Raw genomic sequence first — 55,812 nt, forward strand, 5'->3', positions numbered from 1 at the left:
GTCGGCTTCGTTCGCGCGGATCAGGCGGGCGGCGTCCCCGATCGCTTGGATGCCCGCCGCGCATGCCGTCACCGGTGCGCCGAGTGGACCTTTGAAACCATGACGGATCGAGATGTGGCCCGCCGCGAGGTTTACCAGGAAGGACGGCACCGTAAAGGGAGACAGGCGGCGTGCGCCACGCAGGTCCACCGTGCGCACCGCCTCGGTGATGGCGGGGAACCCGCCGACCCCTGAAGCGATGATCGTGGCCGTGCGCAGGCGATCCGTTTCCAGGGCAGGCTTCCATTTCGCCTGCGCAAGCGCCTCTTCCGCCGCCGCCAGCGCGAAGAGAATGAACCGGTCCACCTTGCGTTGATCCTTCGCCGACAGGACGGCATCGGCATCGAAACCAGCCTCCGGATCTTCGCCCAGGGAGGGAACCACGCCGCCAATCTTAACCGGCAGCTCTCCCACCACATCGTCCGGAAGCCTGCGAACGCCCGACCGGCCGGCAAGCAGGCGTGACCAGGACGCTTCGACATTGGCGGCAAGAGGCGTGACGGCTCCCATGCCCGTGACGACAATCCGTTGCATCTGCTCTCCTGTCCTTGGTGTGCCGGCGGCACTGCTCGCGCCGTTCAAGGGGCGACTGCTTCGCGAACCTGATCGGCCGCCGCATCCAGAAAAGCCCGCGCGAGGTCGGGGTCGTTGACGACCCGCGAGAGCACCACCGCGCCGACCATCGTCGAGAGAACGGCCATTGCCTTGTTGCCGGCCTTTTCGCTGTCGCCCTCGCCAACCCAACCGCCAAGCATCTCAAGGTACGCCTTGATGCCGGCTTCGAATGACGCCTTCACCTCGGCACCCTGCCTGGCTGCATCCGAACCGAGCGCAACGACCGGGCAGCCGTCCATCTTTTCCCCGCGATGATCCATGCTGAGGTAGAATGAGATCACCCCGTCGAGCGGGCTCCCAGGATGTGCGGCGGTCGCGGCCGACCATTTGTGGGTGGCGCTTTCCATCGCCCGCCTGGACGCCAGCGCCGCCAGATCGTCCTTCGACTCGAATTGCTTGTAAAAGGCGCCCTGGGTCAGCCCGGCACCCTTCATCAGGTCCTTGAGGCCGATGCCGTCAAAGCCGCGCTCCCGGAAAAGCCGGCTTGCCACATTGATCACGGTCTCGCGGTTTTCCGCGGCCTGAGTGCGACTCACACGCATCGTCATCTCCTTTTTTAGATTGCATTCGTAATCTATACCCTTTATAGAGGGTGAACGCAATCTAAAAAAGGACATCTAAAAAAGGACAAATGAGATGATCCGCAAAACCCTGAGCGCCTCGCTGCTGGCCGCGCTGTTTCTTGCAACCCCGGCTCTTGCCGAAGAAGGCACCATCGGACGCCCGATCGAAGGCGGCAGCCTGCACCAGGGACACCTGGACATGGTGGCCTACTACGTTCCGCGCGGCGACCTGCTTGAGGTCACCGCCACTTTCGCACCGAAGGCCGGGGGTGATCCGCTGCGGGTTGTCATGGGCCTCGCCAACAGTGACGCCGTGTCGTTTTCCATACCGGGCTACCCGGGCTCGCTCTACGCGTTCTCAAGGTCCGGTAAGGAAGTGACGGTCTCGACCGAGACTGACACATCCCTGCGAGCCGACGCGACAATGCCCTGACCTGACGCGCAGGCCCGCGGCCGCGCGATGCTGGCCGGGGCTCTCGCGTCGGAACGGCGCGCCACCAATAAGTTCGGAGAGAGGTCACATGCTTTACAGCTATTTTGTCGAGAAATCGATCCGGCAGAGCTTCGACGACGTCAACAACCATCGCTGGGACGCGGCGGTGAAGGCCATCGCGCCGCATGTCCATCACCGGGTTGGTGGCGCCCACGCGCTTGGTGGGGAGCGCCACGACAAGCAAGCCCTGCGCCGCTGGTTCGAGCGCCTCGGCCGTGTTCTGCCCACTCTCCATCTCACGGTCAACCACGTCTGGGTGAAGGGTTGGCCGTGGCATACCACCGTGTTTGCCCAGTGGGATGGCACCGCAACCCTGCTCAACGGCGATACATCCTACATCAACCGTGGTCTCCACGTGTTCACGCTTCGGTGGGGCACGGTTCATGCGCTCGAGGAGTTTTACGATTCACAGGCGGCGGCGCGCGGCCTCGCCGCCCAAGCCGCGGCCGGCCTCGAAGAAGCTGTCGCCGAACAGATAACAAGCTGAAGCGCGGTTCGAGGACGGCCAAGGTTTACGGGCCGGTCGCGCTGATCTTCTTCGTCACGTGCCTTCGCCCGCGCAATATGGGTGGAGGCTCGAGAAGCGAGCGCCGGCGCGCTGGACTGCAAGCCAGGAAACCCAGTTCGGTAGCGTAGCGCTGCATCGCTGCCGGTGTTGTCGCGGTCGAGCCGAGGCAGGCATATAGCTTTCCTGTTAGGAATAGGCCTTGACATCTTGCCGTTCGAATTGTCCATTTGATGCTTGACCGGGCCGAACGGGGCGGCGAGGGCGGACAGGGGCAAACCGGCGCGTGGATAGACAGTCAAGTCGAGTGCTGTTGAGGACGGTTGGGCTGACAAAAGCCTTTCGAGGGCTGGTTGCCCTGCGGGATCATTCCATCGAGCTCCACGAAGGTGAAATCGTTGGGGTAATCGGGCCGAATGGCTCGGGCAAGAGCACGCTTTTCAACCTGATCACCGGCTTCTCCCAGCCGAATTCCGGCAGCATCGAGATGGAGGGCCGTTCGCTCGTCGGCCTGCGCACATCGCAGATCGTCGCAATGGGCATCGCCCGTACCTTCCAGGGCTCTCGTCTGTTCGGCAGCCTCAGCGTCGCACAGAACGTGCTGACGGCGGCGCAGTTGCGCCATCCTGTAGGCGCCGCCGATACCGTGCTGCGCGGTCGGCGCTATCGCGAGCGGGTGGCCGCGACGCGGCAGAAGGCCGACGAACTCCTCGACCTCATGGGCCTGACGGATCAGGCCGGCAGGGTCGCCGCGGATCTTCCCTATGGCGATCAGCGGCGGCTGGAGATTGCGCGTGCGTTGGCGACCGGTCCGCAGCTGCTGCTGCTCGATGAGCCCGCAGCCGGGCTTGATTCCAAAGAGACCAAGGTGTTGGCAGCGCTGATTCGAACGATCCGTGACCGCTATGGCGTAACGGTGGTCGTTGTCGAGCACGACATGGACCTGATCATGGCGCTGTGCGAACGCATCCAGGTGCTGGCGACTGGCGAGGTGATCTGCGTCGGAACACCGGAGCAGGTACGCGAACACCCGAAAGTGCGGGAGGCGTATCTTGGCCACGCCTAAGCCCGTTCTGCTCAGCGTCGAGAACCTGGAGGTCAATTTCGGCGCGGTGCGTGCGCTGAAGGGCATTTCGCTCGACGTCCATGCCGGCGAGGTGGTGGCGCTGGTGGGGGCCAACGGCGCCGGCAAGAGCACGACCTTGCGCACCATTTCCGGCCTGTCGCGGCCGCGCGGCGGCAAGATCATCTTCGCTGGCAAGCCGATTGGAGGTGTCGCTCCGTCGCGGATCGTAAGTCTGGGCATAGCACAGAGCCCGGAGGGCAGGCGCCTGTTCGGCGGCCTGACGGTGGCCGACAATCTGCGGCTGGGCGCCTGCACCCGCACCGACAAGGAGGCCGTCGTCAGAGACAGCGAGCGCATGTTCATGCTGTTCCCGATTCTCAAGCAGCGGCTGAAGCAGCTGGCCGGCACGCTGTCGGGCGGCGAACAGCAGCAGCTTGCTCTGGCGCGTGCGCTGATGGCGGCGCCGCGCCTGCTGCTGCTCGACGAGCCTTCGCTGGGCGTTGCGCCGCTGCTGGTGCGCCACATCTTCAGCGCGCTTGCCGAACTGAAGCGCCAGGGCATGACGATGCTGCTGGTGGAACAGAACATCACGCTCGCGCTGGACCTCGCCGACCGCGCCTATGTGCTGCGCACGGGTCAGGTGGCGCTGTCGGGCCGGTCCGCGGAACTGCGCGACAGCGAACGCGTGGCGCAGGCATATCTCGGGGCGGCAACATGACCCAGCTGGACTATATCCTGCAGCAGATCGTCAATGCGGTGAGCCTCGGCAGCCTCTACGCACTGGTGGCGGTCGGTCTGTCGATCGTCTTCGGCGTCCTCAAGCTGACCAATTTCGCGCATGGCGACGTGATGATGGTAGGCGCCTTCGGGGTTGCCTTGCTGGCAGGAGTCGGCGTTCCGTTCCCGGTCGCCGTGATCTGCGGCATCGCCGCGGCCGCCGTCGCGGGCTTCCTCATCGAACGCATCGCGTATCGCCCGATCCGCGACGCGCCCGACGTTGCGCGACTGCTGACGAGCCTCGCCGTCACCTACATCATCGAAAACGTCGGCATCCTGGTGTTCACCTCCTCGCCGCGCAATTTTCCACTTCCCGATATTCTCAACACCTCCTGGGAAATGTCGAACGGCGCCATCACCTTCACGAGCATCAATCTGCTGACCATCGCGCTGACCTTCGTGTCGCTGCTGCTCCTCGGCTGGTTCATCACGCGCACCACGACCGGGCTCGGCATGCGCGCCGCGGCCGAGGACATGTCGGCGGCACACCTTGTCGGACTCAACGTCAACCGGCTGATCATCGTCGCCTTCATCGTCGCATCCGCCTATGCCGGCCTCGCCGGCATTTTGTGGGCGGCACAGGCCGGCGTGGTGCAGCCGCAGATGGGCTTCACACCGCTCCTGAAGGCTTTCGTGGCGGCTATCATCGGCGGCTTCGGGTCGATCGCTGGCGCCCTGGTCGGCGGCTACATATTGGGCGCGCTGGAGATCTTCATCGTCGCATTCCTGCCGAGCAGCGTCTCGTCTTATCGCGACGCAATCGTCTTCGCTGTGCTGATCGCCTTTCTCCTGGTGCGCCCGGGCGGGCTGCTCCAGCCAAACCGGGAGATAAAGCTGTGAGCCGGGAAGTGTGGATCACACTCGTCGTCCTGGTCGTCCTTGTGGCGGGGGCAGCTGTCGCATTCGGTGCACCGCACGTGCTGAGCGACTATTTCGTCCGGATTATCCTGCTGATCGCGCTGAATGCAATCCTGGTGCTGGCGCTGTCGCTGAGCAACGGTTTTACGGGCGTGTTTTCGCTCGGTCATGTCGGCTTCATCGGCGCCGGCGCGTATATTTCGGGAATCCTGTCGATTCCGGTGCAGCAGAAGATGGCATTGCTGCCGCATCTGCCGACGTTTCTGCATGCTTTCAGCCTCCCCTTCCTGCCGGCGACGCTGATGGCGGGTCTTCTGACGGCACTGCTTGCCGTGGTCGTCGGTTATCCCTTGATGCGCCTGTCGGGCTATTTCGTTTCGGTGGCGACGATGGGATTCTTGATCATCGTCAACGTAGTGCTGATCAATGCATCGGATTTCACCCGAGGCGCCCGCACTTTTACCGGCGTGCCGCTGGAGACGACGTTGCCCTGGGTGATGGGTTGGCTCGCCATCACGGTGTTCGTGCTGGCGCGCCTGGTCTATTCGCCTTTCGGGCGCGCCATGAAGGCGGTGCGTGACGACACAATCGCGGCCAGCGCTGTCGGGATCGGCGTGTTGCGGACCAGACTGATCGCCTTTGTCATCGGGGCGTTCTTTTCAGGCGTCGGCGGGTCGCTCTACGCACATTATCTCGGCTCGTTTTCGCCGAACACCTTCTACTTCGCGCTGACGATGAGCCTGATCACAATGCTGGTGCTGGGCGGCATGGGCTCCCTGACCGGCGCGGTCGTCGGCGTCATCTGCGTTTCGCTGTTGTCGGAGGTCCTGCGCTCGGTCGAACGCGGCTTCACGATCGGCGATTTCGCGGTGCCGGCCCTGTTTGGCGCCAGCCAGATCGTGCTCGGCTTCATCTTCATTCTAGTCATGATCTTCCGGCCGAAGGGGATCATGGGGGACCGGGAACTTACGTTCGGATTAACCCAAAGATCGGCAACGGTGAACCAGACAGAGGAACGAAAACCATGATCAAACTCACTCGACGCGGCACCATCGGCCTGGGACTGGGCGCATTCTTCGCGCTTGCCTCGGCCAGCACGGCACTTGCTGCCGACACGATCAAGATCGGCTATCCGGCAAACCTGACCGGCATTCAGGCCTCGCTCGACGGCCCGATGCTGAATGGCGCCAAGCTGGCAGCGAGCGAAATCAACGCCGCCGGCGGCGTGCTCGGCCAGCAGATAGAACTGGTGATCTACGACTCCAAGAGCGATTCGACGACGATCTCGACCGTCGCCAGCCAGTTGATCGACAGCGACAAGGTCGTCGGCATCATCGGCTTCGCCGATTCCGACTCGGTGCTGGCCATCGGACCGCAGGTCCAGAAGGCGCAGATCCCGTTCATCACGCCCGGCGCGACCTCGCCGAAATTGCCGAGCCAGCTCGGCAACGAGATCTTCCTCGCCGCCTTCGGCGACAACGTTCAGGCTGCGGTTGGCGCGGAATTTGCGCTGAACAAGCTGAACGGCAAGACCGCCTACCTGCTGACCGACATCGGCACCGAATACACAACGCTGCTGTCGGACTACTTCGTCACCGCCTACGAGCATGGCGGGGGCAAGATTTTGGAGCGCGACACCTACAAGATCGGCGACAAGACCTTTACCGCGCAGATCGCCAAACTGAAGGCGCTGTCGCCGCAGCCCGACTTCGTCTATGCCTCGTCGAATGCCGAGGAAATCGGCTTGATCTTGAAGCAGATGCGCCAGGCCGGCATCAACCTGCCGGTGGTCGGCGGCGACGGCTACGACACGCCATTGCTGATCCAGGTCGGCGGCGACGCGGCCAAGGACACCTACTTCACCACCCACGCCTATATCGGCGAGGGCGCCACCCCGAAGGTGCAGGCCTTCATTGATGCCTACACCAAATCGGCCGGTAATGCCCCGGAGAACGCGTTCGCTGCGCTCGGCTACGACTCGGTCAAGCTGATGGCCGACGCGATCAAGCGTGCCGGCGCGCCGGATCCGGCCAAGATCCGTGACGCGCTGGCGGCTACGTCCGGGCTCGACGGCGTGACCGGAACGATCACCTACCGCCCAGGCATTTCGGTGCCGGACAAATCGGTCTCGGTCATCGGTGTCAAGGACGGCAAGCTTGTCCTGGCAAGTGAAGCGGCACCGACCTTCGTCGCGGAGCCGTGATTTTGTCCACTCCGGGTTCCCTTTGGGACATCTACAGGTCGCGGCTCTCCGCCGCGACCTTCACCGACCTGACGCATGCGTTTCATCCGGGCCAGCCGCATTTCCCGGCTTTCCCGGACGAGGAACGCCGTGCCTTGCTCGATTTTTCGAAGGGCGACGCCTTCCAGGTCCACCACTACGCCTTCGTCGGACAGTGGGGCACCCATGTCGATCCGCCGGTGCACTTCATCGACGGCGGCCGCTCGATCGACCAACTCCCGGTGGCGGAGATGCTTCTGCCATTGGTCATCCTCGATATCAGCGACAGGGTCGCCGCCGATCCCGACGCGACGCCGACGCTCGACGACATTTCCGCCTGGGAGACACGGAACGGCCGTATCCCCGAAAAGTGTTTTGTCGCACTTCGCACCGGGTGGTGGAGGCGCTGGCCAGACCCCGAGAAATTTCAGAACAAGTCGGCCGACGGTATCTCGCATGCGCCGGGCTGGTCGAAGCCGGTGCTGGAGGAACTTTTGGAACGCCGCGGCGTCACTGCGATCGGGCACGAGGGCATGGACACCGATCCCGGCCGCGCCACTTCGGCAGGCGACGGAAGCCTGGAATATTATGTGCTGTCCCGCGACTGCTGGCAGATCGAGCTCTTGGCCAATCTCGACAAGGTGCCTGAAGCCGGCGCGTTGATAATGGCAAGCTGGCCAAAGCCAAAGGCCGGATCTGGCTTCCCGGCTCGCGCTGTCGCCATCCATGAAGCGGCCGGCTGAACGCCTGAAACCGCAGCTGGCGGCGGTCTAGGGACCGTCGCACAACGTTCATCAGACACGGAATTCAGACATGGATATAAACACAGTCCGCGATGCTTTTCCGGCGATGGCGAAAGATGCCGCGCCGACGAAGCGGATTTTCTTTGACAATCCCGCGGGAACCCAGATGGCGAGCCGATCGATCGAGCGTATGACGCGCGCCATGATCGAGACCAACGCCAATCTTGGTGGCTATTTCGAAACCTCACTCGCAGCCCAGGCGATGGTCGACGACGCGCATCAGGCGATGGCCGATTTCTTCAACGCCACGGATCGGCGTGAGGTGGTGTTCGGCCAGAACATGACGACTTTGACTTTCGCCGTCTCGCGCGCCATCGGCCGCGATCTGAACGCCGGCGACGCCATCGTGTTGACGCGCATGGATCATGACGCCAACGTCGCACCCTGGCTGATGCTGGCGGAGGATCGCGGGCTTGAGGTGCGCTGGATCGACCTTGATCCAAAAACGTTCGAACTCGACCTGTCGACGCTGGAGGCGACTATCGACGAGGACGTCAAGCTGGTCGCCGTCGGCTATGCCAGCAACGTTACCGGCACGATTAACGACGTGAAGCGGATCGCGCACTGCGCACGCGCGGTCGGGGCGCTGAGCTATATAGACGCCGTGCAGTTCGCGCCGCATGGGGTGATCGACGTCCAGGAGATTGGCTGTGATTTCCTGGTTTGCTCGGCGTACAAATTTTTCGGGCCGCATCACGGCGTGTTATGGGGCCGGTTCGATCTGCTGCAGGCGCTGACCGCCTATAAGGTGCGCGCGGCTTCGAACACGCCACCTGGAAAATTCGAGACGGGGACGACAAGCCGCGAGGCGCTTGCTGGGGTGCTTGGCGCCGTCGAGCACTATGCCTGGCTCGGACAGTCCTTCGGCAACGTTCACCCGCAGGCGACGCGGCGGGAGCGCATCGTCGCCGGCATTGAAGTCGCCGACCGTTATGAGCGTGTCCTGACAGCACGGTTGATTGCCGGATTGTCCAGAATTGATGGCGTCTTGATCCAGGGTATATCAGATGTGGCGGCGCTGGCGCGTCGGGTGCCGACCGTGTCGATCACTGTCGACGGGACCGATCCCGCCGACATCGCCAAGGCAATGGCAAAGGAAGGCATCTATCTCTGGCACGGCCACAATTACGGTTTGGAGCCAATTAAGCGGCTGGGGCTTGCGGACCGCAACGGCGTCGTCCGTATCGGGCTTGCCCATTATAACACCGAGGCGGAAGTCGATTTCCTGTTGGCGAAGCTGGCGGACTGGATGAAGACGCGAACCTGACATGCGCGACAAAAACGGAACCCCGAGGATCGGCGTCAAGCTGCGCCATGCCAGACAGGTGCTTGGCCTCAGCCTGGAAGAGCTCGGCGCTCGCATCGGGCTGACAGAGGGTTATCTCTCGAAGATCGAAAACGACCGCGCGACGCCGTCGATGGCGGCTCTGCACCGGCTGGTGCAGGCGCTGGGCATCAACATGAACGCAATGTTCGGCACGCTGCAGCACAATGCCTCGGAAGTGTTCGTTTTGCGGCACAACGAGCGTCCGCACATGGAGACGGGACATCGGCGTTCGGGCAACCATGTCGTGCTCGAGCAATTGGTCCCATCCGGTCCGGAATATCTGCTGCAGATCAATGTCCACGTGATCGAGGCCGGCGGCGGCAGCCCCGAATTGATCAGCCATAAGGGACAGGAATTCGGCTACGTGCTCGAAGGTTCGGTCGAGTTGCTGGTCGAGGCGAACGTGGTGGCGCTAGAGGCAGGCGACGCGTTCTATTTCAACTCCGAACTCGGCCACGGCTACCGCAATATTGGTTCGACCACGGTCCGTATCCTCTGGGTCAACACGCCGCCGACATTCTGACCGCCTCCATCGCGGTGCCGGATTTCGAGGCAGCTCCGAAGGCGTTGTTCAATGAGCCAACGCCCACAGGACACAGCCGCCGGGTCCAATCGTCCTGTTTCAATGCCCAAACGCAAAAGTCGGCGCGATCCGATCCCGCCGCAGCCAGCGCGCCAGAAGCAGCGCGGCCACCACGGCCAGCCCCGTCGACAGGCCGATCCAGATGCCGACGCCATGCAGGCCGAAATGGAAGGCGAGCAGCACGCCGAGCGGCAGGCCGACGCCCCAATAGCCGATCGCGGCATAGATCATTGGCACCTTGGTGTCGTGCAGGCCGCGCAGCATGCCGGCGGCCACCGCCTGGGCGCCGTCGAAGACCTGGAACAGCGCCGCGAAGACGAGGAACGACACGGCAAGTTCGATCACCCTGGCATTGGCCGGATTGCCCAGATCGATGAAGGCGCTGATCAGCGGATGCGGCCACAGGATCATCACCAGCCCCATCAGCGCCATGAACGAGACACCGATGACGAAAGCGGTCCAGCCGGCGCGCGAAACGCCTTCCGGATTACCGGCGCCATGCGCAAGCCCGACGCGCACCGTCACCGCCTGGTTGAGGCCAAGCGGCACCATGAAGGAGATCGAGGCGATCTGGATGGCGATTGCGTGCGCGGCCAGCGAATCCGCGTCGATCAGGCCCATCAGCAGGGCCGCCGCATTGAAGATCGTCACCTCGAAGGCGAGAATGCCGGCAATCGGCAGGCCGAGCCGCAACAGGCCCTTGAAGCGCGGCCAGTCGGACCGCCAGAAGCGGCCGAACAGACGGTAGCGGCGGAACTTCTTCTCCAGCATCACCACGGCAGCCATGCCGATGAACATCAGCGCTGAGGACAACGAGGTGGCAAGGCCCGACCCGGCAATGCCCATTGCCGGCACGCCGAGATTGCCGAACATGAACACCCAGTTGAAGAAGACGTTGCAGGCGACGGCGACGAAGACGATGACCAGCGCCCAGCCCGGCCGTTCCAGCGCCGAGATGAACGAGCGCAGCACGATATAGAAGTAGAACGGCAGCACCGCCCATTCGAGCCAGCGCAGATAGATGCCGGCCTGACGGGCGAGCGCCGGGTCCTGGCCCATGGCCAATAGAATGCCCTCGCCGTGCCAAAGCACGAGCCAGATCGGGATCGAGATCAGGATCGCCAGCCACAGGCCCTGGCGCACGGTGCGGCGCAGGTCGCGCACCGAATAGCGGCGGCGGCCGAGCTCGGTAGCGATCATCGGCGAGGTCGCCAGCATCAGGCCGAGGCCGAAGATCAGCGGCATGAAATAAAGGTTGGCGCCAAGCGCGCCGCTGGCCAGCGTGTCCGGCCCCAGACGACCCATCATCATGACGTCGGTGGCAGTCATCGCGGTCTGGCCGAGATTGGTCAGCACCATCGGCCAGGCAAGCGCCAGCGTCGCCCTGATTTCCTGACGCCAAAGATTTTCCGGCGCGCGAGCGCCGGCTTCGATCGCAGACATTGTTCCGCTCTTTCCAGCTACGGCACGTCGGCCAGAGCCGGAAGCCGCATGTCAAACGGCAAAACCTTCGGTTTCGCGGCGTTTGCGTCAGCTTCTGGACGAAACGCGACATGAAGGCAAGAGAGGAGGGACGGGAACGGATTGAGCCAGCGACCGGCCCCGATGCTCTAGCGGATCGCGTCCAGCATCCGCCGCTGGCGGTGCATCTCGAGGAAAACCTTGTAGTCGCGCTCGAAACGCCCTGATGATTTCGGGTTCGACGGGCGCGTCCGGCCGCCTTGCTGCATGGCAAGACAGGCCGCGTTGAGGTCGGGAAACAGCCCGGCCGCGGTGGCTGCGATCATGCCGGTGCCGAGCAGCACCGCCTCGTCGGCCAGCGGCTCGATCACCGTGCAGCCGGTGGCGTCGGCATAGAGCTCCATCAGCAGCGGGTTCTTGGTATGGCCGCCGGTGACGTGCAGCGTGTCGATCAGATAACCGTTCTCGTTCAGCGCCTCCAGCACGTGGCGCACGCCGAGCGCGATGCCGACGGCGGTGCGCCAGTAGAGCTTGCACAGGCTGTCGAAGGAGGAGTCCAGCGTCAGCCCGCTGACGACGCCGACGGCATGCGGATCGGCGAGCGGTGAGCGGTTGCCGTGAAAGTCGGGCAGCACATGCAGCCTTGCGGCGAGGTTGTCGCCCTCGGTGGCGCGCAGCTCGGCGACACGCCTGGCGATCTTCGCATGCATGGCGGCATCCGGCTCGCCGCCGGCGCCGTGCCAGCGGATGATGTGGTCGAGCAGGGCGCCGGTCGCCGACTGGCCGCCTTCCGACAGCCACAGCCTGGGCAGCGCCGCGCCGTAATACGGCCCCCAGACGCCGGCGAAAGGCTGCGGATCGGGCGACATCGCCATCACGCAGCTCGATGTGCCGGCGATCAGCGCCAAATGCCGGCCGATGTCCTGTTCGTCGCCGGCAAAGCCGCCGAGCACGCCAAGCGCGCCGGCATAGGCATCGATGACCCCGGCGCCGACCCGGCATTTCTCGCTCAGCCCAAGTTCGGCCGCCGCTTGCGCCGTCAATCGACCGATATCGGCGCCCACCGGGCTGGCTTTTCCCGGCAGGCTGCCGTGCTCGAAAAGATCGTCGAGGCCGACGAGTTCGAAGAAATCGCGCCGCCAGCCTGTCTCCTCATGCGCCAGATAGGTCCATTTGGCGGTCAGCGTGCATTGTGAGCGGGCCAGCGAGTCCGTCGCTTGCCAGGTCAGGAAATCGGTTAGGTCGAATAGATAGCCGGCTTCATTCCACGTCCGCGGCAAATTGCGCTTCAGCCACATCAGCTTCGGCGTCGCCATTTCCGGCGACATGACGCCGCCGATGTAATTCAGCACGGCGTGGCCGCTTGCCGTGCATTCGTCGGCCTCGGCGATGGCGCGGTGGTCGAGCCAGACGATGGTGTCCCAGCGCTTGTCGCCGGTGACCGAGACGCTGAGCTGGCCGCCTTGCCGGTCGCGCACCACCAGCGAACAGGTGGCATCGAAGGAGATGCCGACAATGTCCTCAGGCTCGACACCGGCTTTTTCGCGGGCAGCGCGCACGGCGGTGCAGACGGCCGACCAGATATCGCGCGAATCATGCTCGGCGTGATCGGGCTTCGGCTGGTTCATGGCGATCGGCCGCTCGGCGCGGCCGAGCAAGGTGCCTGTGGTGTCGAGAATGCCCGCGCGAGCGCTCCCGGTGCCGACATCGACCGCGCAAACGAACTGTTTCGTCAAGATGCTCTGTCTCTCGCTCCCAGGCCTGCAATCAGATCGGGCAATTGCAGCATGTCAGCGAATATAAAGTCCGGCTCACTCGACGCAAGCCGCGCTTTCAAGGTCGGGTTGCCGGCATGCGAGCCGCCGGTGAAGGCAAACACGCGCATCCCCGCCGCCCGCGCAGCAATGATGCCGGCCGGGCTGTCCTCGACGACGAGGCATTTGCGCGGATGGGCCCGCATGCTGGCGGCGGCATGCAGGAACAGATCCGGCGCCGGCTTTCCCTTGGCCACCATGGTGGCACTGAACAGATGCGGTTCCATCAGCCCAAGCAATCCGGTGACGTCGAGCGCGTAGCGGATGCGGTCGAGCGTGCCTGAGGACGCGACACAGAACGGCAGCCCAAGCTTCGGCAGCATCTTCTTGACGCCGGCGATCGGCTTCAGCTCCTCGCGGAATTTGCGCATCAGTTCGACGCGCATCTCGGTCAGGTGCAGGTCTGTGATATCGAGCCCGAAGTCGCGGCCGAGGATCTCGCGCACGCTTTTCATGCTCCTGCCGAGGAAATGCTCGTAGGCGGCATCCTCACTGACGCTGCCGCCGGCGACTTTGACCATGCCGAGCAGCGCCGAGACGGAGAGCGCCTCGCTGTCGACCAGCACGCCATCACAGTCGAAGATGACCAGTTCAGGCGTCATGGCCGAGAATGGCTCTCAGAGCTTGCCGGCGAGGTAGCGCGTCAGCGTCGCGCGCGCGCCATTCGCCCACAGCACGTTGAGCGCATGTGCAAAGGCCTCGACAAACGCGGTTGCGCGGCCGACATCGCCATAGATGTCCTCCATGGCAAGCCAGGCGGCGGGAGCATCCTTTGCCGCTTTTGCCGTTGCCTGCAGCCGGTCCCAGCTCGGATCGTTGGGCTCGATGACGGCGCCGCTATCCGTCGTGCCGAAGCAGTAGCGGCACCATAACGCCGATTCCAGTGCCAGGCCCGCGACGCTCTTTCCGGCCTTCAGCCGGTCGGCGATGGTCGGGATGATGAACTTCGGCTGGCGGTTGGAGCCGTCGAGGCAGAGCCGGCGCACCGTGTCGCCGATCTTGGGATTGGAAAAGCGGCTCTCGATGAGCTGGTAATAGTCTTCCAGGACCGTGTCCGGCACCGGCGGCACGGTCGGGATGATTTCCTCCCGTTCGAGCTTGGCCAGAAACCCGCTCACCAGCGGCTCCTGCATCGCCTCATGGACGAAATGGATGTCCATCAGCCCGGCCGGATAAGCGATGGTGGCGTGGCCGCCATTGAGGATGCGGATCTTCATCAATTCGTAGGGCGCAACGTCTTTGACGAACTGCACGCCGACCTTTTCCAGCGGCGGCCGGCCGCCGGTGAAATGGTCCTCCAGCACCCACTGCCGGAACGGCTCGCAGAACACCGGCCAGTTGTCCTCAAGGCCAAAATCCTTGGCCAGGATGCCGCGTTCGCGGTCGGTGGTCGCCGGCGTGATGCGATCGACCATGCCGTTCGGGAAGGCGACATGCTCGCTGACCCAGTTCGCCAGATCCTCGTCGATCAAACGGGCCAGGCCGATGACGCCGTCCGAGGTGACATGGCCGTTGTGGGGAATGTTGTCGCACGACATGACCGTGAACGGCACGGTGCCCTCGTCGCGCCGCCGCACCAGCCCGGCAAGGATGATGCCGAACACCGTCTTCGGTGTCGCGCCGGGCTGCGCATCGGCGACGATGTCGGGGTGGGTCGGGTTGAACACGCCGGATGCCGGATCGATGAAATAACCGCCCTCGGTGATGGTCAGCGAAACGATCTTGATCGCCGGGTCGGCCAGCCGTTCGATGATGCCGGCCGCATCGCCGGGCATCAGGAAGTCGATCATGGCGCCGGTGACGCGGGCGCTCATATGGCCGCTGTCCTGCTCGACCACCGTGGTCAGCCAGTCCTGCTCTTCCAGCTTGCCGCGGCCTATCTTTTCACCGTCGAACACGCCGGCGCCGATCAGTGCCCAGTCATGGCCGACGCCCGAATTGAACAGATCGTCGAGATAGACGGCCTGATGCGAGCGATGGAAATTGCCGACGCCGAAATGCACGATGCCGGCCTTCAATGTCGCGCGGTCATACTTCGGCCCGGCGACCTCAGCGGGCAGTTTGGAGAGGTTTGAGGACGAGAGTTTCACGGTCATCTGTTTTACCCTTTGGCCGGATCTAGGCCTTCGTTACGCTCCTCTCCCGGTTGGGGAGAGGATAAGGGGTGGCACTGGCTACGCGCCCGCTGATGTCGGCCTCTGCTCCCCGCGGAGGGACGAGGAGCAGAGGCCGTCCCCCGCCCTCAACTCATCCACTGGCCGCCATCGACATTGTAGGTCTGGGCGACGATGTATTCGGCGTCGCTGCTGGCGAGAAAAACCGCCATGCCGGTGAGGTCCTGCGCCGTGCCCATGCGGCCATACGGCACTGCCTCGCCGACCAGCTTCTTCTTCTCGCCCTTCGGCCGGTTCTCATATTTGGCGAACAGCGAATCGACGTGATCCCAGTGCTCGCCGTCGACGACGCCAGGGGCAATCGCGTTGACGTTGATGCGGTGCTTGATCAGGTCGAGCCCCGCTGACTGTGTCAGCGAAATGACGGCGGCTTTGGTGGCGCAATAGACGCCGACCAGCGCCTCGCCGCGTCGTCCGGCCTGGCTCGCCATATTGATGATCCTGCCGCCCCGGCCAGCGGCGATCATCGAGCGGGCGGCTGCCTGCAGCATGAACAGCGTGCCGGCGACATTGACGGAAAACAATTTATCGTAGCTTGCCTTGGTGATCTCGACGATCGGTGCCAGATCGAAAAGAGCGGCGTTGTTGATCAGGATATCGAGGCCGCCGGTCTTCGTCTCGACGGCTTTCACCGCCGCCTCGATGGAGGCGAGGTCGGTGACGTCGAGCTTGACCGCATAGGCCCTGCCGCCGATCTCGGCGGCCGTCTTCTCCGCCGCATCCAGATTGATGTCGGCTATGGCGACGGTGGCGCCTTCGCCGGCATAGGCTTCGGCGAAGGCTCTGCCGATGCCGCGGGCCGAACCTGTGATCAGCGCGGATTTGCCGGCCAGCCGCATGTTCAGATTGCCTTCCCGTCGGCGCCGAAGCGATGCAGCTTGGCCTTGTCGGGCGTTAGATAGATGGTGTCGCCATGATGGACGCCGAGTTCGCCGTCGGCGCGCACCGTCAGCGGGCCGACGCCATCGGCCTGGACATGCAGGAAGGTGTCGGAGCCGAGATGCTCGGCGACGCCGACGACCGCCTTCCATTCGCCCGCCGTGGTCGAGATCTCCAGGTGTTCGGGGCGGATGCCGATGGTCCTGGCGCCGTTTTTGACAGCCGGCGCGCCTTCGATCAGGTTCATCTTCGGCGAGCCGATGAAGCCGGCGACGAACAGGTTCTTCGGCGTCTTGTAGAGCTCCATCGGCGAGCCGACCTGCTCGATGTTGCCGGCGTTCAGCACGACGATCTTGTCGGCCATGGTCATGGCTTCGACCTGGTCATGGGTAACGTAGATCATGGTCGTCTTGAGCTGATGGTGCAGCTCGCTGATCTCCAGCCGCATGGTGCCGCGCAGTGCCGCATCGAGATTGGACAGCGGTTCGTCGAACAGGAAGGCGGTCGGCTGACGCACGATGGCGCGGCCGATGGCGACGCGCTGGCGCTGGCCGCCGGAAAGCTGGCCGGGCCGGCGTTCGAGATAGTTGGTCAGGTTGAGCACGCGCGCCGCGTCTCCCACCTTCTTGTCGATCGTCGCCTTGTCCTCGCCGGCCATCTTCAGCGGGAAGCCGATGTTCTTGGCCACCGTCATGTGCGGATAGAGCGCGTAGGACTGGAACACCATGGCGAGCTTGCGCTTGGCCGGTGCCTCGCCGGTGACGTCGCGGCCGTCGATGTTGATGGAGCCGCCGCTGGTGTCCTCGAGCCCGGCGATCAGCCGCAGCAGCGTTGACTTGCCGCAACCCGACGGGCCGACGAAGACGACGAACTCGCCATTCTCGATCACCAGGTCGAGACCGGGGATGATGGACGTCGCTCCGAAGGATTTGGAGACGTTCTTGAGCGTGATGTTTCCCATGATTTCCTCCCCGAGGGGTTATTTCTGCCGATTGCTTCGGGCAATTCCGTTACTTCACCGCACCATCAATTATTTGACCGCACCAAATGTCAGGCCGCGCACCAGCTGCTTCTGGCTGAACCAGCCCATGATCAGGATCGGCGCGATGGCCAGTGTCGAGGCGGCCGAAAGCTTGGCCCAGAACAGGCCTTGCGGGCTGGAGAACGAGCTGATGAAGGCGGTCAGCGGTGCTGCTTCCGTCGTCGTCAGCCGGATCGTCCAGAATGCCTCGTTCCAGGCCAGGATGATGTTGAGCAGCATCGTCGAGGCGATGCCCGGCACCGCCATCGGCGTCAGCACATAGACGATCTCGTTCCACAGCGACGCGCCGTCCATGCGCGCCGCTTCCAGGATCTCGCCCGGGATTTCGCGGAAATAGGTGTAGAGCATCCACACCACGATCGGCAGGTTGATCAGCATCAGCATGATCATCAGGCCGATCCGGCTGTCGAGCAGTCCTGTGTCGCGGAAGATCAGGTAGATCGGGAACAGCACCGCGACCGCGGGCATCATCTTGGTGGACAACATCCACATCAAGATGTCCTTGGTCCGCTTGGTCGGCGAGAAGGCCATCGACCATGCCGCCGGTATGGCGACGAGCAGGGCCAGGATGGTCGAGCCGACCGAGAGCAGCACCGAGTTGAAGAAGAATTTGAAGTAGCCGCTCTGCGCCTGAACCTCGGCATAGCTCTCGAACGTTCCCGACGGGATGATGCTGAAGCCCTGGATGGCTTCCTGCTCCGACTTGAACGAGGTGATGATCGTGTAGAGGATCGGGAAGAAGATCAGCAGGGCGACGATCCAGGCGGCAACTGTCGCAATCGTCTTGTGCTGGGTGGTGACTGAGCGTGCCATCGTAGCCTCCCTTACTTGTCCAGGTTCTTGCCGACGGCGCGCATGGCGAAGAAGGCAACGATGTTGGCGAGAATGACGGCGATCACACCGCCGGCGGATGCCTGGCCGATTTTGAACTCCAGCAACGCCTTCTGGTAGACGAGGAAGGGCAGGTTGGTGGAGGCGTATCCCGGGCCGCCATTGGTGGTGACGAGGATCTCGGCATAGACGGAGAGAAGGAAGATCGTCTGGATCAGGATGACGACCGTGATGGCGCGCGACATGTGCGGCAGCGTCAGATAGATGAAGCGGCTGATGAAGCCGGCGCCGTCCATCTCGGCGGCTTCCTTCTGCTCGCCGTCGAGCGACTGCAGCGCGGTCAAGAGAATGAGCGTGGCGAAAGGCAGCCATTGCCAGGCGACGATGATGATGATCGCCAGCATCGGATGCTGCCCGAACCAGTCGATCGGCTGGGCCCCGAAGAAGCGCGCTATGTCGGCGAACACCCCATATTGCGGGTGCATGATCATGTTCTTCCACACCAATGCGGCCACCGGCGGCATGACGAAGAACGGCGAAATGACCAGAATGCGCACGATGCCCTGGCCCCACATCGGCTGGTCGATCAGCAGTGCCAGAAGGATGCCGCCGATCACCGTGATCAGGAGCACGCTGACCACCAGGGTGAGCGTGTTGAGGATCGACTGCAGGAAGGCCGGGTTGGAATAGAACAACGCGTAATTCGAGAAGCCGACAAAGCCGTCGCGGATCGGATTGAGCGGATTGTATTGCTGGAAAGAGAACCAGATGGTGATGACCAGCGGCACAATCATCCAGACGAACAGCAGCACCACGGATGGCGCCATCATGAAACGGGCAAGCGAACGGGTCTGCTGAGTAGCCATGACGGTCACCCTTCACTGGTCAGACGGAATTTTCAAAAGGCGTTAAAGGCGGCCGCCCGAACTGGGAACTCGGGCGGCCGTTGCCGGTCAGGAGGCGACCGGCAGTCGGCACCGGGAGGAGCCTTACTTGATGTATCCGCCTTCGGTCATTGCCGCGGTGGCAGCGTCCTGGGCCTGCTTCAGCGCGTCGTCGACGCTCGACTGGCCGGCAAGAGCCGCCGAGAAGAGCTGGCCGACCGTGGTGCCAAGACCCTGGAACTCAGGGATGGCGACGAACTGTACGCCGACATAGGGCACCGGCTTGACGGTCGGATGCGTCGGGTCGGCGGCGTTGATGGAGTCCAGCGTCATCTTGGCGAACGGAGCCGCCTTCTGGTACTCGGCGTTGGCATAGAGCGAGGAGCGCGTGCCCGGAGGAACGTTGGCCCAGCCTTCCTTCGAAGCGACCAGTTCGGCGTAGTGCTTGCTGGTCGCCCAGGAGACGAACTTCTGGGCGGCATCGGCCTTCTGCGTGCCGGCGGGGATCGCCAGCGACCATGCCCACAGCCAATTGCCGCGCTTGCCCAGGCCATTGTCGGGTGCCAGCGCATATCCAACCTTGTCGGCGACCTGCGATGCCTTGGGATCGGATACGAAGGACGCAGCGACGGTGGCGTCGATCCACATGCCGCACTTGCCCTGCTGGAACAGCGCCAGGTTTTCGTTGAAGCCGTTGGAGGACGCACCCTCGGGGCCGTCGGCCTTCATCAGGTCGACATAGAACTGCAGCGTGTTCTTCCATTCCGGCTGATCGAACTGCGGCTTCCAGTTCTCGTCGAACCAGCGGGCGCCGAAGGAGTTCGACATGGCGGTCAGGAAGGCCATGTTCTCGCCCCAGCCGGCCTTGCCGCGCAGGCAGACACCGTTCACGCCATTCGCGCGGTCGGTCATCTTGTCGGCGGCCTGCCTGATGAAGTCCCAGGTCGGCGCGTCGGGCATCTTCAGTCCGGCCTTCTCCATCAGGTCCTTGCGGTACATGACGAAGGAGCTTTCGCCGTAGAAGGGCGCGGCATAGAGCTTGCCGTCGACCGAAAGGCCGCCGGCGATGGCGGGGATGATGTCCTTGGCGTCATAGTCGTCGCCGAGCTTGTCGAGCGGCAGCAGCCAGCTCTGCTTGGCCCAGATCGGAACCTCGTAGGTACCGATGGTCATCACGTCGTACTGGCCGCCCTTGGTGGCGATGTCGGTGGTGACGCGCTCGCGCAGCACGTTTTCTTCGAGCGTGACCCAGTTGAGCTGGATGTCCGGGTTCGCCTTGGTGAAGTCGTCGGTCAGCTTTTGCATGCGGACCATATCGCCATTGTTGACGGTGGCGATGGTGATGGATTCGGCGTGTGCGGCGAACGCAAGCGTGCTGGCCGACAACAAGCCCAGGGTGAGCGTGCGAAGTTTCATCAAATTCCTCCCTTGAACCAAGATGAGCATTTGCCTTGGCTTTGGGCAATTACTCACTTGGCGTGAATTATGTCAAGTCGGATTCGATGCTGCAGCGCAGCACCCGGGCGACACCGCAGGCCGGGACGAGCGGAAATTGCCAGGGCGAGAATCATCCCGGCCGGATACAGTGAGGCAGCAGCGGATAGATCTGCGAAAACCAGGTGCAGCCCGAAAGCTTGCCGGTCAGCCGGCGATCTCGGCCAGCAGCCAGTCGCGGAAGGCACGGATCTTCGGCACGTTGCGGCGCGCTTCGGGGTAGACCAGCCAATAGGCATGGCCGTCGTCGCCAACAAGATCGAAAGGCTGGATCAGGCGCCCGTCGGCAAGTTCCGCCTTGAACAGCGCCCTGGTCAGGACCGCGACGCCATGACCGGCGATCGCCGCATTGGCCTCATAGGCCTGCGCGCCCATGCTGCTGCCGGGCCGCTTGGCAAGATCGTGCGAATGCACGCCGGCAGCCTCGAACCATTGCGTCCACCAGATGTCGCCGGGATCGAGGATCGGCAGCCGCAACAGGTCCGCCGGTTCCCTGACGCCGCCGATGCTTGCCGCGAGCTTCGGGCTCAGCATCGGGGTGAAGTCGGCATCGAGCAGCTTGTAGGCTTCCAGCCCCGGCCATTTGCCGCCGCCCGACCGGATGGCGAGGTCGACATCCTCGCGGGCGAAATCCGTCAGCCGGCTCGACGTTTCGAGCCGCACGGCAAGGGAGGGATGAGCGATCTGGAAAGAGCCCAGATGGTGCGCCAGCCAGTTCGAGGCAAAGGTCAGCACCGTCGTGACGCACAGCAATCCATCGGCGCCGCCACGCGCCGCCGCATAGGCCTGGCCGAGAATGGCAAAGGCCTCGCTGACCGCCGGCGCGAGGCGCTGTCCGGCCTCGGTGAGTGCGATCTGGCGCGGCCGGCGCAGGAACAGCGGTGCGCCGACCCGTTCCTCCAGCACCTTGATCTGATAGCTGACCGCTGCCTGCGTCATGGCGAGTTCGCCGGCGGCCTTGGTGAAGGAAAGATGCCGCGCCACCGCTTCGAACACCCGGATCGCCTGCAGCGGCGGAAGCTGTGAAACCTGCCGAGAGCTCAGGTCCGGCATAAAGCCTCCTTATGGGTCCTTATCGACGTTCGATTGGCAAAGACTGCCGTCAAGACCGACATTCCCAGTCAACCCGTCATTCGGGTTCAGGATAGCGAAGGTTGACGATCATGACTATGGCGCAGCAAAAATGCAGTCCCGCTCCGGATCACCGCTGGATTTCGTGGCTGACAGACGGATTCGGCTGGTTCGCGGGCAAGAAACGGGCACATCTCGACATCAGGGACCTGTCGCCGCATCTGCAGCGCGATCTCGGTTTTCTCGATGGCAACGACCCTTTCGGGCGGCACAGCTAGCGCGGTTGGTTTTATCGCAAATCAGGTGTGGTTCCGGTCAGATGTTGGCCAGCAGGGCGGCGGCGGTCCGTTCATCGGTGATGAGGCCGTTGATCAACCGCCGGTTCGCGGCCGCCAGAATGCCTGGCAGCTTTCGTTCGCCCATGGCCAGTGCGATGACCAGCGATTTCTCGCGTGACGGAAGCGACGCCGACGACACCCGGTCGTTGGTGATGCCCTCGATCATGCGGCCCTCCCTGTCGAACACCCAGCCGACGATCTCGGCGATGCCGCCGGCCTTCTGCAGCGCCTTCAATTCGCTCTCCGAAATGAAGCCGTCTTCGTAGAGCGGCGCCTTGGGGCCGAGGTCGCCGATGCCGATGAAGGTGACGTCGGCCTCGGCGGCAAGCGCAAGCGTCGGCTGGATCATCGGCTGGTTGAGCAGCATCTCGCGCTCCTCCGGCGACGAGGCGATGACCGGCAGCGGCATCGGGAAGGAGCGCGCCTTGACCCTGTCGGCCATGGTGAAGATGACGTTGTAGAAGGCGGCCGAGCCGTCCGGCGAGATGTTGCCGGTCAACGACACCACCTTGTGCTGCGGGCATTCCATTGGCGGCAGCTGCTCGATCGCCGCCTTCAGCGTGCGCCCGGTGCCGATCGCCATGACGATCGGGGTCGGTGACCGCAGCCGCCGCTCGATCTCGGCGGCAGCCGCCTCGGCGATGCCGATCGTGGTCGAGGACGAATTGGGGTCGCTCGGCACCACCTCGACCAGATCGAGCGCAAAGCGCGATCTCAGCCGTGCCGCCAGATCGAGGCAGTTGGCGATCGGATGGTCGACGCGAACCTTGATCAAGCCCTCCGACACCGCCAGCGATACCAGCCGCTGCGCCGTTTGCCGCGAAATGCCGAGCGTCGAAGCGATCTGGTCCTGTGTGTTGCCGGCAACATAATAAAGCCAGCCGGCGCGCGCCGCATCGTCCAGCCTGTTGCTGCCACCATCCTGCCGGCTATTCAAGGTCCTGCCTCCCGAGACCGCCGGTCATGAGAGCGGCCCATGCCCACTTTCGCAGGGAACGGCTTGCTGCGCAATTGTCAATCTCGGGAGCAATTGCTTGCTGTTTCCCGGCGTAGGCACGGCCCGGATTTTTTTCTCCCACGATGCCCTGCGTCGCCAAAGAGACTTGGCGGCGGTCCCGACAGACGGCAGGTTCTTGCGCTCCGAAGGTTTATCTCCCAGCCCAAACCCTTTAAGGGATGGCAAAAAGGAGCCTCGCATGACGCCGAAAGCGGTTTTCTGGGACATGGACGGCACGCTGGTCGACAGTGAGCCGCTGCACGAAGCAGCCCTGGTGGCGGCGATGCGCAATGTCGGCCTTGTCCCGCCGGACGATCTGCATGAGCGCGTGCTCGGCGTCGCCGCCTGGCCGGTCTACGAGATGATGCGCGACGAGTTCGGCCTGGACCTGCCTTTCGACGACTGGATCGTGCGCAAATACGAGCATTATCTGCCGCTGGTGGAGAGCTTGAAGCCGCGCCCCGGCGCGATCGAGATCTTCAACGAGCTGCGTGCAAGAGGCATCCAGCAGGCCGTGGTCTCGAATTCGGACCGGATGATCGTCGACGCCAATCTGAGCATGGTCGGCCTGATCTACCCCGGCATGAAGACGATCAGCCGCAACGATGTGCGCGAAGGCAAGCCGCATGCCGAGCCGTTCCTGCGCGCCGCCTATCTGGCCGATGTCGACCCTGCGCACGCCGTGGCGATCGACGACAGCTGGCCGGGCGCCATGGCGGGACTGGCGGCGGGCATGAAAACGATCTTCTGGCCGGAAAAGCCGATGGAAGGCCCGCCCGGCGCCGTCGTCATCAACAGCGCCGAGGAATTGCGGACTGAACTGGGGCTTTAAGCTTGGGGAAAGTGGGTGGCTCTTCCTGCGACGTCGATGATTGGCGAAACCGGCGAATAAGAGCGTCCTTCTCCCCGTCACTATACGGGGAGAAGTGCCCGGCAGGGCGATGAGGGGCGGCGCCGCGATTGACAATGAAGGCGCTTTCCATGGCGTATTGAGATCACGGTCAGGCCGAGTTTTGGTTCGTCCCACACTTTCGGGGCTTGCGCCGCCCCTCATCCGCCTGCCGGCACCTTCTCCCCGTATAGTGACGGGGAGAAGGGTCCTCAATTCCGGTAGGCCGGTTCCTGCTCGTCGAGGATCGCCTTCAACTCGCTGAGATGGCGTTCGGCCTGGTCGGGATAGTCGTCCATCTCGCTCGCGGCCTTTTCTGCGATCGCGTCGGAAAGCGTGCGCAGCGGGCGGCCGGTCCACAGCGCCTTGATGTAGGTCTCGGCGGCGCGTTCGAAATAGAACATGCGGTTGAAGGCATCGGCGACCGTGTCGCCGATGACCAGCACGCCGTGATTGCCCATCACCATCACCTTGACCTTGGGATCGACGAGAAGCTGCGAGCAGCGCTCGCCCTCCTCCTCGAAGGCCAGCCCGCCATAGTGCGCGTCCACGACATGGCGATTGAAGAACATCGCCGAATTCTGGTCGATCGGCGGCAATGTCGAGTCAGCGAGCGATGCCAGCACCGTGGCGTGGATCGAGTGCACATGCATGACGCAGCGCGCGTGGCGCACATTGCGATGGATGGCACCATGCAGTCCCCACGCCGTCGGGTCGGGCGCATTGGGGCCGGAGAGCGTTTCTGGATCGTTGGCATCGATCATCAGAAGGTCGCTCGCCTTGATGCGCGAGAAATGCACCTGGTTGGGGTTCATCAGGAACTGTGTGCCGTCGTCATTGACGGCCAGCGAGAAATGATTGGCGACCGCCTCGTGCATATTGAGCCGTGCCGTCCAGCGGAAGGCGCAGGCGAGATCGACGCGCTCCTCATAGAAGGGCAGGTTGGTCAGCGTTTCCTTTTGCAGGCGGGCGATGCTCATCCTAAAATCCTCCGGTTTCGGCAAGAATGCCGTGGCCAGTCGATCCCCGCAACCGGTTTTGGTTGGTGCAGGGATAGCTGTCTCACGCCGCCGTGCTGGCAGCGGCAGCGCCGGCTCGCAGGCCGCCATGCTCGATGATGAAATCGATCACCTCCTGCAGCCCCTTGCCGCGCGACAGGTCGGTGAAGCCAAACGGCCGTTTTCGGCGCATGCGGCCGGCGTCGCTCTCCATGACATCGAGGTTGACGTTTACGTAAGGAGCAAGATCGCTCTTGTTGATCACCAGGAAATCGGAGCGGGTGATCGCCGGCCCTCCCTTGCGCGGAATCTCCTCGCCCTGGCAAACCGAGATGACATAGAGCGTCAGGTCGGCGAGGTCAGGCGAGAAGGTCGCGGCAAGATTGTCGCCGCCGGATTCGATGAAGACGATGTCGAGATCCGGGAATTTCCTGTTCATTTCGGCGATTGCCTGCAGATTGATCGACGCATCCTCGCGGATGGCGGTGTGCGGGCAGCCGCCGGTCTCGACACCCATGATGCGGTCCTCGGGCAGTGCCTGCAGCCGCGCCAGCATCATGGCGTCTTCCTTGGTGTAGATGTCGTTGGTGACGACGGCGATGGAAAACTCGTCGCGCAGCGCCTTGCACAGCTTTTCGGTCAGCGTCGTCTTGCCCGAACCGACCGGGCCGCCAATGCCGACGCGCAGCGGACCATTTGTCTGTGTCATGCGGGAAACTCCGTGATGGCGAGGATGGCAAAGCCGAGCCCGATCGACAGGCACAGCGGCGAATAATAGCGGACATCGAGCCGCGCGAAAGGCTGTTCCGGCGCCAGCCGCCGCCACCATGGCGTGAAGCCGGCTATGCCGCGGCCCAGGAACACCAGACCGATGAGCAGCGAAGTGGCGGCGAGCCCCTGCTTTGGGAAGGGTGAAGCAAAGACGCCTGCGAGCGCCAGCGGCCACAGTGTCGCCAGGCAGAGACACGCGGCGACGGCGAAACTGGCGAACGGCGTCGGCATTTCATCGACGCCGCGAAAGCCGACAACGGCGCGGGCGCAGGAGGCCGCATCCTGGCCCGGCCAGATGCCGCCAAGGCCCCAATAGACATGCAGCGCGGTGATCAGCAGCAGAGCAAGGGAGAGCGAGAAAGCGAGAAAAATCATGAGCGGAACAGTCGCGAATACTGGGTTTCATGCTTCATCGCCATGACATCGGAGACGAAGGCGCAGCCGCCGAGATCGTCCAATGTCGAGCGCGCAGCGCGGCTTGCGGTCGCCAGCGCCAGCGGCTCGAAGCCGGCTAACAACGCGGTCGCGCCGTTCTGGCCAACAACGCCAAGGCGGATCGTTGCCTGCACGAGGTTGGAGAAGAAGGTTTGCAGGAAGGCGGACAGCGCATCGGGAAGTGCAATTGAATTGCCGCCGGCGATTGCGCCGACGGCGACGCAATAGGCGCATTCGGCCGGCAAACGCGCCAGCGCTGAATTAGGCCAGGCTGCCGCCGCTTTGAGGAAGGCCGCACCCTGCAGCATGGTCTCGGTGTGGCGTTCGCGCGAGCCGGCCAGCGCCTCGGCGAGTGCCGCCACTTCATCGAGATCACCGGTGCCGCGTGCGCGGCGCCAGCTCTCGGCGAACAGCACGGCATCGTTCCAGCCCGAGCCCATCTCGACAAGCGTTTCCAGCCAGCCGGCCAGGCTCCCGGCATCGGCAACCAGCCCGTCATGCACCGCGCGCTCGAGACCATGGCTGTAGGAAAAGCCGCCGACCGGAAAGGCAGGCGACAGCCACGCCATCAGCCGCAGCAGGGCGATGTTCGAAGGCTGGTCAGTCATGATCGTGGTGGTGGCCGGCGTGACTGTGCGAATGGGTATGCGCTTCGTCATGAGAATGGCTGTGCGCTTCGGCGTGGCTGTGGGCATGCGCATGGCCGTGATCGTGGCTTTGCCCGCCATGCCCGGAATAGGCGCCGCGCACCGGCTTGAACGGTTCGGAAACGTCGGCCACCGTGGCGCCGAGCCCCTCCAGCATCGCCTTGATGACATGGTCGCGCAGGATGAGGATGCGACCGGCCTCGATGCTTGCTGCGAGATGGCGGTTGCCGATGTGCCAGGCGAGCTCGGCCAGATGCACGCCGTCGCGGGCGCGGATGTCATAGACCTCTTCCGGCGCCGCGATGATCTCGACATGGCCGCCATCCTCCAGCACCAGCCGGTCGCCATCGTTCAAGGCGACGGGTTCGGGCAGGTCGACCAGCACCTTGCTGCCGTCGGCAAGCTCGATGGCGCGGCGGCGCAAATGCCGCTCGTCATGGGCGAGAATGGCCCGGCCGGACGGTAGCGTGGTTCCGGCATTGCCGGCGGACAGTACGGAGACGGCCCGCGGGAATTTGGTGAAGTCGGTGTTGAGGTTGAGCTTCATTTCATGGATCCCCCATTTGCTTGCGCCCGTGCACGGGCGGGCCGTGCCAGCACGCGGTCGAAATAGGCGTTGACGCGCTCGGAGTCGATCGGGAATCGGCCGGCGCGAGCCCAGCCGCCCATGTCGCCGAGCAGCACATCGACAGCGGAAAACCGATCGCCGAGCGCAAACGGTTTGTCGCCCAGCCGCCGCTCCAGCGCCTTCAGTTCCGAGGCAAAATCGTAAGCCGCCGCAGGACCGACATCGACGCGCACATCCCTAGGCAGCAGGAAGCGATGGCGCAATTTGTTCCACAGCGGCGCTTCCAACTCGCTCTGGGCAAAATGCATCCAGGAATCCATCTCGGCCCGGCCGGCGACACCCGGATTGGCGCCCATTCCCTTGTCCGCGTGCTTGTCGGCGAGATAAACGCAGATCGCCGCCGAATCCGTCACCGTCAGTTCGCCGTCGATGAGGATCGGCACCTTGCCCGATGGGTTGAGCGCATAGGCTTCCGGTGAGCGCAGATGAACCTCGACGAATTCATAAGGCTGCGCGAGCTCCTCGAGCATCCAGAGAACGCGGCTGACCCGGGATCCGCGCGATCCGACGGCCTTGTACATGTCGAACCCTGCCTTTCCCCAACAAGCTAGACCATCGCGTTCGTTCAGACGATGGTGTCGAAGAGCCGCAGGATGAACGATATCTGGTAGATAAGCGCCGCCGTGACGAAGGCGATGTGGAAGCGGCGATCGCGCACCAGGATCGCGACGATACACAGCGCAACGAAGACCGGCGTGCGGAACAGATACTCGCTGCCGAAGCGGGCGAAATGCTCTGGCCCTTTCAGCAGCGTGTCGACCACGTCGAGCAGGTAGGTCGCAGCCAGCAGGCCGAAGAACCACGCACGGCGCGAATAGAAGAAATCCTCATAGCTGGTGTAGTCCAGCATCGAATCTGGGAACAAGAGCGCGCACAGCAGGAACAGCGTGATCGCGTAGAAGATGATGAACAGGTACTTGCCGAAGGTCCAGGTTTCGATGGCGTAGAGGCCGAACTCCCACCACCAGAAATGCACCAGCATCAGGAGCACCGAGACGACCCAGGCCAGATGCACGGTATAGAGCTTGTACTGGCCGGGATGCTGGACGATGCGCGCCACCCCCGACAGCAGGCGGGCGACGCCAAGCCCGATCACCATGCCCATGACGATGCGGATATGCGGGAAAATGTCGTGGGCGGAAGCGATTTCGGTGGCATGCTCGATCACAATGCAACTGTTGGTCGGCCGCATATTGCTGCCTCCCCCCAAGGGTTGCAACGGATAATGCTCGCCCGGTCGAATCGCCGCTTCAGAACAGAAAGTATCTCTGCGCCATCGGCAGCACCGTCGCCGGCTCGCAGGTCAAAAGCTCGCCGTCAGCACGCACCTCATAGGTTTCCGGATCGACCTCGACATGCGGCGTGGCGTCGTTGAGCACCATCGAATGCTTGCCGATGCCGCCGCGGGTGTTCTCGACGGCGACGAACTGCTTGTCGACACCGAGCCTGCCGTGCAGGCCTGATTCGAGCGCGGCTTTCGAAACGAAGGTCACCGACGAGTTGGTCCTGGCCTTGCCATAGGCGCCGAACATCGGCCGGTAGTGCATCGGCTGCGGCGTCGGGATCGAGGCGTTGGGGTCGCCCATCGGTGCTGCGGCGATCATGCCGCCGATCAGCACCATGTCCGGCTTGACGCCGAAGAAGGCGGGGTTCCACAGCACCAGGTCGGCGCGTTTGCCGACCGCGATCGAGCCGATGTCTTTCGACAGCCCATGCGCGATGGCCGGGTTGATCGTGTATTTGGCGATGTAGCGGCGGACGCGGAAATTGTCGTTGTTGCCGGTCTCCTGCGGCAGCGAGCCGCGCTGGCGCTTCATCTTGTCGGCGGTCTGCCAGGTGCGGATCGCGACTTCGCCGACGCGGCCCATGGCCTGGCTGTCCGACGAGATGATCGAGAAGGCACCGATGTCGTGCAAAATGTCTTCGGCCGCGATGGTCTCCTTGCGGATGCGGCTTTCGGCAAAGGCGATGTCCTCGGGGATCGACGGCGACAAATGATGGCAGACCATCAGCATGTCGAGATGCTCGGCCAGCGTGTTGACCGTGTAGGGCCGCGTCGGGTTGGTCGAGGACGGGATGACGTTGGGCAGGCCGCAGACCTTGATGATGTCAGGTGCGTGGCCGCCGCCGGCGCCCTCGGTGTGGAAGGCATGGATGGTACGGCCTTTGATGGCGGCGACCGTGTTCTCGACGAAGCCGGATTCGTTCAGCGTGTCGGTATGGATCATGACCTGCACGTCGTAGTCGTCGGCGACCGACAGGCAGCAATCAATGGCCGCCGGCGTCGTGCCCCAGTCTTCGTGCAGCTTCAGCGAGCAGGCGCCGCCCAGCACCATTTCCTCGAGCGCGGCGGGCAGGGAGGCATTGCCCTTGCCCGACAGGCCGATGTTCATCGGGAAGGCATCGAAGGACTGGATCATGCGGGCCATGTGCCATGGTCCCGGCGTACAGGTGGTGGCCAGCGTGCCGTGCGCCGGGCCGGTGCCGCCGCCGAGCATGGTGGTGATGCCTGACATCAGCGCTTCCTCGATCTGCTGCGGGCAGATGAAGTGGATATGCGCATCGAAGCCGCCTGCCGTCAGGATCTTGCCTTCGCCGGCGATGATCTCGGTGCCGGGGCCGATGATGATGGTGACGCCATCCTGGGTGTCCGGATTGCCGGCCTTGCCGATGGCCGCGATACGGCCGTCGCGAAGCCCGATATCGGCCTTGAAGATGCCGGCGCTGGCATCGATCACCAGCGCGTTGGTGATCACCGTGTCGACGGCGCCCTGGGCTCGGGAAACCTGGCTCTGGCCCATGCCGTCGCGGATCACCTTGCCGCCGCCGAATTTCACCTCTTCGCCATGGATGGTGAGATCCTTCTCGACCTCGATGAACAGTTCGGTGTCGGCAAGGCGCACTCTGTCGCCGACCGTCGGGCCATACATCTGCGCATAGGCGGCGCGGGTAATTCTGGCCATCAGCGATTGCTCCTGAAATGCGGTTGGATTGAAGCGGTGCTGCACATTGCTGCCATCCTATGGTCACGCAATGACCCGCTGGGCGACACCTTCTGATCCCATTTGGCGGTTGAGGTTAGGGGGTCACCCCAGACCGACCGTTTGCCAATCGATGGAAAGGAAGATCCATGCGCAAAACGATAATTCTTGCCGCCGCAGCCAGCCTGATGCTGGCGGGCGCCGCCAGTGCCCAGCAGCAACCCGCGCCACAGCCCGCTCCGGCGCCGGCAACGCCTGCTCCAGCCACGCCCCAGACTCAGCCTGCGGTGCCGACGATCCAAAGCGTCAACATCGTCGACATCACCGAGTTGCCAAAGGACACCCAGACGCAGGTCAACCAGGTGATCGCCCAGCGCGGCGATGACGGCTTGAAGAAACTGCGCAGCTCGATCGATGCCACACCCAAGGTGAAGTCGGCGCTGGAGGCCAAGGGAATGACCTCTGCGCAGGTGGTCGCGGCCAGCATGGAACCCAATGGCGCACTGACCCTGATCACCAAGAAGGCGAGCTGACGCCACGGCACGGCGGGCCGGCATCCGGCCGGCCGGCCGCATCGGGAAAGGAACCTTCTCCGGGCGGCATTCGTTTTGTTCTTTTCGCGCTAACCCGCGCCCCGAAACGATTTCTCTCAGGAGCGAGCGATGGCGACCAATTCTTTCTCGACCGGAATGCGGGCAATCGCCGCTATGGCGTTCCTGGCGGTGGCGGGTCCTGTTGCCGGATTGAAGGCGCAGGGGCTGGAAAGCACTGAGACCGTTAACCGCATCGTCGGCTCGCAGGTCAAGCAGCAAGAGACCAACGCCACCACTGAGGCCGCAAACGTCAACACGGCGATCGACCGGACGCGTGAAAACATCGGTACGGTGCGCAAGACGTCCAAGCTCGACAAGGTCGACATCGTGTTCCTCACCGATGCCGCGCGCAGCGAAGGCGGCCCGCCGCCGGAGATCGAAAGCAAGGTCAAGCAGCATCAGGACGACATCACCGAGCTGCGCAAGGAGATCGAGGCCAACGCGCTGCTGTTCAACGCCATCGAATCGCGGCGCGTGCAGGCGCAGGATGTCCTTGCCGTCGAATTCGGCGATCCCGGAAAGATCGTCATCTACGCCGCGGCCAAGCCATCGAACTGAGCTGAGCGCGCCGGAAGATCTCACAGCTTGCCCATCACCTTCTGCTGAAATCCGTAGATCTCGCGCTTGCCGCCGAGCGGCACCAGCGTGACGTCGCGCTCCTGGCCCGGCTCGAAACGCATCGCCGTGCCCGCGGCAATGTCGAGACGCATGCCCCTGGCGCGCTCGCGGTCGAACTTCAGCCCCTCATTGGTCTCGAAGAAATGGTAGTGGCTGCCGACCTGGACCGGCCGGTCGCCGCTGTTGGCGACTTTCAGGGTGACGGTCGGCAGGCCCTTGTTGAGTTCGATGTCGCCGCTCACCGTGATGATTTCACCGGGGATCATGGTCACCCTCACACGATGCCGAAGGCGAGACCGATGCCGATCGCCGCGCAGGCGGCACCGGCAGCACGGGCCACTCCACGGAACCGGATGCCGAGACTGAGACCGGCAGCGATGCCGGCGGCATGCAGCAACAGCGTGGCGATGGCAAAGCCGGCCATGTATTCAAGCCCGCCGGCATTCTCCGGCACCTCGGTGCCATGCGCGTGGCCGTGGAAAAGTGCGAACAGGCCGATGATGGCGACCCCGGCCGAGACCGGCAGATCGATCGCCAGCGCCACCAGCAGCCCGAGCGTCACGACCGATGCCAGTATGCCCGGTTCGACGAAGGGCAGCGGCATGTGCAGCATGCCCAGCGCGCCGCCGACCAGCATGACGCCGACAAAGGCCGCCGGCCAGGCAAGAACCGCCTTGCCGCCCTTGAGCGCCGCCCACAGCCCGACCGCGACCATCACCGTCATGTGATCGAGCCCGGAAAGCGGGTGCATGAAGCCGGCCGTGAAGGAGGAGGCCGTGCCGATGCCGACATGAGCATAGGCCGGCATGGCAGCGGCCAGCAGCAGGATCGCCGACAGGCAGAGGCGTTTGGCAGGGATCATTCTATTTGCCTTTCGTTTTGCTCGGTCTGGTGTTTACGCCGCCTTGCTGGGACCGCAGCCTTCAGCCTTGAGAACGCGTCTGCGCGACGCCGGATATTTCTTCAGCATCGCTGGCGGGCGGATCGGCCGCGCCGAAAAACCACCGCCGCAATTGGGGCAGATGCCGCCCAACACCTGTTCCACGCATCCGGCGCAAAAGGTGCACTCGAAGGTGCAGATCAGCGCATCCGTCGCCTCCGGCGGCAGGTCCTTGTCGCAGCATTCGCAGTTGGGACGCAGCTCCAGCATCCTGTCCTCCTCAACGGATCGGTTCGTGCACGGTCACCAGCTTGGTGCCGTCGGGAAAAGTCGCCTCGACCTGCACGTCATGGATCATCTCGGCGATGCCTTCCATGACTTGCGCGCGGCTGACGACATGAGCGCCGGCTTCCATCAGTTCGGCGACCGGACGGCCGTCGCGGGCGCCTTCGACGACGAAGTCGGTGATCAGCGCGATCGCTTCCGGATGGTTGAGCTTGATGCCGCGTTCGAGCCGCTTGCGCGCCACGATCGCCGCCATGGCGATCAGCAGCTTGTCCTTTTCCCTCGGCGTCAGGTTCATGCGTTTCCCTGGATTGGTAGAGACAGGCCTATAGTGACCATAATTTGGGCAACCCCGCCCTTCCGTTAAGCAATTCGACGAGTGGAACCAGCCGCTGGCGCAGCCGGTAGCCGTCCCCGGCGTAGAGCCTCGCAAGAAGCTTGCCAGATTTCTTCACGCTCCAGACGCTGGCGCTGCCGTGGTCGCCGACGATCTCCAGAACCCGGTCGAGCAGGGCCTCGGCGCGTGGCGACACCAGAAGCAGCGTCGCCACCGCAATCGCGCCGCCGGCAACCGCCGGGCGGTCGAGCGTGGCGGCGATATCGGGTCCGATGCGGAAATCCTCGGCATGAATGAGGGCGCCATCCTGGCGCACACGCCAGCGGTCATGGAAGTCGCCCTGCGTGGCGCGTTCGCCCATCGCCAGGCGGCCGAAAACGGCGGCTTCCAGCACCAGCGCCTCGGCGCCGACGGCAAGCTCGACCTCGAGCGTGCGGGCAAAGGCCGCCCGGTCGAAGGCGATGGTTTCCTGCGGCAGCCAGGCGATCCGGCCATTTTCGCCGACCGACAAATTGACTCGCACTTCGGCACGGTTGGATGCCGCCCGGTAGATCTTCTCGCAGGCCTGCGTGGTGATCGACGCCGAAGCGGCCGCGCCGACATCCACCTCCCAGGCGATACGGTCGCCGCCGGTCATCCCGCCGGCGGTGTTGATCAGCACCGCTTCGAGCGGATCGGTCGAGACGGCCGGCATTCTTATCTTGGCGGCGCCGTCCTGATAGAGGCGCCGCAGGCGCGTGCGGCCCTCACTGAGCGCGCAGGAAAGCCGCGCGACGCCCGCAACGCGCTGCGTCGAAATCCCGTCATGTTCGCCGTTAGGTTCGCCCATATCCATGCCTGCACGTTAAGCACTCCGTCGGCTTTGTCGATATGGAGTTCGATATAGCTTGTTGCTTGACAACGTTTCGGTTTCTATAGAGGGAACCACCTTGGTACGGTCATGCTGCGCTTGGCGAGGGTATTAAACGACGACGGTGGCTTGATACCAGGAGAAAAAGGGGCGCTGCTCAGTTGGCGTCGGGAAACGTCGAGATAGTGGGGAAGGAACCGAATGGCCGACCAGCTGGCAACGGATATCATCGCGACGATCAAGGCTCATGCCGAGCCCGGCGGCGAAGAAATCACCACCACCACCGAATTGACCTCGCTTGGCATCCATTCGCTCGAGCTGACGGAGATTATCTTCGATCTTGAGGAAGAGTATGGCATCGAGATCGAGATGAACACGGTCGACGCCTGGAGCAATCTGAAGAATGTCGGCGACATGGTCGAAGCTGTGCGCGCGCTGATCGCGAAAAAAGCCTGAACTGAATGCGGCAGCGCGTTGTCATCACCGGCATGGGCGGCATTTGCGGGCTCGGCACCAGCGCGCCCGCGATCTGGAACGAGATGCGCGCCGGCCGCTCGGCCATCGGCCAGATCACAAGTCCCCAGCTGCATGATTTGAAGGTCAAGGTCGGCTGCGAAATCAAGGCACTTCCCGATCACGGAATCGACCGCAAGCAGACCGTGTCGATGGACCGCTTCAGCCTGCTGGCGACGATCGCAGCCAGAGAAGCCATGCAGCAGGCCGGCCTGGTTTCGAATGAAGCCACCACCTATCGGATGGGCACCGTCGTCGGTGTCGGCGTCTGCGGCTGGGAGGCGATCGAAGAGAGCTATCGCGCCATCCTGATCGAGGGCAAGAACCGCGCCGGTATCTTCACCGTGCCAAAGGTGATGCCAAGTGCGGCCTCCGGCCACGTCAGCATGAATCTCGGCCTGCGCGGCCCGGTCTTCGGCGTCACCTCGGCCTGCTCGTCGTCCAACCACGCCATCGCCTCGGCCGTCGACCAGATCAGGCTTGGCCGCGCCGATGTGATGGTCGCCGGCGGCACCGATGCGCCGCTGGTCTGGGGTATTCTGAAGGGCTGGGAAGCGCTGCGGGTGCTGGCACCCGACACTTGCCGGCCATTCTCGGCAGATCGCCAGGGCCTGTCGCTCGGCGAGGGCGCCGGCATGGCGGTGCTGGAGAGCTACGAACACGCCATGGCGCGCGGTGCCACCATCCTTGCCGAGATTGCCGGCGCCGGCCTTTCCGCCGACGCGTCCGACATTGTCGCGCCGACCGTCGAAGGGCCGACGGCGGCCATGCGCGCCTGCCTGGCCGATGCCGGCTTCAATCCCGAGGATGTCGACTACCTCAACGCCCATGGCACCGGCACCAAGGCCAACGACCAGATCGAGACGGCAGCGATCAAGCGCGTCTTCGGCGACCATGCCTACAAGCTTTCGGTGTCGTCGACCAAGTCGATGCACGCCCATTGCCTCGGCGCATCGGGGGCGCTGGAGATGATCGCCTGCGTGATGGCGATCCGCGAAGGCATCGTGCCGCCGACGGCTAATTTTCGTGAGGCCGATCCCGATTGCGACCTCGACGTCACGCCGAATGTCCCGCGCGAGCGCAAGGTGCGCGCCGCGATCAGCAACGGCTTCGCGTTCGGCGGCACCAATGCCGTGCTGGCCTTCAAGGCTGTTTGAGCCCAGGCGCGCGATCTGCCCCAAACGGGCCGTTCCGTTGACCGTCCGTGCACGACGAAATGGTCACCGCTATATTGATCGTGCCGTGTCGCGCGTCTAATTCTTGGCCCCCCGCCAAACCGCGCCGCTCGGCGCGAATCCCCATTCAGGAGTTTCCATGGCCGACCTGTCCGCCTTTCCGATCGCAACGCGTTGGTCGGCCAAGAATCCGGACCAGATCCAACTCTATTCGGCAACAACGCCGAACGGCGTGAAGATATCGATTGCCCTGGAGGAACTCGGCCTGCCCTACGAGCCGCATTGGGTCAACATCGGCCAGAACGAAAGCTGGACACCGGAATTCCTGTCGCTCAATCCCAACGGCAAGATACCGGCGATCATCGATCCGAACGGTCCGGACGGCAAGCCGATCGGCCTGTTCGAATCCGGCGCCATCCTGCTCTACCTCGCTGAAAAGACCGGCCTGCTCATGCCCATCGATGCCGCGCGCCGCTACGAGACCATCCAGTGGGTGTTCTTTCAGATGGCTTCGGTCGGGCCGATGTTCGGCCAGGTCGGCTTCTTCCACAAATTCGCCGGTCGCCAGATCGCCGACAAACGCCCTCTGGAGCGCTATCGCGACGAGTCAAAGCGACTGCTCGGTGTGCTCGACGGCAGGCTGAAGGGGCGCAAGTGGATCATGGGCAATGACTACACCATCGCCGACATCTCGCTGCTCGGCTGGGTGCGCAACCTGATCGGCTTCTACGAAGCGCGCGAACTCGTCGGCTTTGACGATTTCGTCAATGTCTCGACATGGCTGGAGCGCGGCCTGGCGCGGCCGGCGGTGCAGAAAGGCCTGACCATCCCGGCCAAGGGATAGCCGAACCAGCCTCCGAAGCGCGGCTATTTCGCCTTCGCTTTGGCCTTGGAACCGCCTTTGCCCATGACGGAAGCAGCGAGCGACGCAGCACCCCGGGCGGCGACCATGACCGCGCCGGCAGCGACGTTGGCCGTCGCCTTGGCCGTGCGCATCGCACTGCCGCTCAGGGAGTCGCTGGAACTCGCGGGCTTCGTCGGCTTTGCGGCTTTCGGCGCGGCTTTCGCTGCGGTCGGCACCACTTTCTTCGGCGCTGCCTTGCCGAAGGTCGGCTTCGCGTCCTTCGAACGGGCTGTCATCGCCGGGCCGGCGCCAGCCTCGGATTGGGTCGCCTTGCCCTTGGCGGGCGCGGGCTTCTTTGCCTTGGTTGCCATTAGAACCGAATCCCTCTTTTGGCACAATTGCCGTGTCGGGATAACGGCCTGAAAGTCTTAAGGTTCCCCTTGCGCAATCCGTCGAATCAAGCGGAAAGGCCGATCACCAGATCGGCAGCCCGGCGCCGCGCCAGCACGCGCTCGATGTTGGGCAGGTCGTTGGACGCGATCCAGGCGCGCGCATCTTCATCGGAGCGGCCATGTCCGTGCCAGCGCTCCATCAGCCGGCGCTCGAGTTCGTTGCGCGGCACGTCGACGAAGATCGAGAAATCGAACAGCGGCGCCAGCCGCGACCACGGCTCTTCGTCGAGCAGCAGATAGTTGCCCTCGACCAGGATGAACTTGGTTTGCGTGGCGACGATCGAGGCGGCGGCGCGCGACAGTTCCATGCTGCGGTCGAAGACCGGGATGGCGATGTCGGGTTCGCCGGCACGGATACGCTTCAGCAGGGCCTCAAACCCGGCAAAGTCGAAGGTTTCCGGCGCGCCCTTGCGCGCGCGCAGGCCGCGCCGCTCGAGCACGGCGTCGTCATAGTGGAAGCCGTCCATCGGCACGACTTCCGAAGCACCTTCGGGCAGCAGTTCATGCAGCCTTGCCGACAGCGTCGACTTGCCGGAGCCTGGTGGACCGGCAATGGCGACGATGAAGCGGTTTGCCTTGCCGGCGCGTTTGAAGATGGTGGCGGCGAGATGGGCGATTTCGGACATGAGAGCCTCGCTTGCCTGGATGATCGGCACGATAATTTCCGCTGTATCTTGTCGGCAGTTGGCGGAAATTTCAAATCGGGATTTGAGCTATTGGAGGCGGTCTTTTGCCAAAGTTGGCGCCGCCCCTCATCGCCCTGCCGGGCACTTCTCCCCGTATAGTGACGGGGAGAAGGGGCCAGCCGCAATCTCGGCGCCTACTCTGTAACGCTGGTAGTTGGCGAAATCGGTGATGAGAGCACCCCTCTCCCCGTCACTATACGGGGAGAGGGTGCCGGCAGGCAGGTGAGGGGCGGCGCCAACTTTGGCAATTGATGGGGACCCTTGAACGAACAGAAGTCAACTGTGCTGTTCGTTCAGGCAGCCGCTGGCCGGCCAATACGCAGGAAATCGCTGTCGAAGGGAACCTCCCGCGCCGCGCCACTGGCCGTCAGCCGCATGCGGCCATCCGCCGTCGTGACCTCCTGCGGCGGCTCGCCGCCCGACAGCGGCATGACGCCGATGACATGGCGAAAGGAAACGCTTTGGCTTTCGCCCAGCGCAAAGGCGGTCGCTACCCCTTCGCGCTTCAGCCAGTTGTCGCCGATCGAAGCGGCATGGCCGACGGCGGCGCGGCCGTCCTCGATGCCGAGCACGCCCAGGTGGCGACCGCTCCAGGGCGCGTAGTCGCGCCCGCCATTGCTGAACCACAGCATGGTGATCGGCAGCTCGGCAGGGTTCTTCAGCACCAGCACCAGATCGTCCTCGGCCTGGCGCGCAAGCGCGGTCCAGCCCGGTCCGCCATGATCCGTCTCGACCAGCGTGAGGAAATCCTCGCGCAGGTCGCCCATGCGGTATTCCGTCAGGTCGAGCGTACCGCCGCCTGCGGCGGGAAAACGGCCGAGATCGGCGGATCGTGCCGGATAGGCCAGCAGGAAGCGGCCGCGTGCGGGATCCGGCTCCAGCGGGTCGTCCAGCGTCGCGGCAAACCGCTTCGGCGAAAAGGCCAGCCTGCCGCCGCCCGTCATTGCCGTCATCGGGTGATGCGCGACCGAAATCGCACCATGGCCGCCGGAAAACACATGTTCCTGGTAGAGGAAGGGATGGCCGTCGCGCAGCGTCAGGATCTTGTCGACGCTGGCGCCCATCACCTTGTGCCGCAGGCGATAGACCGCGCCCCAGCCATCGTCGGTCGCGACACTTTCGACCACATCCCAGGCGCTGTTGGCCGGCCAGCCATGCAGCGGCGCCTCCTCGACATCGCTGCGCGAAAACGGCGCGCAGAGAAAATCGCCGGACAGCCGAACCGTGCCTTCCGGCAGATTGTCCGGCAGCGTCTCGCCCGCATCGACCCAGGGCGCGCGATGCAGCGGCTTCAGCTGTCGTCCGCCACCCTCGACGACCATGTCGGCGATATGGCCGACCGTGAGGTCGAGCGAAACCGAAATGCCCCGGGCCTTGATGGTGTGGATGGTCATTGTGCTCTCACCGATTCTGCAGGCGCAAACTGGCCTGTTCGGCGGCACTTGCGCAAGCATTGCGGCAGGCATTTTGCATCAGCGCCCTTTCACCCTCCCACAAGGGGGAGGGTGAGCGCAGCTACTGCCGCTTGTATTCCCGCACCGGCGACTTGGTGTCGTCGGTGTAGGTGACCTGCACCGACATCGATTTCACGCTATCGGCGACCTTGAAATAGGGCTGGTAGTCGTAGGGGATGGCGTAGGGATCCTTCTTGTCGCAAGGCGGCATCTTGATCTCCTTGTCGAGCGCCGCGCCGTTCAGGCTGTAATGCACCTGCTTGATGGCGCAGCGGTAGGACAGCATCTGGGTGAAGTAGACCAGCCCGTGATTGCCGCTGGCATCGAAGGCGATCCACGAGGTCCAGAACTGGTCGAGGATCTGCTTGTTGCCTTGCTGGAGCGCTGTCTCCGGGTCGAAGCGGATGTCGAACGGGCCGGTCTCGCGGCCCCTGATGTCGAGATATTTGATGGCGATAATGCCGGCCACGGTGCTGTCGGGCATCTCGAAGCTCGGATTGGCCATCGGCTTGCCGGTCGTCTGATCGTTCATCGCCAGGAAACCGGTGTCGGTGAACGGACCGCTGTCGCCCATGCGCCAGGAGATGGCGGTTGCCGGCTCCGGCAGCGAGATGGTCATCGACCAGCCCTGGTTTGAACGCATCGGCGTCAGCGAAGGCACGAAGCGGGAGGGGTCGAGCACGTCGCCGAGTGCGGCCAGCCGGCTGCGGCTGCGGTCCAGCCAGTCGGCGAGCTGCGTCTGGTCGACGAAATATTTGAGCAGCCCGCCATCCTTTTCGTAGGACACGAACCTGGTCAGTGCCTTGGCCTCGTTGCGCTTGTCGGCCAGCGTCTGGGCGCCGAGCCGATCTTCCGAAAACTCCTGCGCCAACAGGAAATAGGCCGGCGCGAAATCTGGATTGGCTGATATGAAGGCGTTGAGCTTGTCGAGGCGCTGGGCGTCGTCGAACTGCTGGATATGCACCAGCTTGATCGACAGCGCCTTGCCCTTGTCGGCAAGCGCGCCGAACACTTCGCGCGCGCCGGCCTTGCCGTCCTGCACCCGAAGCAGCGTGGCAAAGCGCGTGTAGGGGTCGATGGCGTCGACGTCGAAACCGGCAAAGGCGAGGTAGGAGCGCCGCGCATTGAGCATGTCGCCGGACAGCTCATAGACGCGGGCATTGTGGTAGAACTCGTCCGGCCGCTTCGGCTCGGCAATCGCCCCGCCTTGCGCGGCCAAGGCGGCAAAGCCCTTGGCGATGGTGTCGATCGAGGCGGCGATCTGCTGCGTCGTTTCTTGCAGCTTCTCGGTCTGGGCCTGCTGCTGCGCCTGGCCGGCGGCCAGCGTCTCGGTCTGCTTCTTCACCTCGTCGGTGGTCTTCTGCACCTCCGCCGTCTGCTGCGTCTGCTGCTGCTGAGCCGAGGCGATCTCGTCGGCCTTTTTCGCCACCGTGTCGGTCGTCTGCTTGACCTGTTCGACCGTCTTTTGCGTTTGCGTGACGGTCTGCTCGATCCTGGCCACTTTTTCGGACACGATCCCCATCGACTGCTGCAGCCCGGCAATGGCCGGCACCAGGCTTGCGATCACCCCGTTCTGGGCGTTGGTCTGCTGCTGCAGGCCGTAGACACCGCCGGCGACGGCCGCCGCCGTGGTGGCGAAGATCAAGGCCGGCAGCGCTCTGGCCGCCAGCACCAGCCTGAGCACGATGGCAATGGCGATGATGATTGCGGCCACCGCGGCGATCAGCGCGATATAGGCGGCGAACGGCGCCAGCGGATTGAGGATGTCGGATACCGCACCCCCGATAAAGGCGACGCTGCCGGCCCATTTGCCGGTGCGGCTGAGCGATGCCCTGATAAGCGAGGGCGCTGCGCCCCCGGCCCCGATATTCGTCATGCCAAGCCCCCAAGCCCTGAGATACCACGCCCCTTCCCACGGGAAACGCGGCCCTGGCAAGGAAAGACACGGGAAAACCGGCGTTTTCGGGGCAGATGCTCGGCGGGGCCGATAGCCGACGCCGGCGCTGCCCCTCATCCGCCTGCCGGCACCTTCTCCCCGTGAACGGGGAGAAGGGAGATGCCGCGGCGTTGGCGTTCACTCTGCGACGCCGGCGGTTGGCGAACCCGTCGAGGAGAGCGTCCTTCTCCCCGTTCACGGGGAGAAGATGGCGGCAGCAGATGAGGGGCGGCGCCAAGCTCTGAAAATATGCGCAAACCTGGGCAAATGCCTTGCTGCCGCCATTAACCAAATGGACGCATCACATGCGTTACGTTAGCTTCGCCGCATCTCAGCAACAGCCGACCCTAGAACAGACTTGCCCTTGTACAACCCCCTTCCGCTCATCCAGAGATTTTTTGCGGCACTCGCCCTGCTGGTGCTGCTTGCCGGCTGCGCCACGACGCCGCCGGACTCGGTGCTGGCCGTACCCGCGCCGGCGCAGAAATATGCCGCCATCGTCGTCGACGCCAGGACCGGCAAGCAGCTGTTCGAGGTCAGCTCGACGGCGCAGCGCTACCCGGCCTCGCTGACCAAGATGATGACGCTCTATCTGCTGTTCGAGGCGCTGGACTCCGGCCGCGTCAGCAAGCAGACCCAGATCCCGGTTTCGGACCATGCCGCCTCGCAGCCGCCGACCAAGCTGCGCTTCCGGCGCGGCGAAAGCATCGATGTCGATTCGGCGATCCGCGCCATCGTCGTCAAATCGGCGAACGACGTGGCGGTCGCGGTCGGCGAATATCTCGGCGGCTCGGAGGATCAGTTCGCCGCCATGATGACATCCAAGGCGCGCCAGCTCGGCATGACCAGCACCACCTTCCGCAACGCGTCGGGCCTGCCCGACGGTGGCCAAATGACCACGGCGCGCGACATGGCGGTGCTCGGCATGGCGCTGCGTCAGCGCTTCCCCCAGCAGTTCCACTATTTCTCCGAAAGCGACTTCATGTTCCGCGGCCGGCTGGTGCGCGGCCACAACGACATGCTCGGCCGCGTGCGCGGCGTCGACGGCATCAAGACCGGCTACATCAGGGCCTCGGGCTTCAACATCGTCACCTCCTACAATGCCGACGGCCGCAATCTGATCGTCGTGGTGATGGGCGCCGACTCAGCCCGCCAGCGCAACGACCATGTCGAAGCGCTGATCCAGCGCAGCCTGTCGCCGACCACGGACGGCGCCAAGACCAGGTTGATGTTCGCGGAGCAGTGAGGAGTGGTCCGCGTAGCGGACAAAAAGCCAATTGCTTGGCTTTTTGAACGACGAACGCCCTGAGCCTGCGAAGGGTGAGCTGCCGTAGCAAGCATCGCGCCTGGCCGCGCGGTGACGAATAGGAATTTTTTCTTGACTCGGTGAAGGCAGCTAAGCTACTGTTTTGGGTATGGTGCTGAGTCGCGCCAATTGATCCACTGGAAACGTGACCCGCCCGCAAGGCGGGTTTTTTGTTGCCCGCCGCCCCGTCGCCTTCTCTCGTAGCCTTGGCGCCGTTTAGCGGAAACATCCATCGCTTCGTCATCCTAGGGCGAAGCAAGGAGCGCAGCGACGCGGCGCAGACCCTGGGATCCATGCCGGGACTCCAAGGCCCCGCAGCGGTGCTGAATTCGGCTCCGCTGCATTCTCCGGCCAAGGTCGCGGCATGGATCCGCGGGTCTACGCGTCCGCTTCGCTCCCGCTTCGCCCGTGGATGACGAAGTTGGGGAGGCTCCGGCCAATTTCGAACGTCTCCACCCGCCCTCAGGGGCGAGCCGCCGCCAGCCACATCGCCTTCTCCGATCAAAACCACTTGTCCGGCCCGCGAAATCCGTGCCCGGCGCTGGCTATGCGCCGCCACCTCTGTCTATCGTCGGCCAGCACCATCAGGAGCCCGCACCATGAGCACCGTCCCCAAAACGCCCGAGCAACCGGCAGACAATCAGAACGACGACGGCGGCGAATATTTCGAGGCCCCGATTATTGGCGAGCTGGAGGCCGATCCGGTATCGGACGAGCACTTCGACACGCCCGAAGTGCCGGACTCCGAACCCGCGGGCCCCGGCGCCCACCGTGGCAAGCCGAAGAAAAAACCGTCGGCGATCTCGGGCCGCAAATTTCGCAAGCGCGATCTGGTGCGCATCGACACGCTGCGCCCGAGCCTCGCCGACCGCATCCGATCGGACCATCCCGACCTGCCGGCCGGCGCCCGCATCAGCCGCGCCGAGCTCGGCCGCTACCGCATGCGCTACATGGAGGAGCTGCTGCAGCAGGAGCACGGCGAATTCTCCGAGCTCGACCGCCAAGTGGTCGAATCGATCGCCAGGCAAGACACGATTTCCGAAAACTCGGAGGAGGAATTCGAGGAGCACCGCACCTTCGCCGACCGCGTCTCCGACAACATGGCGGCCTTCGGCGGCAGCTGGTGGTTCCTGATCTCGTTCGGCAGCGTGCTGCTGGTGTGGATCGGCATCAACCTGCTCGAAGGCATGAGCGCCGCCTTCGATCCCTATCCCTTCATCCTGCTCAACCTCTTGCTCTCCTGCATCGCCGCCATCCAGGCGCCGATCATCATGATGAGCCAGCGGCGGCAGGAGTCCAAGGACCGCCTGCGCTCCTTCAACGACTATCGCGTCAACCTCAAGGCCGAGCTGGAAGTGCGCCACCTGCACGAAAAACTCGACTACCTCATCTCGCGCCAATGGACGCGCCTCGCCGAAATGCAGCAGATGCAGCTGGATGCGATGCACGAACTGGCGGGCGCGAAGAAGCCGAAGCGGGCCGTGCGCGGGCGGAGGACGGTCGAGGCGGGGGCGGGAACCTCATAGGCCGCGGCCTGGACACACCGGGCCAGGTCGCTACGCCAATCACCAATTGCCCGTTGAAGCCCGCGCCCGCTTCCGCTAAGAAGCCGTGACTTGCCGGTTCACCGGCTGGTTCGTTTTCCGGATTCCGGAAAGCACCCGTAGCTCAGCTGGATAGAGCGCTGCCCTCCGAAGGCAGAGGTCACAGGTTCGAATCCTGTCGGGTGCGCCAAAGTTCAAGCTAAATCAATAATTCAAAACCGCTCATGAACAACGCTGAGAATCGAGGAATTTTTCAGAGAACACCCAGAATAATATCATCGCTCAAATCGCAACGGATGTGGTACGGAATTAATTACTGCTTTGCGCCATTTATCGGGCTCGTTTGGCTGTAGGAATTTCAGCAGCTCACTGGTCGGCAGGGAACGGTAGAAAGTATAGCGCGCTCGGGACAAGCTTCGAAAGCGAACGGTTAAAGATGTTATTGCTAGGGGATCAGTACACGACAGCAACATCAGCGCTGGACTCGGAGCGCAAAAATAGGCTCGCAGAGCGAGGTGCCATTTATCCTGTAGTTGATCTGTTTGCCGGGCCTGGCGGACTTGGAGAAGGGTTCGCTGCAACCAAGACTGAGAATGGGACCCCGCAGTTCAGAAGCGTTGTATCGATCGAGAAGGATAACTTCTCACATCAAACCCTGCTGCTGCGTCACTTTATACGGCATTTCCCCGAGGGGGAGGCTCCCGAAAAGTACTATGACTTTCTGGCCGAGCGCGTAACGCTCGACGAGCTGTTCAAAGCCTACCCGGTCGCTTACACCAAAGCACGGGAGAGCGCACTTAAGATTACTCTAGGGCCAGACTCTCATCCGATAGTTAAATCGCTGATCTCCAAAAGACTGGCGGGAACGGACAAATGGGCTTTGGTCGGCGGGCCCCCATGCCAGGCGTATTCTCTTGTCGGCCGATCACGCATGATGAGCAGGCCCGGCTTTGAGCAGGACGAACGCCACACTTTGTATCTGGAATATCTACGTATAATCGTTGACCATCGTCCTCCGATTTTCGTGATGGAGAACGTGAAGGGTTTGCTCTCGGCTACGATCGAGGGCAAGTCGGCCATTGACAGGATCGTCTCCGACCTGATGCACCCCGGCAAGGCCATCAAAGGCGCGCCGAAGGATCTCACCTACAAGCTCTATTCCCTCTCGGAACAGGAGATAGCTGAAGGAGACGGCGTCGATCCACGGCTATTCGTCGTGAAGGCCGAAGAGTATGGTATTCCGCAGGCCCGTCACCGCATGTTTATTGTAGGCATTCGCGGCGACTTGGAAGTGCGGCCGGGCACCCTTAAGAAATTCGAAGCGCCTTCCGTAAAAGACACAATCGATTCCCTTCCTCATGTCCGCAGCGGTCTTTCCAAGGACAGGGACACCTACGCTGCTTGGCAGGGAGAGCTTCGGCGTATCTCCGAAATGGATATCCGCCGCCACCTCAACGGCGCAGAATACGCTTACGACGTGGCGCAAAGCCTGAGCCTAGAAAACATTACAGCGCTGAGTTCCCCAAAAACTGTTTCGTCGGCGCACTACACAATGCACCACCCTAACCACCCGGTTCTAAGAAGCCTGTATGATGAGCGTCTTGATGTTCTGACATCGCATAAAGCACGCAGCCATATGGCGTCCGATCTTCGCCGGTACCTCTACGCGGCGACGTTCGCTCAGAAAACAGGCCGAAGTCCAAAGCTTTCCGATTTTCCGGTATCCCTGCTCCCGGACCATCAGAATGTCGAACTCGGACGTTCCGGGAAGATGTTCTCCGACCGTTTCAGGGTTCAGGTGGCAGACCAGTACTCGACCACCATCACTTCGCACATCTCCAAGGATGGGCATTACTTCATCCACTACGACCCAGCTCAGTGTCGCAGTCTCACAGTTCGCGAAGTCGCACGGCTCCAGACTTTTCCGGACAATTATTATTTTGCAGGCCCTCGCACCGCCCAGTATCATCAGGTAGGCAATGCCGTTCCTCCTCAACTTGCGAAGCAGATTGCCGGAATAGTTGCTGAAGTGCTGGCCTCCATAAGAGACCATTGATAAATGGCAGACACAATCTCAGCCGGGCACCGCAGCTGGAACATGTCGCGGATCGCGGGCCGCAATACGAAGCCGGAACTGCTTCTGCGTTCTCTCTTGCACCGGGCCGGGTTTAGGTTCCGTCTTCACGCGAAAGAACTTCCGGGTAGGCCCGATATCGTGCTTCCAAAGTACCGGATAGCCATCTTCGTTCACGGTTGCTTCTGGCACCGCCATCCAGGATGCCGGAACGCCACAATGCCGTCCACGCGAACTGAATTCTGGGCAAGCAAGTTCGAAGGCAACGTCGAACGCGATACGCGCAACGTCGCTGCGATTGAGCAAGCTGGCTGGACAGCTCTCACGATCTGGGAATGCGATCTGAAGTCTGATCCGCAGGCTGTCGTCACCCGTCTGTCGGAAACAATCAGAGGGGATTGAATGGCAAGGTCGCATCATCTGCCGCCAAGCGCCGCCTGCCTGTCAGCATCACTGAGGGACCTTGGCTATTCACTCGAAACCGCAATCGCCGATCTGATCGACAACAGCATTTCGGCGGATGCGACTGACATTCGGATTTTCTGTGACATGAGCCGCAATCCTCCCGCCCTCGTGATCGCTGATAATGGTCGCGGCATGAGTGAGCCTGAAGTCATTGCCGCCATGCGCCACGGGTCCACAGACCCCAAACAGAAGCGCGCACCGAAGGATCTCGGGCGTTTCGGGCTCGGTCTGAAAACGGCGTCCTTCTCTCAGTGCCGCAGACTCACCGTCGCCAGCAGTCAGAAGGGGATACGCGCCGGCGCCGAGTGGAATCTGACGCAGGTCGAGGATGACGACGACTGGTACATGTCCATTCTTGATCCGGATGAAATCGCCGAGCTGCCCTTCGTTGAAAAAATGGAGGACACCGGTACGATCGTCATCTGGCGTGATCTTGATCGCCTATTCGAGGATGAGACCGGCAATAAGCGCGACGAGATCGTCAACGAGAAGATCGCCATCGTCGAACGTCACCTTTCTCTCGTGTTTCACCGTTTCCTGTCCGGCGAGGTGAAAGGCAGAAAGAAGATCGCGATCCGGATCAACGGGCATCCTGTCACGGGATTTGATCCGTTCTGCCGGAAAAATGAAGCCACGCAGATGCTTCCGGCCGAGACCGTCTGGATTGATGACGAGGCTGTGCAGATGCAGCCCTACATTCTGCCGCACCACAGCCGATTGTCGGCGTCGGAATACGATTTCTATCAGGACCGCAGCGACTTCATCTCCAATCAGGGAGCCTACATCTACCGCAACGGGCGACTGATGGCCTGGGGCGACTGGTTCCGTCTGGTCCCGAAAGGCGAAGCCACCAAACTCGCACGCGTCCAGATCGACTTCCCGAACAGCCTCGATGAGGACTGGACAATCGATATCAAGAAATCGCGTGCAAGGCCGCCGCACGCGGTGCGGGAACGTCTTCGCCAGATCATTGCGAAAATCACGGCCAGAAGCGTGATCGTTCATCGCGGGCGCGGTCAGAAGCTCTTTCAGGAAACGCAGGCACCGCTCTGGGAGCGATATGCCGACCACGGCGGCATCCGCTTTGCCGTGAACATGCGGCATCCACTTATTCAGTCTCTCGATGCGAAGCTGTCTCAGGACGAAATACGCGCTCTGCATGTACTTCTGGAATCCATTGGCGCGTCACTGCCCGTGGAGATGATTTATTCGGATTACTCCACCAATCCGCGCGAAGTGATTCAGGTGCCCGCCGGCGAGACGGAAGTGATTGAGCGTCTGAAAGGGCTGCGCAGTGCGCTGTATGGGCAGGGGGCGGGCGATCCGAAAGCATTCCTTCAGATTGTTCGATCTACGCGGCTGTTCGACAACCAGATGGAGACAGCAGAAAACTTTGCCAGGGAGGCATTTTTATGAGCCGCACACAGAACGAAAAAGAGAAAGGTATTATTGCAGCTCTTATTACCTCTTTTGGCGATAGCGATGTGCCTCCATCGCGCGCTGACATTGAAGCGAGAGCGGCTATGTTGGCCCCCATCCTCGGTTACGATGGCGACCTGCAAAATATAGTAGTGATGGCCGAGACGATCATCCCATCACGGATGAACGCCGGTGTTTCGCTCATCGACCCGGAAGCCACACATGACCAGGACTGGATTCATAAGCGGGAAGTCGGCTCTACATACGCCAGTGCCTATGGCGATTTTCTTCTCGGAGAAGGCTGGAAACCTACCGTTGTAAATACGCTTCTCAACGACGACGGATCAAAAATCCTGGGCTTGCTTCAAGATCCGACAGACGAGGGCGCCTGGAACCGGCGCGGTCTGGTAATCGGTCACGTTCAGTCGGGTAAGACCGCCAACTATCTTGGTGTAATCGCAAAGGCAGCCGACGCTGGATACAAGTTCATCATCGTTATCGCCGGCATCCACAACAATCTGAGGAAGCAAACGCAGACCAGGGTAGATGAGGGTTTTATCGGTCGTTCGAGCGACCCTGCAAACCGAGTTGCTATAGGCGTCGGGCTCGACAAAAATTATCCGAACCCCGTCACCCTGACCAACATTAATGCGGATTTCAACAAGCAGACTGCAGATAAAAGCGGTGCTGAACTTAATGACTTCAAAAAACCTGTCATCATCGTGATCAAAAAGAATGTCAAAACTCTGGAGGTTTTGCACACTTGGCTGCGAGATTTGAATGCCAAGGGCGCTGATCGCATCAAGGATGTGCCGATGCTGGTGATCGATGACGAAGCGGATAATGCTTCGATCAATACGAATAAACCGGACGTAAATCCGACGGCGACAAACACCTGGATAAGAAAGATCCTGCGGCTTTTCACGAAATCATGCTATGTGGGATATACGGCAACGCCGTTTGCAAACATCTTCATTGATCCGGATGCCTTCGATAAGGAAGCCTACGAAGAGCTGTTCCCTAAGGACTTCATCTATTCGCTTGATGCGCCGACCACATATTTCGGACCGGATAAGGTTTTTCTTGACGAGGTAAGTAGTCGACAGATTGTCAGGCCGATTGAGGACTGTGAGGAATATCTGCCTCTGACGCATAAGAATGGAGCTATCGTCGCTGAGCTCCCCCAGAGCCTGTACTTGGCTCTGGATCAATTCATTGTAGCGAGGGCTATCCGAAACCTCAGGAAGCAGGAGCGTAAGCACTGCTCCATGCTCATCAACGTATCTCGTTTCGTGTCTGTCCAGAAGGAGGTCAAGAGCTTCATCGGATTAAGGCTTGATAAGCTCAGAGATGCGGTGAAATCCAACTACATGATGGCCGAGGAGATTTCGTCCAAGAACTTCTACATGTCCCGACTGCGAGCCGCCTTTGATGGTGAATTCGCGGAATGCGGCCACCCTTGGGAGGAAGTTAAACAAGCCCTCTGGGGCACGTTCGAACATCTCCGCACTTATGTGGTCAACAGCAAGACAAGCGACGACCCGCTGGACTATGAGAAATATGAGAAAGAAGGCGTCGGGCTGACAGCTATCGCCATCGGCGGTCTGAGTCTTTCGCGCGGTCTCACTATCGAGGGCCTGACGGTCAGCTATATGTATCGCAACACCCGGATGTACGACACACTAATGCAGATGGGTCGATGGTTCGGTTATCGGCCCGGTTTCGAGGATGTTTGCAGAGTTTATTTATCCAAGGACTCGATCAACTGGTACAAGCACATTGCCAACGCAGCTGACGAACTGCGGCAGCAGATCAGGCGTATGCGGAATGTCGGCCTGAGCCCCAGAGACTTCGGGCTGTACGTTCAGTCCCATCCTGACAACCTGATTGTCACCGCAGCCAATAAAATGCGGGCTGGAGAGAAGGTCACTCTCAGTCAGAACTATAGCGGAAGGTTGATTGAAAGTTTTCTTCTGCCGTTGGACCGTGGGATTAATCAGGAAAATGAGGAAATTGTTAAAGAATACTGGCGGAATCAGACGTTCGGGGAAGCGGAGCCAACTGATAAGGGTTGGATTATCCGGGATGTGAGTGTCGAGAAATTCGCTGAATTTCTAAGCAGGTTTAAGTCTCACAAAGATGCCGTCAAGCAGAAGGCTCTCGCGATCGACTACCTGAATGCGATCTCCGATAAATTCCCCAAAGGTGATGTGCTGCTCATATCGGTTGGTCCGGGTGAACCGGGCAAATTTGTCCTTGGAGCGCAGGATCGTACAGCCAAAGACGCCCCCGAAGAAAAATGGCTGGTTTCCGGCTATCGAGTCGCCAGCCGTGGAGATGAGAAGCTGGGATTGGATGATACCCAGGTGGAAGCCGCGAAGAAGCTCCATGCCGATGATCAGGAGAGTAAGTCGAAAAAGCCGTCGGACTTCCATTACCGGGTTATCCGGGACAAGCCGCTCCTGATGCTTCACGTTCTTGAGCCGACGGAGAACGCCAAATTCGAGGGGATGCGGGTTCCTGCATGGGGTCTGAGCTATCCTGACGGGCAATACGGAACAACAATTGAAGTGGTCGCCAACAGAGTGTGGGTCGAGCAGATGTATGGATCGCTCGAAGATGATCCGGATGCCGATGAGGATTACGACGATGAGTAAACCGGCGCCGTGGGACAGCATCGCAGTACCGATTGTCGATTTCACCGTGATACGCGTTCCCGAAACCACAGGTGTACCGATATATTGGGGTCGAGATACCGCGTCTCAATGCCTTCTCGTTGTAGAACTCACGGGCGATTTCCTGGATCAGCTTCGTCACGACGGTGTTTCTCTGAACGGCATTGGCGTTGATATACGCATGGGCGACAAGCCCGGTCAGCAGCGTTTCGTGCTGACCCTTGCCCGCCACGTGGACAGCGATCTTTTCCTTGGCCTGTGCGATACTTTGATCGACCGTCTCAAGGACGTTGGAGATTCCGCAACGGCATTGGCGGTCGCGCTGACGCATCTGAAGCGTTGGAAGGCGTTTCTTGCCGGTCGCGATCCGCGCCTGCTTTCCCCCGAGGAAGTGCGCGGTCTGTTCAGCGAGTTGCATGTTCTGCGAAGGCTCTATCGCGACACTCTTTCCCAGCCTGCGGCGATGGACGCCTGGTGTGGGCCTGACGACGTCCATCAGGATTTCATCTTCGGAAACCGGGCGATCGAGGTGAAGTCCATTTCCGGGCGGGAACGAAATTCCATCCGGATTTCCTCTGAAGACCAGCTGGAATCGCTCGCTGATGATCTTTTTCTTCTGACGCAGCGTCTGAGCGATATGCCTGATTCTGAAAAGGCACTTTCTCTGAACGATCTTGTATCGGCGATAGAGGGCGAACTGACGGATGCCGATGCGGTTGAGCAGTTCGCGCTCAAACTGTCCGGCGTGAGTTATGGGCCTCTAAAGGAGTATGATTTTCCTCGCTTCTTAATCACCGGGGTTCAGGCATACCGGGTAACCGAGCTGTTTCCGCGCCTGATAAGGTCGGAATTGCCGAACGGTATCGCGAAGGTGAGCTACGACATAAAAATGGAAGCGATTACCCAGTTTGTTTGTGACGACGTCGAGCTGTTCCGGAGGCCTTGATTGGAAACAACCGCTGAAGAGTTTTTTCATGACTTTCGCCAGGAGACTTTGGCTGGCGCTGAAGCTGGGAGCACTTATCAGCTTGAAGCCTTCATGGATGCCGTTTCGAACGAACTGATCGAAACCGGCTTTGTTGAAGGTTTCGAACATTGTCCATATCGTGCGCCCAAGGGAATGCGGGTTGACGGATACTGGTTCAATGACGAAGGCGCTCTCGATATTTTCGTAGCTGATTTCGACTGCCGCCGCACGCTTGAAACGCTGACACGCACCGATGTCGATGCCGCATTTAAACGGGTCGTGAACTTCTTCGAAGCCAGCATTGAAGGCTCTCTGCGGCCGGACGTGACGACGCCTGAATACGGACTGGTCCGCCAGATTGCCGACCGCAAAGCGTCTCTCCGACAGATCAACTTCTATCTCGTTTCTGAAAGAGTACTCAGTGATCGCTTTCAGGCCTTCTCCGACAACGAGATAGGCGGCATTCGAGCTACCTATCATATCTGGGATATTGCCCGCTTTCAGCGTCAGCGCAGCTCACGCGGACACAAGGAAGCGCTGAATATCGATTTTGTCGAATTCTTCGGCGACGGCATCAACTGTCTGCCTGCGAATCTCGGTGGCGGGTCGTACCAATCCTTCCTTATTGTCATGCCCGCGCCGATGCTGGCGAAGCTCTATGATCGCTACAGTGCGAGGCTGTTGGAGCAGAACGTCCGGACGTTCCTCCAGGCTCGCGCCCAGGTCAACAAAGGGATTAGGGCCACAATCCTGAACGAGCCGCATATGTTCTTCGCCTACAATAACGGCGTGACCGCAACAGCTCAGGCCGTGGAAACACGAATGAAGGATGGCCATCTCCAGATCGTCGGGATGACGGATCTTCAGATCGTCAACGGCGGGCAGACGACAGCGTCGCTGTTTCACACACATCGTCGTGATAAGGCTGATCTTTCCGGCATATTCGTCCAGATGAAGCTCTCTGTGATTGACAGCGAGCAGAGCGAAATGATCGTTCCCCGCATCTCCGAGTACGCAAACACGCAGAACCGGGTTAACGCCGCCGACTTCTTTTCCAATCATCCTTTCCATGTCCGGATGGCTGACTTCTCGCGCCGCATATGGGCTCCGGCGGAGCAGGGAGCGCAGCGCGAAACGAAATGGTTCTATGAGCGCGCACGTGGCCAGTACATCGACGCGCAATCCAAGCTCACGCCAGCGGAACAGAAGCGCTTCAAGGCGGAGTATCCCAAGCCCCAGATGTTCACGAAGACCGACCTGGCAAAGTTCGAAAACGTCTTCGACGACCACCCGAGATGGGTGAACCTTGGTGGGCAGAAGAACTTCGGGAAGTATGCGCAACGGATAGGAAAGGAATGGGAGAAATCGTCGGACGGCTTCAACGAGCTTTATTTCAGACGGGCAATTGCGCGCGGTATCCTGTTCCGCGCGACGGAAAGGCTCGTTTCCGATCAGCCCTGGTATAACGGAGGCTACCGAGCCAACATCGTGGCCTATACGCTGGCGATTCTGGGTGAGGTCACAAAAAGGCGCAACGCGGCGCTCGACTTCCAGCGTATGTGGAATGTCCAAGGTATAGATGAACGAACGGTGCGCACCATCGAAGTCATAGCGAGTGCCGTGAATGACGATATCATTCATCCACCTCAAGGCATTTCGAACATTTCAGAATGGGCGAAAAAGGATGGGTGCTGGACTCGCTTACTCGGCAAAGTCGATGGGATCGCAGACACCCTGCCGGAAGAATTCTGGCCCACCCTCTCGACCCAGGACGATACGAAACTTGAAGCGAAAACAGCGAAGCAGACACAGCGGATTGACAACGGCATCGAGATTCAGAGCCAGATCATAGCAATTCCGGGAAAGGTCTGGCTCGATCTGTGCCGACAGATGACCGCCAGGAAGCTGCTGACACCGAAAGAGATCGGGATAATGAACGCGGCGTCCCAGCTCCCAGGTAAAATCCCAACCGAGCGGCAGTGCGAGGTGTTGGTGGAAATATTGCATAAGGCAAGGCAGGAAGGTATGGTCGTACCGTAAAGGTGCCGTCATCCGGACGCATTACATACAGCCAAGGCGTTGGCAGTGTCTTGCGGTAGCGCCTCACTTAGCAATCGATGCGCTTTCAGCCCCCCGCCACCCCCCTTACACTCTCCCGCTCCACCAGCGGGCACTCCAGCTTCGTGATCGGATAGCGCCCCCGTCCAGGCGGCGCCGGTGCCTCCAACTGCTCGATCGCCCATTGGCCCATCGCCATATGCGGCAGGATCGAGGTGGTCAGCGGCGGGAACAGATGCCTGGCGATTTCCTCGTCGTCGTAGCCGACGACGGAAATATCCCCAGGGATGTGCAGGCCGGCTTCCTTCAGCGCTTCGTAGCAGCCGATCGCGGTGCGGTCGTTCTGGCAGAAGATGGCGGTCGGGCGGTCTTTCAGCGCCAGCAGCTTGACGGTCGCGGCGTAGCCGGCGCTGGCCGACCAGTCGCCCTCGACCACCAGGTCGGGGTCGAACGGGATGTCGGCGGTGGCGAGCGCGCGGCGGTAGCCTTTCAGCCGGTCCTGTGCGGCCTGCATCCACGGCTCGCCGGTGATGGTGGCGATGCGGCGGTGGCCGTGGCTGATCAGATGGCGGGTCGAGCTCTGGCCGCCGGCGATCTCGCTCGGCACCACGGCAGGGAAGGCATAGTCTGATGTGTAGCAGTTGAGCAGGATCACCGGGATGTCGAGGCCGTAGAGATAGTCGGGCGCCGTGATCTCGCGGGTGAAGATGGTCATGTAGATCAGCGCCGAAATGCCCCGCTTGGTCAGTGCTGAAATGGCGCGCGGCTCCATGACGGCATCGCCCAGCGTCTGCGCCACCAGCAGAACGTTGCCGGCATTCCACGAGGCCTGGCGCGCGCCCTCGATGGCGACCACGGCTTCCGGGCTGGTGGCGAGCTGGTCGACGGCAAAGCCGATCACCCCGTCCAGCCCTTCGAAGGCGGGGATCGGCGGGTGGAGGGCCTCGAAGGCGGGCGCGGTGTAGCCAAGCGTCCGCGCGGCTTCGATCACCCGTTCGCGGGTCTGCTGCGACAGCTTGATCCCTGGCGAATTGTTGAGCACGAAGGAAACGGTCGCCTGCGAGCAGCCGGCCGCCCTGGCGATGTCGATCATGGTGACGCGGCCCTTGGCGCCCTTCGCCGGCGCCTTGCGCCGCCTCGCCGTGTCGCTGGCCCGATCCGTCGTCTCGCTCATGGCAAATCCCAGTCTGGCAGGCCGGTCAGGCCGGCAAGATGGCGTGACGCCGTCGATTTACAGGAATAACGTCAAGGCCGTTTATAACTATTAGTACGCCTGAGGTCCATCCGCCATGCATCTCCATACAAGCCAAAACTCAAAGGGCGAAAGGCTTGGCTGCGGCTCGGCGCTGACCACGGCTCGGCGGCGGGCGCACCGCGAAACCCCGGCATTGGCTCGGAACTAATACTGTTTACTAATACAAAAATGCGCTGTACCGTCAATCCGTCGCGTCCGGCCTAGTGGGTTCGGGGCGGCGGGAGAGTACGAAAAATGGCCCGGTGGCGAGCGGATCCTACCTCCGCAAGCCTTGTCTCGGATATGTGATATGTCAGACAAATCGGACTATTTACGAACGAAGGATGAGTCTCTAAGGTCCATGATCGTGGCTGGAACGACGCCATTCTTTCGGTGCCGGGAACCCCTTTGAGGAGGAGGGCGTCCACGCTGCAAACGGCAAATCAGGTCAGTGCAAGATCGGCCGGTCCAACGACTGAGCCAAACGGGAGGTTGAACATGAAATCCTTGATACGAACTGCATCCGTAGCCGCGACCGCGCTGCTGCTTGGCCTGTCGGCCACGGCAATCGCGCGGGCCCAAGACAAGCCGACGCTGGCCTTCGTGGTCAACGGCGCTTCCGATTTCTGGAAGGCCGCCGAAGCCGGCGTCAAGAAGGCGCAGGGCGAACTGCCCGACTACAATCTTGAGCTCAAATATCCCGAGCAGTCCTCGGTCGCCATCCAGCAGCGGCTGATGGACGATCTGGTGACCGCCGGCGTCAAGGGCATCATGGTCTCGGCCGTCGATCCCAAGACCTCGACCGATGGCCTCAACAAGATCGCCTCGGAAACGGCGCTGTTCACCACCGACTCGGACGCCCCGCAGACCAAGCGCGTCGCCTATATCGGCTCGTCCAATGTCGATGCCGGCAAGCAGGCGGCCGAAATCGCCAAGAAGGCGATGCCCAATGGCGGCAAGTGCCTCGGCTTCGTCGGCCTGCTCGGCGCCGACAATGCCAAGGAGCGCATCCAGGGCATGAAGGACGGTCTCGCCGGCACCAAGATCGAGCTGATCGACGTGCGCGGCGACGACATCGACCAGGCGCGCGCCAAGAAGAACGTCGAGGACGCGCTGGTCGCCAGCCCCGACGTCACCTGCATGGTCGGCTTCTACTCCTACAACACGCCGCGCATCTATGAAGCGCTGCGCGATGCCGGCAAGCTCGGCTCGATCACCGTCGTCGGCTTCGATGACGATCCGATCACGCTGGGCGGCGTCAAG

General features: G+C 62.3%; 57 protein-coding genes and 1 tRNA gene (2 of these 58 only partly in view). 27 read left to right on the forward strand and 31 right to left on the reverse strand.

Annotation, left to right across the window (positions count from 1 at the left end):
• On the reverse strand, positions 1-573 hold the 5' end (the start) of the coding sequence (fabF, locus tag AC0L24_RS15255; RefSeq protein ID WP_473563926.1) for a beta-ketoacyl-ACP synthase II. It extends 693 nt beyond the left edge of the window; only the first 573 of its 1,266 coding nucleotides appear in the window; it begins with the start codon at positions 571-573; its stop codon lies off the left edge, out of view.
• A 44-nt stretch (positions 574-617) separates the two neighbouring features.
• Complete coding sequence (locus tag AC0L24_RS15260; protein ID WP_127382585.1) at positions 618-1,196, reverse strand: TetR/AcrR family transcriptional regulator; 579 nt, start codon at positions 1,194-1,196, stop codon at positions 618-620.
• Positions 1,197-1,290: 94 nt separating this feature from the next.
• Between AC0L24_RS15260 and AC0L24_RS15265 the strand changes: the two genes are divergently transcribed.
• From AC0L24_RS15265 to AC0L24_RS15310, 10 genes are all read left to right on the forward strand, one after another.
• Positions 1,291-1,650: a hypothetical protein gene (locus AC0L24_RS15265; RefSeq protein WP_473563927.1), complete on the forward strand. Its 360-nt coding sequence runs from the start codon at positions 1,291-1,293 to the stop codon at positions 1,648-1,650.
• Between the two features lie 88 nt (positions 1,651-1,738).
• Positions 1,739-2,197 (forward strand): nuclear transport factor 2 family protein, encoded by a 459-nt coding sequence (locus AC0L24_RS15270; RefSeq protein ID WP_127268437.1) that lies wholly within the window; start codon positions 1,739-1,741, stop codon positions 2,195-2,197.
• Between the two features lie 304 nt (positions 2,198-2,501).
• Positions 2,502-3,281 carry an ABC transporter ATP-binding protein gene (locus AC0L24_RS15275; RefSeq protein WP_164895732.1) on the forward strand — a complete coding sequence of 260 codons (780 nt, stop codon included), beginning with the start codon at positions 2,502-2,504 and terminating at the stop codon, positions 3,279-3,281.
• Positions 3,268-3,999: an ABC transporter ATP-binding protein gene (locus tag AC0L24_RS15280; protein ID WP_473563928.1), complete on the forward strand. Its 732-nt coding sequence runs from the start codon at positions 3,268-3,270 to the stop codon at positions 3,997-3,999. The genes AC0L24_RS15275 and AC0L24_RS15280 overlap by 14 nt, the downstream gene beginning before the upstream one ends.
• Positions 3,996-4,898 carry a branched-chain amino acid ABC transporter permease gene (locus AC0L24_RS15285; RefSeq protein WP_128289353.1) on the forward strand — a complete coding sequence of 301 codons (903 nt, stop codon included), beginning with the start codon at positions 3,996-3,998 and terminating at the stop codon, positions 4,896-4,898. The genes AC0L24_RS15280 and AC0L24_RS15285 overlap by 4 nt, the downstream gene beginning before the upstream one ends.
• A complete protein-coding gene (locus AC0L24_RS15290) occupies positions 4,895-5,944 on the forward strand; it encodes a branched-chain amino acid ABC transporter permease (protein WP_127808337.1) in 1,050 nt (349 codons plus the stop codon). Before AC0L24_RS15285 ends, AC0L24_RS15290 begins: the two co-directional genes overlap by 4 nt.
• Entirely contained in the window at positions 5,941-7,119 is a 1,179-nt protein-coding gene (locus AC0L24_RS15295) for an ABC transporter substrate-binding protein (RefSeq protein WP_027040062.1), read from the forward strand. Before AC0L24_RS15290 ends, AC0L24_RS15295 begins: the two co-directional genes overlap by 4 nt.
• Positions 7,116-7,880, forward strand: coding sequence for a cyclase family protein (locus AC0L24_RS15300; protein WP_473563929.1), 765 nt, complete (start codon positions 7,116-7,118; stop codon positions 7,878-7,880). The genes AC0L24_RS15295 and AC0L24_RS15300 overlap by 4 nt, the downstream gene beginning before the upstream one ends.
• 70 nt (positions 7,881-7,950) lie before the next feature.
• On the forward strand, positions 7,951-9,207 hold the full coding sequence (locus AC0L24_RS15305) for a cysteine desulfurase-like protein (RefSeq protein WP_473563930.1): 1,257 nt from the start codon (positions 7,951-7,953) through the stop codon (positions 9,205-9,207).
• Position 9,208: 1 nt separating this feature from the next.
• Positions 9,209-9,790, forward strand: coding sequence for a cupin domain-containing protein (locus tag AC0L24_RS15310; protein ID WP_027040059.1), 582 nt, complete (start codon positions 9,209-9,211; stop codon positions 9,788-9,790).
• 99 nt (positions 9,791-9,889) lie between these two features.
• Here AC0L24_RS15310 and AC0L24_RS15315 read toward each other — a convergent pair whose 3' ends face one another.
• The 10 genes from AC0L24_RS15315 to gcvA all read right to left on the reverse strand — a co-directional run bounded on the left by AC0L24_RS15315 (position 9,890) and on the right by gcvA (position 21,482).
• Entirely contained in the window at positions 9,890-11,293 is a 1,404-nt protein-coding gene (locus AC0L24_RS15315) for an MATE family efflux transporter (protein WP_473563931.1), read from the reverse strand.
• Positions 11,294-11,460: 167 nt separating this feature from the next.
• Complete coding sequence (locus tag AC0L24_RS15320) at positions 11,461-13,047, reverse strand: FGGY-family carbohydrate kinase (protein ID WP_127808333.1); 1,587 nt, start codon at positions 13,045-13,047, stop codon at positions 11,461-11,463.
• On the reverse strand, positions 13,044-13,727 hold the full coding sequence (locus AC0L24_RS15325) for an HAD family hydrolase (RefSeq protein ID WP_127396879.1): 684 nt from the start codon (positions 13,725-13,727) through the stop codon (positions 13,044-13,046). Before AC0L24_RS15325 ends, AC0L24_RS15320 begins: the two co-directional genes overlap by 4 nt.
• A 15-nt stretch (positions 13,728-13,742) precedes the next feature.
• Positions 13,743-15,221 (reverse strand): mannitol dehydrogenase family protein, encoded by a 1,479-nt coding sequence (locus AC0L24_RS15330; RefSeq protein WP_127808332.1) that lies wholly within the window; start codon positions 15,219-15,221, stop codon positions 13,743-13,745.
• A 146-nt stretch (positions 15,222-15,367) separates the two neighbouring features.
• A complete protein-coding gene (locus AC0L24_RS15335) occupies positions 15,368-16,138 on the reverse strand; it encodes an L-iditol 2-dehydrogenase (RefSeq protein WP_127808331.1) in 771 nt (256 codons plus the stop codon).
• Positions 16,139-16,140: 2 nt separating this feature from the next.
• A complete protein-coding gene (locus tag AC0L24_RS15340) occupies positions 16,141-17,139 on the reverse strand; it encodes an ABC transporter ATP-binding protein (RefSeq protein ID WP_473563932.1) in 999 nt (332 codons plus the stop codon).
• Positions 17,140-17,208: 69 nt separating this feature from the next.
• Complete coding sequence (locus AC0L24_RS15345) at positions 17,209-18,033, reverse strand: carbohydrate ABC transporter permease (protein ID WP_023810705.1); 825 nt, start codon at positions 18,031-18,033, stop codon at positions 17,209-17,211.
• Positions 18,034-18,044: 11 nt separating this feature from the next.
• Positions 18,045-18,917: a carbohydrate ABC transporter permease gene (locus tag AC0L24_RS15350; RefSeq protein ID WP_013528414.1), complete on the reverse strand. Its 873-nt coding sequence runs from the start codon at positions 18,915-18,917 to the stop codon at positions 18,045-18,047.
• 123 nt (positions 18,918-19,040) lie between these two features.
• On the reverse strand, positions 19,041-20,351 hold the full coding sequence (locus AC0L24_RS15355) for an ABC transporter substrate-binding protein (RefSeq protein ID WP_292682576.1): 1,311 nt from the start codon (positions 20,349-20,351) through the stop codon (positions 19,041-19,043).
• A 225-nt stretch (positions 20,352-20,576) separates the two neighbouring features.
• Positions 20,577-21,482: a transcriptional regulator GcvA gene (gcvA, locus tag AC0L24_RS15360; protein WP_127808328.1), complete on the reverse strand. Its 906-nt coding sequence runs from the start codon at positions 21,480-21,482 to the stop codon at positions 20,577-20,579.
• Between the two features lie 110 nt (positions 21,483-21,592).
• Here gcvA and AC0L24_RS15365 point away from each other — a divergent pair, with 110 nt between their 5' ends.
• A complete protein-coding gene (locus AC0L24_RS15365; protein ID WP_127811284.1) occupies positions 21,593-21,778 on the forward strand; it encodes a hypothetical protein in 186 nt (61 codons plus the stop codon).
• 37 nt (positions 21,779-21,815) lie between these two features.
• On the opposite strand, the gene AC0L24_RS15370 is transcribed toward AC0L24_RS15365, so the two are convergent.
• On the reverse strand, positions 21,816-22,775 hold the full coding sequence (locus AC0L24_RS15370; protein WP_127268413.1) for a sugar-binding transcriptional regulator: 960 nt from the start codon (positions 22,773-22,775) through the stop codon (positions 21,816-21,818).
• A 259-nt stretch (positions 22,776-23,034) separates the two neighbouring features.
• On the opposite strand from AC0L24_RS15370, the gene AC0L24_RS15375 reads away from it, so the two are divergent.
• The gene (locus AC0L24_RS15375; protein WP_127808327.1) at positions 23,035-23,667 is read left to right on the forward strand and encodes an HAD family hydrolase; all 633 of its coding nucleotides are present in this window, start codon (positions 23,035-23,037) and stop codon (positions 23,665-23,667) included.
• 269 nt (positions 23,668-23,936) lie between these two features.
• Here AC0L24_RS15375 and AC0L24_RS15380 read toward each other — a convergent pair whose 3' ends face one another.
• From AC0L24_RS15380 to ureC, 8 genes are all read right to left on the reverse strand, one after another.
• Complete coding sequence (locus AC0L24_RS15380; protein WP_473563933.1) at positions 23,937-24,704, reverse strand: class II aldolase and adducin N-terminal domain-containing protein; 768 nt, start codon at positions 24,702-24,704, stop codon at positions 23,937-23,939.
• 82 nt (positions 24,705-24,786) lie between these two features.
• On the reverse strand, positions 24,787-25,431 hold the full coding sequence (ureG, locus tag AC0L24_RS15385) for an urease accessory protein UreG (protein ID WP_127808325.1): 645 nt from the start codon (positions 25,429-25,431) through the stop codon (positions 24,787-24,789).
• Positions 25,428-25,868 (reverse strand): DUF3995 domain-containing protein, encoded by a 441-nt coding sequence (locus tag AC0L24_RS15390; RefSeq protein ID WP_127808324.1) that lies wholly within the window; start codon positions 25,866-25,868, stop codon positions 25,428-25,430. Before AC0L24_RS15390 ends, ureG begins: the two co-directional genes overlap by 4 nt.
• Positions 25,865-26,536 (reverse strand): urease accessory protein UreF, encoded by a 672-nt coding sequence (locus tag AC0L24_RS15395; protein WP_164873735.1) that lies wholly within the window; start codon positions 26,534-26,536, stop codon positions 25,865-25,867. The genes AC0L24_RS15390 and AC0L24_RS15395 overlap by 4 nt, the downstream gene beginning before the upstream one ends.
• A complete protein-coding gene (locus AC0L24_RS15400) occupies positions 26,529-27,122 on the reverse strand; it encodes an urease accessory protein UreE (RefSeq protein ID WP_127808322.1) in 594 nt (197 codons plus the stop codon). Before AC0L24_RS15400 ends, AC0L24_RS15395 begins: the two co-directional genes overlap by 8 nt.
• On the reverse strand, positions 27,119-27,724 hold the full coding sequence (locus AC0L24_RS15405) for a glutathione S-transferase family protein (RefSeq protein WP_127383543.1): 606 nt from the start codon (positions 27,722-27,724) through the stop codon (positions 27,119-27,121). The genes AC0L24_RS15400 and AC0L24_RS15405 overlap by 4 nt, the downstream gene beginning before the upstream one ends.
• Before the next feature lie 44 nt (positions 27,725-27,768).
• Positions 27,769-28,395: a hypothetical protein gene (locus AC0L24_RS15410; protein ID WP_473563934.1), complete on the reverse strand. Its 627-nt coding sequence runs from the start codon at positions 28,393-28,395 to the stop codon at positions 27,769-27,771.
• A 58-nt stretch (positions 28,396-28,453) separates the two neighbouring features.
• On the reverse strand, positions 28,454-30,166 hold the full coding sequence (ureC, locus tag AC0L24_RS15415) for an urease subunit alpha (RefSeq protein ID WP_127808319.1): 1,713 nt from the start codon (positions 30,164-30,166) through the stop codon (positions 28,454-28,456).
• A 167-nt stretch (positions 30,167-30,333) separates the two neighbouring features.
• On the opposite strand from ureC, the gene AC0L24_RS15420 reads away from it, so the two are divergent.
• Together AC0L24_RS15420 and AC0L24_RS15425 are read left to right on the forward strand one after the other, a co-directional pair.
• Positions 30,334-30,717, forward strand: coding sequence for a hypothetical protein (locus AC0L24_RS15420; protein WP_127808318.1), 384 nt, complete (start codon positions 30,334-30,336; stop codon positions 30,715-30,717).
• Between the two features lie 129 nt (positions 30,718-30,846).
• Entirely contained in the window at positions 30,847-31,335 is a 489-nt protein-coding gene (locus AC0L24_RS15425) for a hypothetical protein (protein ID WP_473563935.1), read from the forward strand.
• Positions 31,336-31,355: 20 nt separating this feature from the next.
• On the opposite strand, the gene AC0L24_RS15430 is transcribed toward AC0L24_RS15425, so the two are convergent.
• The 5 genes from AC0L24_RS15430 to AC0L24_RS15450 are packed head-to-tail and all read right to left on the reverse strand — an operon-like array spanning position 31,356 to position 33,732.
• Entirely contained in the window at positions 31,356-31,661 is a 306-nt protein-coding gene (locus AC0L24_RS15430) for an urease subunit beta (RefSeq protein WP_127808316.1), read from the reverse strand.
• Positions 31,662-31,669: 8 nt separating this feature from the next.
• A complete protein-coding gene (locus tag AC0L24_RS15435; protein ID WP_127808315.1) occupies positions 31,670-32,257 on the reverse strand; it encodes a HupE/UreJ family protein in 588 nt (195 codons plus the stop codon).
• A gap of 33 nt (positions 32,258-32,290) precedes the next feature.
• Positions 32,291-32,545: a DUF1272 domain-containing protein gene (locus AC0L24_RS15440; RefSeq protein WP_127383075.1), complete on the reverse strand. Its 255-nt coding sequence runs from the start codon at positions 32,543-32,545 to the stop codon at positions 32,291-32,293.
• 10 nt (positions 32,546-32,555) lie between these two features.
• Positions 32,556-32,858 (reverse strand): urease subunit gamma, encoded by a 303-nt coding sequence (locus AC0L24_RS15445; RefSeq protein WP_127808314.1) that lies wholly within the window; start codon positions 32,856-32,858, stop codon positions 32,556-32,558.
• Positions 32,859-32,886: 28 nt separating this feature from the next.
• Positions 32,887-33,732: an urease accessory protein UreD gene (locus AC0L24_RS15450; protein WP_473563936.1), complete on the reverse strand. Its 846-nt coding sequence runs from the start codon at positions 33,730-33,732 to the stop codon at positions 32,887-32,889.
• Positions 33,733-33,948: 216 nt separating this feature from the next.
• Between AC0L24_RS15450 and AC0L24_RS15455 the strand changes: the two genes are divergently transcribed.
• The 3 genes from AC0L24_RS15455 to AC0L24_RS15465 all read left to right on the forward strand — a co-directional run bounded on the left by AC0L24_RS15455 (position 33,949) and on the right by AC0L24_RS15465 (position 36,279).
• The gene (locus AC0L24_RS15455; RefSeq protein WP_473563937.1) at positions 33,949-34,203 is read left to right on the forward strand and encodes an acyl carrier protein; all 255 of its coding nucleotides are present in this window, start codon (positions 33,949-33,951) and stop codon (positions 34,201-34,203) included.
• Positions 34,204-34,208: 5 nt separating this feature from the next.
• A complete protein-coding gene (locus AC0L24_RS15460) occupies positions 34,209-35,417 on the forward strand; it encodes a beta-ketoacyl-[acyl-carrier-protein] synthase family protein (RefSeq protein WP_128289905.1) in 1,209 nt (402 codons plus the stop codon).
• 157 nt (positions 35,418-35,574) lie between these two features.
• Positions 35,575-36,279: a glutathione S-transferase family protein gene (locus AC0L24_RS15465; protein ID WP_127808311.1), complete on the forward strand. Its 705-nt coding sequence runs from the start codon at positions 35,575-35,577 to the stop codon at positions 36,277-36,279.
• Positions 36,280-36,302: 23 nt separating this feature from the next.
• Here AC0L24_RS15465 and AC0L24_RS15470 read toward each other — a convergent pair whose 3' ends face one another.
• From AC0L24_RS15470 to AC0L24_RS15485, 4 genes are all read right to left on the reverse strand, one after another.
• Complete coding sequence (locus tag AC0L24_RS15470) at positions 36,303-36,650, reverse strand: hypothetical protein (protein ID WP_473563938.1); 348 nt, start codon at positions 36,648-36,650, stop codon at positions 36,303-36,305.
• Between the two features lie 86 nt (positions 36,651-36,736).
• Positions 36,737-37,357: a nucleoside triphosphate hydrolase gene (locus AC0L24_RS15475; RefSeq protein WP_127808309.1), complete on the reverse strand. Its 621-nt coding sequence runs from the start codon at positions 37,355-37,357 to the stop codon at positions 36,737-36,739.
• Between the two features lie 353 nt (positions 37,358-37,710).
• Entirely contained in the window at positions 37,711-38,811 is a 1,101-nt protein-coding gene (locus AC0L24_RS15480) for a hypothetical protein (protein WP_127808308.1), read from the reverse strand.
• A 121-nt stretch (positions 38,812-38,932) separates the two neighbouring features.
• The gene (locus AC0L24_RS15485) at positions 38,933-40,747 is read right to left on the reverse strand and encodes a methyl-accepting chemotaxis protein (protein WP_473563939.1); all 1,815 of its coding nucleotides are present in this window, start codon (positions 40,745-40,747) and stop codon (positions 38,933-38,935) included.
• Between the two features lie 424 nt (positions 40,748-41,171).
• Here AC0L24_RS15485 and AC0L24_RS15490 point away from each other — a divergent pair, with 424 nt between their 5' ends.
• The 9 genes from AC0L24_RS15490 to AC0L24_RS15530 all read left to right on the forward strand — a co-directional run bounded on the left by AC0L24_RS15490 (position 41,172) and on the right by AC0L24_RS15530 (position 53,297).
• On the forward strand, positions 41,172-42,053 hold the full coding sequence (locus AC0L24_RS15490; RefSeq protein WP_473563940.1) for a D-alanyl-D-alanine carboxypeptidase family protein: 882 nt from the start codon (positions 41,172-41,174) through the stop codon (positions 42,051-42,053).
• A gap of 659 nt (positions 42,054-42,712) precedes the next feature.
• Entirely contained in the window at positions 42,713-43,639 is a 927-nt protein-coding gene (locus AC0L24_RS15495) for a DUF1003 domain-containing protein (RefSeq protein ID WP_473563941.1), read from the forward strand.
• 131 nt (positions 43,640-43,770) lie between these two features.
• A tRNA-Arg gene (locus AC0L24_RS15500) sits at positions 43,771-43,847 on the forward strand.
• A 153-nt stretch (positions 43,848-44,000) separates the two neighbouring features.
• On the forward strand, positions 44,001-45,713 hold the full coding sequence (locus AC0L24_RS15505; RefSeq protein ID WP_473563942.1) for a DNA cytosine methyltransferase: 1,713 nt from the start codon (positions 44,001-44,003) through the stop codon (positions 45,711-45,713).
• Between the two features lie 3 nt (positions 45,714-45,716).
• A complete protein-coding gene (locus AC0L24_RS15510; protein ID WP_473563943.1) occupies positions 45,717-46,133 on the forward strand; it encodes a very short patch repair endonuclease in 417 nt (138 codons plus the stop codon).
• The gene (locus AC0L24_RS15515; protein ID WP_473563944.1) at positions 46,134-47,612 is read left to right on the forward strand and encodes an ATP-binding protein; all 1,479 of its coding nucleotides are present in this window, start codon (positions 46,134-46,136) and stop codon (positions 47,610-47,612) included. It begins immediately after the preceding gene.
• Positions 47,609-50,272 (forward strand): Z1 domain-containing protein, encoded by a 2,664-nt coding sequence (locus tag AC0L24_RS15520; protein ID WP_473563945.1) that lies wholly within the window; start codon positions 47,609-47,611, stop codon positions 50,270-50,272. The genes AC0L24_RS15515 and AC0L24_RS15520 overlap by 4 nt, the downstream gene beginning before the upstream one ends.
• Positions 50,265-51,236 (forward strand): PD-(D/E)XK motif protein, encoded by a 972-nt coding sequence (locus AC0L24_RS15525; protein WP_473563946.1) that lies wholly within the window; start codon positions 50,265-50,267, stop codon positions 51,234-51,236. The genes AC0L24_RS15520 and AC0L24_RS15525 overlap by 8 nt, the downstream gene beginning before the upstream one ends.
• On the forward strand, positions 51,237-53,297 hold the full coding sequence (locus tag AC0L24_RS15530) for an AIPR family protein (RefSeq protein WP_473563947.1): 2,061 nt from the start codon (positions 51,237-51,239) through the stop codon (positions 53,295-53,297).
• Positions 53,298-53,382: 85 nt separating this feature from the next.
• On the opposite strand, the gene AC0L24_RS15535 is transcribed toward AC0L24_RS15530, so the two are convergent.
• Entirely contained in the window at positions 53,383-54,489 is a 1,107-nt protein-coding gene (locus AC0L24_RS15535; protein WP_473563948.1) for a LacI family DNA-binding transcriptional regulator, read from the reverse strand.
• 558 nt (positions 54,490-55,047) lie between these two features.
• Here AC0L24_RS15535 and AC0L24_RS15540 point away from each other — a divergent pair.
• Positions 55,048-55,812, forward strand: the 5' portion of a protein-coding gene (locus AC0L24_RS15540; RefSeq protein WP_127330493.1) for a sugar-binding protein. It continues 198 nt past the right edge of the window; 765 of the gene's 963 nt are visible here — the first part of the coding sequence; it begins with the start codon at positions 55,048-55,050; its stop codon lies off the right edge, out of view.

Source organism: Mesorhizobium sp. WSM4809, from assembly GCF_055811655.1.

What these genes read in the sequence shown, in the direction of transcription:
- AC0L24_RS15260 (WP_127382585.1), bottom strand. Translation starts at nt 1,196, where the DNA reads ATGCGTGTGAGTCGCACTCAGGCCGCGGAAAACCGCGAGACCGTGATC.
- AC0L24_RS15265 (WP_473563927.1), top strand. Translation starts at nt 1,291, where the DNA reads ATGATCCGCAAAACCCTGAGCGCCTCGCTGCTGGCCGCGCTGTTTCTT.
- AC0L24_RS15270 (WP_127268437.1), top strand. Translation starts at nt 1,739, where the DNA reads ATGCTTTACAGCTATTTTGTCGAGAAATCGATCCGGCAGAGCTTCGAC.
- AC0L24_RS15285 (WP_128289353.1), top strand. Translation starts at nt 3,996, where the DNA reads ATGACCCAGCTGGACTATATCCTGCAGCAGATCGTCAATGCGGTGAGC.
- AC0L24_RS15295 (WP_027040062.1), top strand. Translation starts at nt 5,941, where the DNA reads ATGATCAAACTCACTCGACGCGGCACCATCGGCCTGGGACTGGGCGCA.
- AC0L24_RS15305 (WP_473563930.1), top strand. Translation starts at nt 7,951, where the DNA reads ATGGATATAAACACAGTCCGCGATGCTTTTCCGGCGATGGCGAAAGAT.
- AC0L24_RS15310 (WP_027040059.1), top strand. Translation starts at nt 9,209, where the DNA reads ATGCGCGACAAAAACGGAACCCCGAGGATCGGCGTCAAGCTGCGCCAT.
- AC0L24_RS15315 (WP_473563931.1), bottom strand. Translation starts at nt 11,293, where the DNA reads ATGTCTGCGATCGAAGCCGGCGCTCGCGCGCCGGAAAATCTTTGGCGT.
- AC0L24_RS15325 (WP_127396879.1), bottom strand. Translation starts at nt 13,727, where the DNA reads ATGACGCCTGAACTGGTCATCTTCGACTGTGATGGCGTGCTGGTCGAC.
- AC0L24_RS15330 (WP_127808332.1), bottom strand. Translation starts at nt 15,221, where the DNA reads ATGACCGTGAAACTCTCGTCCTCAAACCTCTCCAAACTGCCCGCTGAG.
- AC0L24_RS15335 (WP_127808331.1), bottom strand. Translation starts at nt 16,138, where the DNA reads ATGCGGCTGGCCGGCAAATCCGCGCTGATCACAGGTTCGGCCCGCGGC.
- AC0L24_RS15340 (WP_473563932.1), bottom strand. Translation starts at nt 17,139, where the DNA reads ATGGGAAACATCACGCTCAAGAACGTCTCCAAATCCTTCGGAGCGACG.
- AC0L24_RS15345 (WP_023810705.1), bottom strand. Translation starts at nt 18,033, where the DNA reads ATGGCACGCTCAGTCACCACCCAGCACAAGACGATTGCGACAGTTGCC.
- AC0L24_RS15350 (WP_013528414.1), bottom strand. Translation starts at nt 18,917, where the DNA reads ATGGCTACTCAGCAGACCCGTTCGCTTGCCCGTTTCATGATGGCGCCA.
- AC0L24_RS15355 (WP_292682576.1), bottom strand. Translation starts at nt 20,351, where the DNA reads ATGAAACTTCGCACGCTCACCCTGGGCTTGTTGTCGGCCAGCACGCTT.
- gcvA (WP_127808328.1), bottom strand. Translation starts at nt 21,482, where the DNA reads ATGCCGGACCTGAGCTCTCGGCAGGTTTCACAGCTTCCGCCGCTGCAG.
- AC0L24_RS15365 (WP_127811284.1), top strand. Translation starts at nt 21,593, where the DNA reads ATGACTATGGCGCAGCAAAAATGCAGTCCCGCTCCGGATCACCGCTGG.
- AC0L24_RS15375 (WP_127808327.1), top strand. Translation starts at nt 23,035, where the DNA reads ATGACGCCGAAAGCGGTTTTCTGGGACATGGACGGCACGCTGGTCGAC.
- AC0L24_RS15380 (WP_473563933.1), bottom strand. Translation starts at nt 24,704, where the DNA reads ATGAGCATCGCCCGCCTGCAAAAGGAAACGCTGACCAACCTGCCCTTC.
- ureG (WP_127808325.1), bottom strand. Translation starts at nt 25,431, where the DNA reads ATGACACAGACAAATGGTCCGCTGCGCGTCGGCATTGGCGGCCCGGTC.
- AC0L24_RS15390 (WP_127808324.1), bottom strand. Translation starts at nt 25,868, where the DNA reads ATGATTTTTCTCGCTTTCTCGCTCTCCCTTGCTCTGCTGCTGATCACC.
- AC0L24_RS15395 (WP_164873735.1), bottom strand. Translation starts at nt 26,536, where the DNA reads ATGACTGACCAGCCTTCGAACATCGCCCTGCTGCGGCTGATGGCGTGG.
- AC0L24_RS15400 (WP_127808322.1), bottom strand. Translation starts at nt 27,122, where the DNA reads ATGAAGCTCAACCTCAACACCGACTTCACCAAATTCCCGCGGGCCGTC.
- AC0L24_RS15405 (WP_127383543.1), bottom strand. Translation starts at nt 27,724, where the DNA reads ATGTACAAGGCCGTCGGATCGCGCGGATCCCGGGTCAGCCGCGTTCTC.
- AC0L24_RS15410 (WP_473563934.1), bottom strand. Translation starts at nt 28,395, where the DNA reads ATGCGGCCGACCAACAGTTGCATTGTGATCGAGCATGCCACCGAAATC.
- ureC (WP_127808319.1), bottom strand. Translation starts at nt 30,166, where the DNA reads ATGGCCAGAATTACCCGCGCCGCCTATGCGCAGATGTATGGCCCGACG.
- AC0L24_RS15420 (WP_127808318.1), top strand. Translation starts at nt 30,334, where the DNA reads ATGCGCAAAACGATAATTCTTGCCGCCGCAGCCAGCCTGATGCTGGCG.
- AC0L24_RS15425 (WP_473563935.1), top strand. Translation starts at nt 30,847, where the DNA reads ATGGCGACCAATTCTTTCTCGACCGGAATGCGGGCAATCGCCGCTATG.
- AC0L24_RS15430 (WP_127808316.1), bottom strand. Translation starts at nt 31,661, where the DNA reads ATGATCCCCGGTGAAATCATCACGGTGAGCGGCGACATCGAACTCAAC.
- AC0L24_RS15435 (WP_127808315.1), bottom strand. Translation starts at nt 32,257, where the DNA reads ATGATCCCTGCCAAACGCCTCTGCCTGTCGGCGATCCTGCTGCTGGCC.
- AC0L24_RS15440 (WP_127383075.1), bottom strand. Translation starts at nt 32,545, where the DNA reads ATGCTGGAGCTGCGTCCCAACTGCGAATGCTGCGACAAGGACCTGCCG.
- AC0L24_RS15445 (WP_127808314.1), bottom strand. Translation starts at nt 32,858, where the DNA reads ATGAACCTGACGCCGAGGGAAAAGGACAAGCTGCTGATCGCCATGGCG.
- AC0L24_RS15450 (WP_473563936.1), bottom strand. Translation starts at nt 33,732, where the DNA reads ATGGATATGGGCGAACCTAACGGCGAACATGACGGGATTTCGACGCAG.
- AC0L24_RS15455 (WP_473563937.1), top strand. Translation starts at nt 33,949, where the DNA reads ATGGCCGACCAGCTGGCAACGGATATCATCGCGACGATCAAGGCTCAT.
- AC0L24_RS15460 (WP_128289905.1), top strand. Translation starts at nt 34,209, where the DNA reads ATGCGGCAGCGCGTTGTCATCACCGGCATGGGCGGCATTTGCGGGCTC.
- AC0L24_RS15465 (WP_127808311.1), top strand. Translation starts at nt 35,575, where the DNA reads ATGGCCGACCTGTCCGCCTTTCCGATCGCAACGCGTTGGTCGGCCAAG.
- AC0L24_RS15470 (WP_473563938.1), bottom strand. Translation starts at nt 36,650, where the DNA reads ATGGCAACCAAGGCAAAGAAGCCCGCGCCCGCCAAGGGCAAGGCGACC.
- AC0L24_RS15475 (WP_127808309.1), bottom strand. Translation starts at nt 37,357, where the DNA reads ATGTCCGAAATCGCCCATCTCGCCGCCACCATCTTCAAACGCGCCGGC.
- AC0L24_RS15480 (WP_127808308.1), bottom strand. Translation starts at nt 38,811, where the DNA reads ATGACCATCCACACCATCAAGGCCCGGGGCATTTCGGTTTCGCTCGAC.
- AC0L24_RS15485 (WP_473563939.1), bottom strand. Translation starts at nt 40,747, where the DNA reads ATGACGAATATCGGGGCCGGGGGCGCAGCGCCCTCGCTTATCAGGGCA.
- AC0L24_RS15495 (WP_473563941.1), top strand. Translation starts at nt 42,713, where the DNA reads ATGAGCACCGTCCCCAAAACGCCCGAGCAACCGGCAGACAATCAGAAC.
- AC0L24_RS15510 (WP_473563943.1), top strand. Translation starts at nt 45,717, where the DNA reads ATGGCAGACACAATCTCAGCCGGGCACCGCAGCTGGAACATGTCGCGG.
- AC0L24_RS15515 (WP_473563944.1), top strand. Translation starts at nt 46,134, where the DNA reads ATGGCAAGGTCGCATCATCTGCCGCCAAGCGCCGCCTGCCTGTCAGCA.
- AC0L24_RS15520 (WP_473563945.1), top strand. Translation starts at nt 47,609, where the DNA reads ATGAGCCGCACACAGAACGAAAAAGAGAAAGGTATTATTGCAGCTCTT.
- AC0L24_RS15525 (WP_473563946.1), top strand. Translation starts at nt 50,265, where the DNA reads ATGAGTAAACCGGCGCCGTGGGACAGCATCGCAGTACCGATTGTCGAT.
- AC0L24_RS15535 (WP_473563948.1), bottom strand. Translation starts at nt 54,489, where the DNA reads ATGAGCGAGACGACGGATCGGGCCAGCGACACGGCGAGGCGGCGCAAG.